The following is a 56,710-nucleotide window of genomic DNA, read 5'->3' on the forward strand; positions in this document are numbered from 1 at the left end:
GCGCGGCCGAGGAGACCGGCGCCGCCGCCGCACAGGTGCTCGGCGCCGCCTCCGAACTCTCCCGCCAGTCCGAGCACCTCGCCGCAGAGGTCGACCGCTTCCTCGCAACCGTCCGCGCCGCCTGACAGCGCGCCGCGGACCGGCGGGAGGCTGGTAATCTCCTGCCCGTCCGCGCACACAGGCACCGCGGCGGCATCGCCGCGCAGCCTGCCGGAAAGCCCCGATGAAGACGGCCGATCTCCTCCCGCACGCCCATCAGGTTCTGCAGGACGCGACGTTGCCGGAGCTGCCGAACCATTACCGCGGCAAGGTCCGGGACAACTACGACCTGCCCGACGGGCGCCGCATCCTGATCACCTCCGACCGGATCAGCGCCTTCGACCACGCCCTCGCGGCGATCCCCTTCAAGGGGCAGGTTCTCACGCAGACCGCCCGCTACTGGTTCGAGACGACGGCCGACATCTGCCCGAACCACGTCATCGCCTATCCGGATCCGAACGTGGTGGTCGGCCGGCGCCTCGAGATCCTGCCGGTCGAGGTGGTGGTCCGGGGCTACCTCGCCGGCACCACCTCCACGTCGATCCTGACGCGGTACCGCGCCGGCGAGCGGACGATGTACGGGCACCGTTTCGCGGACGGCCTGCAGCCCAATGCCCGCCTGCCGCAGCCCATCATCACCCCGACCACCAAGGCGTTCGACGGCGGCCACGACGAGCCCTTGACCGAGAGCCAGATCCTCGAGGGCGGGCTCCTCACCCCCGAGCAGTGGCGGACCGTCTCCGAAGCCGCGCTCGCCCTCTTCGCCCGCGGGCAGGCCCTGGCCGCCGAACGCGGGCTGATCCTGGCGGACACGAAGTACGAGTTCGGCACGGACGGGGAGGGCCGCATCGTCCTGGCGGACGAGATCCATACGCCGGACAGCAGCCGCTACTGGTTCGCGCAGAGCTACCCCGAGCGCTTCGCCGCGGGCTCGGCCCCTGAGAGCTTCGACAAGGACTTCGTGCGCAACTGGGTGGTGGCCCGCTGCGACCCGTATGCGGATCCGATCCCCGAGATCCCGGCCGACATCGTCCTGGAAACGGCCGCGGTCTACATCCGCGCCTACGAGACGATCACGGGGTCGCCCTTCGTGCTGCCCGATCCCGCCGAGGTGCCGCTCGAACGGATCCGGCGCAACATCGCCGCCTATCTCGGCGCCGGGCCGGGTCGCTGAGGGGGAGGGGCAGCGCCTCGGGCGCCGCCCCGGTTCACGCGCTCAGGCAGCCTCGGCGAGCGGGGCGGGCGCATCCATCGCGCGCAGGTACACGTCGAGCAGGGTTTCCTGCTCGTCCCGCTCGTCCTTGTCCTGCTTGCGGATCTTCAGGATCTCCTTCAGCACCTTGACGTCCAGGCCTTCGCCCTTCGCCTCGGCGAAGACCTCCTTCTTGGCCTCCATCAGGTCCTTGATCTCTTCCTCCAGCCGCTCGACGCGCTCGATGATCGAGCGGATGCGCTCGCCCGCGACGCCCACGGTATCGGTCATGTCAGTCATGCAAACCCTCGCCGGATGACGGGCCGACCCTCGCCGGAGCGCGGTTAGCGACGGGTTAAGCGTGCGGGCGCCGCAGGGCGGTCAGCGTGTCCGCGTCTCGATCCACCCGATGATCGCGTCCGCGACCTGATCGCTGTTCGATTCCAGCATCATCATGTGGCCATTGCCGTAAATGCCGTGCTCTTCGAGCTTCAGACGGTCCGGCTTGGCGCCGGCCTGCGTGAGGAAGGCGGCGGTGCAATCGTCCATGGTGGCGCGGAACGACGCTTCGGACGTCACGATCACGGCCGGCACCCGGGCGAGGTTGGGCAGGGTCCGGGCCGGCTCCGCCTGGAGCCAGCATCGGATCTGGTCCGGACGGGCGGGGCTCTCGGCCTGGACCACGGTCAGGTCGGTGGGACTGCTCACCGGCGGCTCGAAGCGGAGCGGCACCCGGGTGATGCCGTAGGGCCGGGCCCGCGCGTCCCCGATCCGCTCGTACCAGTCGGCGCCGCCCTTGAAGCGGATGTCATAGAAGGTCGGGCCGTTGGGCTCGACCGCCACGTGGGCCTTGACCAAGTCGGGCCGCTGGTCGGACACGGCCCATCCGAAGACCCCGGCCTGCGAATGCGTCAGCAGGATCGCCGGGCCGATCTTTTCCAGGAGCGCGATCAGGGCCGGATCGACCAGCTCCTCGGTCCTCAACCCATTGGCGATGTAGGGCACCTGCGACAGGTAGAACTGGTCGAACGCGGCGTTGCCGCGCACGCCCGGTCCGCCCGGCCACTGCGTGTGCTTCCCGGCCTGCGGAAACAGGCCGGACCGTTCCTGCCCGGTGAACACGCTCTCCAGATCCTCGACCGACAGGCGGGCGTAGGGGCCGTAGGCCTCCACGTCTCCGCCCGCGCGACCGCGCCCGACCTGGTCGACCACGTAGACGGCAAAGCCCTTGGCGACGAAGCGATCCGCCCAGCCCGGCCGGCCGTCGGGCGTACCGAGGAAGTTTGTCCCGGTCTGCGCGGTGCCGTGCACGAGGACGACGGGATAGGGCTGCGTGATCCGCGCGGGGGCGCGGTACGCCACGAACATCTGCCCGACCGCGATGGTCTTGTCCTTGGCGGTCTCGTAACGGCCGCCGACGAAGAAGTAGCCGGCGGGCTGGGTCGGCTCGAACCGCGCCTCCCCGGCGCCCCCCGCAGAGTTCGCGGCGGTCAGGCCGAGAAGGGCCAGGGCGATTGCGCCGGCGGCGGCTATGATACGCATCGTGTCCTCCCGCGGGCGTCTGGCGCGCCCGGCGGACGGCATATCATCGCGAAAAACCCGGCCGGTCCAGCCGGATACGCCACGCGATCACGCGTGGACGAGACGCGGCTTCTTGCCGAGCGCCTCCTCGACGGTCCCGTCGCCGTCGAGGTAGCCGTGGACTTTGGGGTTCGGCATGATCACCGAAGCCACGAAGGCGATCGCCATCAGGACGGTCACGTACCAGAAGAACGTGCTCTCCATGCCGTTGTCCTTGAACCACAGGGCCACGAACTCGGCGGTGCCGCCGAAGGTCGCGTTGGCCACCGCGTAGGACAGGCCGACCCCGAGCGCCCGCACGTTGGTGGGGAACAGTTCCGCCTTCACGATCCCGCTGATGCCCGTGTAGAACGACACGACCGCCAGCCCGAGCGTGATCAGCGCGAAGGCGAGATAGGGATCCTTGTTGGTCCCGAGCGCCGTCATCAGCGGCACAATCATCAGCGTGCCCAGACCGCTGTACAGCAGCATGTTGGCCTTGCGGCCGATCCGGTCCGACAGCGCGCCGAAGAGCGGCTGTATCGCCATGTAGACGAACAGCACGACGGTCATCGTCTGCGAGGCCGAGGTCTTCGGCATCCCGGCGGTGTTGACGAGATACTTCTGCATGTAGGTCGTAAAGGTGTAGAAGCTCAGGGAGCCGCCGGCCGTGTAGGCCACGACCACCAGGAACGCCCGCCAGTGCTTGAACAGCTCGGCGAAGGTGCCGGCATTCTCCTTGTCGCTGCTGTCCTTGGTCTCCGCCAGGGACCGCCGCAGGTAGAGTGCCACCACGGCCAGCCCGGCGCCGATGAAGAACGGGATCCGCCAGCCCCACGCCGTGAGTTCGGGGGCGGTCATCACCGTCTGGAGCAGCACCAGAACCAGCGACGCGAGGAGTTGCCCGCCGATCAGCGTGACGTACTGGAACGAGGCGAAAAAGCCGCGCTGCCCCTTGATCGCCACCTCGCTCATGTAGGTCGCCGAGGTGCCGTACTCGCCGCCCACCGAGAGGCCCTGGAGCATGCGCGCCAGCAGCAGCAGGACCGGCGCGAGGGTGCCGACATGCTCGTAGGTCGGCAGGATGCCGATCAGCAGCGAGCCGAAGCACATCATCAGCACCGAGATGACCATCGAGGTCCGGCGCCCGACCCGGTCGGCAATGCGCCCGAACAGCCAGCCGCCCACCGGGCGCATGAAGAAGCCCACCGCGAAGATGCCGGCGGTCTGGAGCAGCTGGCTGGTCGAATCCCCCTTCGGGAAGAAGGCCGGCGCGAAATACAGCGCGAAGAACGCGTAGCAGTAGAAGTCGTACCACTCGACGAGATTGCCCGAGGACGAGCCCACGATCGCCCAGATGCGGCGGCGCCGATCCGAGGCCTCGTCGAGGGCGCTCGGTGCGATACCGATCGTATCGTTCCCCGAAGCGGACATGGCGTCTCCGTCGATCAATCTTTGTGCCGGCAACGGCCGGCCTCTTCTTCGTGTCGGGCAGGCTTACAGGCGGCGTTTCTGATCGCAAGTCCGTGAGCGGACTTAGCCGAGGATAGGACGCGCGCGTGTCATCGGGCGCGCGGCGCGGAAGCCTTGGCGACGGAACGGTTTGGCCCGGGGCCCCGTTGCGGGCCGGCGCGGGCGTCGACGGCGCTCCGACATCGGCTGGAGGAGAGGCCATGAAGCGGATTCTGAGGGACACGGTGGCGGCCGCGATCATCGTCGCCGGGGCGGCGACGGCGTTCGCCCAGGGCGGCCCGGGCGGCGGGGGTGGTCCCGGCGGCGGGGCCGCCGGCGGCGGAGCTGGGCCGGCGGCCGGTGGTGCCGGCGGCGGAGGAGGACCCGGTGGCGGCGCAGGTCCCGGTGGCGGCGCAGGCGGCATGCGGGGCGGTGCCGGCGGCGCGGAGGGCGGCGGCGGGATGCGTGGACCGGGCGGAGCTGAAGGCGGTGCCCGCGGGGCCGAAGGAGGCGCCCGCGGTGCCGAGCCGGGCGCGCCCGGGGGCCGGGGCGCCGAAGGGCCTGGCCGGGCGGGCGGCGGGGCCGAGCGCAACGGACCCTCCGATCGGGCAGGCCAGGGCGCCAATCCCGGTGCCGGCGAGCGTGGTGACCGCGGCGGACGCGAGCCCGGCACGGCCGGCGAGCGTGGCAACCGGGACGCGGCCGGGCCCAACCAGGGCGGCCGCAATCCGGCCGGCGAGCGGGGCGGCCGCGCGGGCGCCCAGGATCGCGGCTCCGTCCGCGGGGCGGCTGGTCGGCTCGACACCCGGCAGCGCACCGAGTTCCGCAGTTCGATCACCCGCCTGGGCGTCTCGCCGCTCCGGGATGTGGCCTTCGGGCTTGCGGTCGGCACGGCGATCCCGCGCTCGGTCTCGCTGCACCGACTGCCGCCGGCGATCGTCTCGATCGTGCCGGAATACGAGGGCTACGATTTCATCCTGGTGCGCGACGATATCGTGATCATCGATCCCGACACCTACGAGATCGTGGACGTGATCCCGGCCTGACGGGCAAAGAAAATCGGTGCCGGGCGGACCCGCGTCCGCCCGGCGCATCCTGCGCGCGATTCTCAAAGTTCCGGACGCCAGCCCCGGCCGCCCAGCGTTGGCGAACCTGCAACGCGACCGTGCCTACCGGCCCCCGTCGAGCAGCTTGGAGACGACCCGGGCGGTGTAGTCGACCATCGGCACGATCCGGGCGTAGTTCAGCCGGGTCGGTCCGATCACCCCCACGACGCCAACGATCTTCTGCGACCCGTCCCGGAACGGCGCCGCGATCAACGACGAGCCCGACAGCGAGAACAGCTTGTTCTCCGAGCCGATGAAGATGCGCACGCCGTCCCCGCCTTCGGCCCGGGCCAGAAGGTCGATGACGTCCTTCTGGGTTTCCAGGTCGCTGAACAACAGGCGGATGCGTTCGAGATCGTCGACCGCGCGGAGGTCGTCGAGCAGATTCGCCTGCCCGCGCACGATCAGCTGGCGCGCCTCCGTGGGACCGACGGTGGTGGCGAGGCCGGCATCCACGAGCCGCTCGGTGATCGCGTCGAGCTCGCGCTTCATCGCCTTGCGCCCGGCCTCGATCTCGGCACGCAGCGAGCCGAGGGTCCGGCCCTGCAGGCGGGCGTTGAGGAAGTTCGTCGCCTCCTGGAGCGCCCCGGCGGGCAGGCCCGGGGGCAGGTCGACGAGGCGGTTCTCCACCGAGCCGTCGTCCGAGACCAGGATCACCAGGGCGCGGGCCGGATCGAGGCGGACGAACTCGATGTGCTTCAGGTTCACGTTCGCCTTGGTGGTCAGCACCACGCCGGCCCCGCGCGAGACCCCCGACAGCATGGTCGAGGCCTCGGCGAGGGCGGACGCGAAGGTGTGGCCCGAGGCGGCGGCCCGCATCTGGGCCTCGATCCGGGCCTGCTCGTCCTGGCTGACGTCGCCCAGTTCGAGCATGGCATCGACGAAGAAGCGCAGGCCCAGCTCGGTCGGCAGCCGCCCGGCCGACGTGTGGGGCGCGTAGATCAGGCCGGAATGCTCGAGGTCCGCCATCACGTTGCGGATCGACGCCGGCGACAGCGTCATCGGAAGGATCCGCGCGAGATTGCGCGATCCCACGGGCTCCCCAGTCGTGAGGTAGCTCTCGACGATCTGCCGGAAGATCTCGCGGGCGCGCTCGTTGAGGGCGTCAAGCGCCTGCATCGCCTGGCCGTTGGTCAATCTGGCGTTCGGGTCTGTCACACGGGCATCCTGGGGCCGATCATGTCCGGACGCGGCTTGCGGATCAATCCGTAGGGCCGCGGCTCGAACCCGGTCCGAACTACGACAACGTCCCCGGGACCCGACAGGGCGCACAGCACGCCGGCAATCTTTCCGCGGCGCCGACATCGATACGCAGCACCCGCGGCGCGGATCCGGTTCTCGGGTCCTGCCGCACAGTCGCGGAACGACGGAGCCGGCGGTCCGACTCGCGGCGTGGGTCCGCAATCCCGCGCGTGTGGCCCGGCTCCGTGGGGCGAAGCTTGCCCGCCGTGGCGGCACGGCCTATGAGCCCGGCCCTCGACATCCTCGACAGAAAGGGCCCGCGATGCGGCCTTCCAAGCGTGCCGCCGACGAGTTGCGGTCCGTGAGCCTGGAGCGCGCGGTCTCGCGCTACGCCGAGGGCTCGTGCCTCGTCAGCTTCGGCAACACCCGGGTGCTCTGCACCGCCTCGCTGGAAGAACGCGGTCCCCCGTGGCTGCGCGGGTCGGGCAAGGGCTGGGTCACGGCCGAGTACGCCATGCTGCCCCGCGCGACGCACGAGCGCACACGCCGCGAGGTCGGGTCCGGCAAGCCGTCGGGGCGGACGCAGGAGATCCAGCGGCTGATCGGCCGCTCGCTGCGCGCGGTCACCAACCTGCCGGCCATGGGCGAGCGTCAGGTCACGGTCGATTGCGACGTGATCCAGGCCGATGGCGGCACCCGGACCGCCGCCATCACCGGCGCCTGGGTGGCGCTGCACGATTGCTTCGCCTGGATGCGGGCGCGCTCGATCATCTCGGTCGATCCGCTGCGCGACCACGTCGCGGCGGTGTCGTGCGGGCTCTACAAGGGCACCCCCGTCCTCGACCTCGACTACGCCGAGGACTCGGCCGCCGAGACGGATGCCAATTTCGTGCTCACCGGTCGCGGCGGCATCGTCGAGGTGCAGGGTACCGCCGAGATGGAGCCGTTCTCGGAGGCGCAGCTCCTCGAATTGCTGCGGCTCGCCCGGGCCGGCACCGACCGGCTGGTGGCGCTCCAGAAGGAGGCGATCGCGTGAGCGGCGCGCCGCGGAGCGGCCGGCGGCTGTCCGGCAAGGTGGTGATCGCCACGCACAATGCCGGCAAGCTCGCCGAGATGCGCACGCTCCTGGCGCCGTTCGGGATCGACGCGGTGTCGGCCGGCGAACTCGGGCTGCCCGAGCCCGAGGAGACCGGCACGATGTTCGCCGAGAACGCCGCCATCAAGGCGCAGGCGGCCGCCGCCGCCGCCGGCCTGCCGGCCTTCGCGGACGATTCCGGCCTGTGCGTCGACGCCCTCGACGGCGCGCCGGGCATCTTCTCGGCCCGCTGGGCCGGACCGGCCAAGGACTTCGCGGGCGCCATGGCGCGGATCGCCTCCGAACTTGACGGCCGCGGGGCGACCGATCGGCGCGCGCATTTCGTCTCCGCGCTGGTGCTGGCCTGGCCGGACGGTCACACCGAGCTGTTCGAGGGCCGGGTGTTCGGCGACCTCGTGGAGCCCCGGGGCTCGGCCGGGTTCGGCTACGACCCGATCTTCCGCCCCGACGGACACGACCGCACCTTCGGCGAGATGACCGCCGACGAGAAGCACGGCATCGACTGGCTGAAGGGCGAGGGCCTGTCGCACCGCGCGCGCGCGTTCGTGGCGCTGAGCCGGGCCTGCCTCGCCCCGGCGCGCTGATTGCCAAACCGGGCCGTCGCCCTCACATCCCGGCCCATCATGACCGCGCCCGGCCCGGACCATCCCACACGCGACGCAGGCTTCGGCGTCTACCTGCACTGGCCCTTCTGCGCCGCGAAGTGCCCGTATTGCGACTTCAACAGCCACGTCCGGCACGGCGGGATCGACGAGCCGCGCTACCTCGACGCCTTCCGCGCCGAGATCGCCCACGTGGCGGACCGGACCCCCGGCCGGACCGTCACCAGCATCTTCCTCGGCGGGGGCACCCCGTCGCTGATGCAGCCCGCGACGGTCGCCGGCCTGCTCGACGCGGTGGCCCGACACTGGCCGGTGGCGCCGGATGCGGAGATCACCCTCGAGGCCAACCCGTCGAGCGTCGAGGCCGGTCGGTTCCGGGGCTATCGCGCCGCCGGGGTCAATCGGGTGTCGCTCGGGGTCCAGGCGCTGGACGATGCCGCGCTCAGGAGCCTGGGCCGCCTGCACGACGTCGCCCAGGCGCTCGACGCCATCCGCGTCGCGCAGGCCGTCTTCGCCCGCACCTCCTTCGACCTGATCTATGCGCGGTCCGGCCAGACGCCCGCCCTGTGGCGGGCCGAATTGCGGGAGGCACTGGCCTACGCCGCCGAGCACCTGTCCCTCTACCAGCTCACCATAGAGCCCGGTACGCCGTTCCACGGACTGGCCGCCGCGGGCCGGCTGGTGATCCCGGACGACGAGACCGGCCGGGCGCTCTACGACGTGACGCAGGAGCTGTGCGGCCAGGCCGGGCTCCCCGCCTACGAGATCTCCAACCACGCCCGGCCGGGGGCGGAGTCGCGCCACAACCTGCTGTACTGGCGCTACGGCGAATATGCCGGGATCGGTCCCGGTGCCCATGGCCGGCTGGTCACGGATACGGGGCGCCTCGGCACGGTCACCGAGCGGTCGCCGGAAGCGTGGCTCGCCCGGGTGGAGCGCGACGGCCACGGCGTCGTCGAGACCGAGACGCTCTCGGGAGCCGATCAGGCGGACGAGTTCCTGGTCATGGGCCTGCGCCTCGCCGAGGGGATCGACCCGGCGCGCTACGCGGCCCTGAAGGGACGGCCGCTGAACGGCAACCGGATCGGCATGCTGGTGGGCGACGGGTTGCTGGAGCGGCGACCCGGCGGGCGCATCGCCGCCAGCGCCCGCGGGGCGCCGGTCCTCAACGCCGTGGTGGCCGAACTGGCGGCCTGATCAGATCGCCGGCTTGGCCAGGACCCGCGGTGCCGGGCTCACCACGGTCGCGGCGTTGTTGCGGATCTCGTAGACCGCCAGGGCCCGCTCGCTCTGTCCGTCCGGACGGAACCGGAAGGTGCCGTCGATCCCCGCGAAGCCCGATCCGCTGGTCAGGGTCGTCTCGGCGAAGCGCTGCGATCCGTATTGCCGCGACAGGGCCGCGGTGAGCATGACGGCGTCGTAGGCGAGCGAGGCCACGCGGGGCGGCACGGCGCCGAACCGGGCCTGATAACGGCCGCTGAAATTCGAGAAGCCGCCCCGGTCGGGCGCCGCGAAATGCCCGCCCTGGAGGGCGGGCAGGGCGAACAGGGACGGCTCGTTCCAGAGCGCCGTCCCGATCGGGCGGACCCGGGCCGGCGAGAACCCGGCCTTGGTCAGCGCCGCCGCAACGGGCGGCAGGGCCTCGGCGGTTTCCGGGATGAACAGCGCGTCGGCCGTGGCGCCGGGCCCCGTGATCACCCGCGCGAGGCGCTCCACCGCAGGACCAGGCGCGCCCGCCCGGTAGCGCTCCACCGCCGCGACCCGGGCGCCGCGGCGCGCCACGGCTTCGCGGAACTCCGCCTCCACGGCGTTGCCGTAGGCGGTTTCGGGAATGAGGGCCGCGAAGGAGCGCTTGCCCCCCGCCACCGAGTCCTCGACCGCGCGGTCGACCTCCGCCTGCGGCAGGAAGCTCAGGAGGTAGACGCCCCGGGCCGCCACGGTGGCGTCCGTGGAGAATCCGATCACCGGCTTGCCGGCGGTCTTTGCCACGGCCGAGGCCGCCTGCACGCTTCCGGCGAAGAGCGGCCCGAGAACGATCTCGGCGCCCTGCCGCAGCGCGTCCTGGGCGGCATCCCGGGCGCCGTCCGGCGTGCCCCGGTCGTCCTCCACCAGGATGGTCAGGTCGGGTTGCTGCGCCTCGTCGTAGGCGAGTTGCGCCGCATTGCGCAGGGCGGCGCCGACCGCGGCCCCTTGCCCGTTGAGCGGCAGGACCAGGGCCACCTTCACGGTGCCGGAACCGATGCGCTCGCCCCCCGAGGCCGCGGGGGTGTTGGCGGCCGGAGGCGGCGCTCCGGGCTCCTGCGGCAGCGACTCCGGCGGCAGGGCCGCCTGGGCGGCGGGCCGGCGCCGGCCCATGTCGGTTCCCAGGCAGCCGCCGAGAGGCAGCAGCGCGGCGCAGAGCGCGGCGATCAGGGCGGTGGAGCGCGCGAGACGGTCCCGCGCGCCGTTCGGACGCGCCATGGCGCGGGCTCCCTCGGGCAGGCCCAATCAACCTGACCGGCGTCCCCTAAAATGTAAACGCGCGGAGCCGGACTTGCCCCCGGCCGCGCGGCGGTGCCGCGACGCGAGGCCGCCACTGTGGCAAGATCGCAGCCGATGACCCGCCGATTCGACTCTCCGGAGCCCGCCGTCCCCACCCGGAAACCCGGACCGGACCGTCCGCGCACCCACAGCTTCACGGCCTTCGGGCTCGCCAGCGAGGTCGAACGCCCGTCGCCCGGCCTCCACATCGTGGCGACGCCGATCGGCAACCTGCGCGACATCACGATCCGCGCGCTGGCGACCCTCGCGGCGGCGGACGCCATCCTGGCCGAGGACACGCGGGTCACGCGGGTTCTGCTGGCTCATTACGGGATCACGACGCCGCTCCTGGCGTATCACGAGCACTCGAACGACGCCGTGCGCGAGCGCATGATCGCCCGGCTGCGCGCGGGCGAGGCCCTGGCCCTGGTGTCGGATGCCGGCACGCCCCTCGTCTCGGATCCCGGCTACAAGCTGGTCCAGGCCGCCATCGAGGCCGGTCTCGCGATCACGCCGGTCCCGGGTCCTTCGGCCGTGATGACCGCCCTGGTCGCCGCAGGCCTGCCGACCGACCGGTTCTTCTTCGAGGGCTTCTTGCCCCAGAAGGCGGGCGCCCGGCGCAACCGGCTGGAGGCGCTGGTCACGGTCCCGGGCACGTTGGTCCTGTTCGAATCGCCGCACCGCCTCCCGGAGATGCTGTCCGACGCCGCCGCCGTGCTCGGCCCGGACCGCCCGGCCGCGGTGACCCGCGAATTGACGAAGCTCTACGAGACCGTCCGGCGGGATACGCTCGGCTCGCTGAGCGCGCGCTTCACCGAGGACGGGCCGCCGAAGGGCGAGATCGTCGTGATCATCGGCGCCGCCGTGACGCCCGATCGCACCGTCGAGGGCGACGCCGCCCTCGACGGGTTGATCCGAACCGCCCTGGAACGGCACTCGATCAAGGACGCCGCGAGCCTCGTGGCCGACGAGACCGGGCAGCCGCGCCGCGCCATCTACGCGCGGGCCCTGGTGCTCGCACGGAGCGACAATTGAGCGGGCTCTCGCCCGAGCGCACGGCGCGGCATCGGGCGGCCTATCGCCGGGGACACCGGGCCGAGTGGCTGGCGTTGCTGGCGCTGATGCTGAAGGGCTACTGGCCGATCGGCCGGCGGGTGAGCCTCGCGGGGGGGCGAGATCGATCTCATCGTCCAGCGCTGGAACACCGTCGTGTTCGTGGAGGTGAAGGCGCGGGCGCGGCGCGAGGAGGCCCGCGAGGCGATCGATGCAGCCAAACGGCGCCGCTTCTCCCGGGCGGCCCGGTCCTGGATCGGCCGCAACGCCTGGTGCGCGGGCATGACGTTCCGGGCGGATGCAATCTTCGTCGGCGCGCGGGACTGGCCGGCCCACGTGGTCGACGCGTTCACGATCGAAGGGTTGTGACGAAGCGCGCCGTCAGTTTCGTGCGGCGCGGATGGCGCCGATCAGGGTCCGCTTCAGGTCGGCTTGGCTGAACGGCTTCTGGACCACGGGCCTGTCGCGGAACGGTTCGCGGATCCCGGCTCCGCCGTAGCCCGTCGAGAAGACCAGCGGCAGGTCGCGCTTGGCGATCGCCTCGGCCACCGGGTAGATCGGCTCGCCCGCGACGTTCACGTCGAGGATCGCGACCTCGAAGGCCTCCTGCGACGCCATCTCCAGCGCCGAGGACAGGCGCGCGGCCGGCCCCACGACGGCGCAGCCGAAGTCGAGGAGCATGTCCTCCAGCAGCATCGAGATCGCGGCCTCGTCCTCGACGACGAGCACGCGGACGCCGGTGAGGACGTCATCGTTGGGGTCAGCAGTCACGCCGGGCCGTCTTCCCTTCGAACGCCCCCGTCGCCGGGGATCTTGCCGTGCGGTCGGTCCCGCCCCGCGCCAGAAACACCGAAGCGACTTCGACGGGCAGACGGTGCGATGACCTTTGGCGTCGCCCGTAATGGGCAACGTGTCAAGCGTTCCCGGAGCGTTCCTGCGCCAATCGCCGGCGGTATGTTAACCAGCGATACATTTTTGCGTGTGGTGGGGCCGGTCAGTCCTCTTTGAAGACGACCTCGGCGCCCCGCGCCACGTGCGCCGCCAGATCCCGGGCATTCCAATTGGTGAGGCGGATGCACCCGTGGGACTCGGTCTTTCCGACCTTTTCGGGCTCCGGCGTCCCGTGGATCCCGTAGCTCGGGATGGCGAGATCGATCCAGACGAGACCAACGGGGTTGTTAGGGCCGGACTGGATCGTGAACTTGTGCTGAGCCTTGACCCCCTTAAACCCATATTTCGGGTTGTAGGTGTAATCGGGATCGAACGCGACGCCCTTCACCTTGGTGGTACCGCTCGGCGCCGGCTTCTCGGAGCTTCCGATGGAGGCTGGATAGTAGGCGAGCAACTTCCCGTCCGCGCCGAAGGCCCGCACATCGCGGCTGCCCTTATCGACCTCGATGCGCTGGACCTTCGGCTCCCGGGGGAGATCCTTGCCCTTCGGCTTGTCCAAAGCCATCGGATCCACCGCCGCCACGATGATCGCGGTGCCGCCCTTGTCGAGGGGCTTGCCGGGATTGAGGGCGCTGACGAGATCGCGGCCCATGTGGAACCGCTCGGCCAGCATCTCCCGGGGATTGGTGTAGTCGAGCGCCTTGAGGTCGGCCTGCTGCTCCATCTTGGGCGGGATCTTGTCGACGTAGGGCCCCGCCGCGTCGGCATCCGTGATCGTGTAGTCCGTCACCACCGGCTTGTCGCTGGTGGCCTGGAGTTTGTCCCATACCTCCGCGTTGAGGTCCTGCGTCGCCGGGAGGCCCTGCGCCACCGCGAAGGCTTCGAGGGCGTGCTGGTAGTTCTCGCCCTTTCGGCCGTCGATCGCCCCGGGGAAGAAGCGGGCGCGATCGAGCAGGACCTGCGCCTTCACGATGAGCGGATCCGGCTTCGTCTCGTCCGTCTTGGACTTGGACGCCTTCACCCGGTCCTTCTTCGGGGCCGTCTTGTCGGCGGCCGGTGGGGCGAGGGTGGCGGCGTTGATAGTGTCCGCGGTCAGGGCCGTGGGCTTGGCAGCATCCTCCGCGGAAGCCTTGTCGCTCTTAGGCGCCGCCGCGTGCGCGGAGAGGCAACTCGCCAGGAGCGCGACGCAAACCGGCCGCCAGAGTGTCGGGTTCATCACCGTCGTCGCCTCCGGAAGCGGGCGCGCTCCCGTCGCAAAAATGGCGAGGCGGCGAGAACGTTCCACCTCGCGCTACTCGCACAGACGGTGACCGGCGCTGCGCTCGCGCTCGTCGAGGTGCAGATGGTTGGCGTGCGCGGCATTGGAGCCCGGGCCGAGGACCGTCCGGAAGAAGCCGCAGGCCTTGGTCCGGACCGCGCCGAGGAACTGGGCCTCGTCGGACCCCTCGGGAAGCGCCTTGACCGGAAGGCTCGCGCGGCCCGCGAACGCGAAGGCCATGACGTCGACCGCATTCGCGAACGCGTGCTCGCTGAGCTTGGCGTCGACATCGTGGTTCTGCCCCCGGCACACGAAGGTGCCCCCGAGTTCGAGCCCGGTGAGCGGGTGCTTGAGCATCCGGTCCGCCTCGACCTGCGCCTCCGTCACCCAGCGCGCCAGGGCCTCGGCGGCGCGACAGGTCAGCGTCGCCCCCTGCGGCAGCGCGACGCCGTCGGCGAGCCGCGTGACCTTGAGCGGCAGGGGCGCGGTGCATTGTCCCTCGGCGATCGGCGGCAGGGCCTCGAAGTCGACGCCGAGCCGCCTGAGCCGGGTTCGACACGCCGTGTCGTCGGGCGGCGTCACCGTGAGCGCCACCGCGCCCTGGCCGGACAGCTCAGGCGGACGCCCGGGCGGGGTGGGGGGCGGAATCGGGATCTCCGGCTTGGCGTCCTCGGCATTCCCCTCGGGACCGGGCGTTCTGACCGATGTCCCGGGTGCGGGCGCGCCGGGTCGTTCAGGCTCCGCCGGGACCGGGGGCTTGAGCGCCTCGGGCCGGGCGGGCGGGACGGGCGGCGGCACGGGGATCGTGGTCGCCGGCGCTTCCGCGGCCCACCCCGGCGCGACCGGGAACGCCGCGAGGGCCAGAGCCAGGTACGAGAACAGGCGGTCCCGCCCGCGTAACCGGCCTGGCCCGCGGTCAAGCCTCGTGATCGGACGGTGGAGCGGCGCGCGACATCCCGGCATGGGGCCTCGAAGCGTGGGCGTTGGCCGTTGGTAACGAGCGAGACGCCGTTCGGATCGCCGTCACCGGTTGACGGATGCCCCGTTCCGTCCACTGTCTCGGGGATCGCGGCCGCCGACCCCCTGTCGCCGGGCCGCCGCGGCGGCGCCGGCCGTCGCAGGGATGGATGTCGAGGACCGAATGCCGGATGTCGCCGAAGCCGGGCTCCCGAGCCTGCCGCAGGACAACCCGTTTCACGAGGCGCGCTGGACGACGCCGTTCGGCATGCCGCCCTTCGAACGGATCCGGCCAGACCATTACAGGCCGGCCTTCGCGGCGGCGCTCGCGGCGCATGATGCCGAGATCCGCGCCATCGCGGCCGACCCGGCGCCCGCGACCTTCGCCAACACCGTGGCGGCGATGGAGCAGGCCGGCCTCGCCCTCGAGCGGGTCGCCGGGGTCTTCTACAATCTGACCGGCAGCCACACGAACCCGGAGCTGCAGGCGATCGAGCGGGAGATCGGCCCGAAGCTCGCCCGGCACGGCAGCGCCATCTACCTCAACCCCCAGCTCTGGGCCCGCATCTCGGCGGTCGAGGCCGAAGGCCTCGATCCGGAGGAGCGGCGCGCCCTCGACCGCTACCGCATCCGGTTCCGGCGCGCGGGCGCCGATCTCGGTGCGGACGACAAGGCCCGCATCGCCGAGATCGCCGCCCGCATGTCGGAACTCGGCACGCAGTTCAGCCAGAATCTGCTCGCCGATGAGAGCAGCTTCATGCTGCCCCTCGAGTCCGAGGACGATCTGGCCGGCCTGCCGCCGTTCCTGCGCGCGGCCGCGGCGAGCGCCGCCAAGGAGCGCGGGCGCGACGGCCACATCATCACCCTGTCCCGATCGCTGATCGAGCCGTTCCTGGTCTTCTCCACCCGCCGCGACCTGCGCGAGCGCGCCCACGCGGCCTGGACCCGGCGCGGCGAGAACGGCGGCGAGACCGACAACCGCGCGATCAGCGCGGAGATCATCCGGTTGCGCGCCGAGCGCGCCCGGCTCCTGGGCTTCGAGAGCTTCGCGCATTTCGCCCTCGACGACACGATGGCGGCGAACCCCGAGGCGGCGACCGGGCTGCTGCGCGATGTCTGGACGCCGGCCCGGGCCCGGGCCGCCGAGGAGCGCGAACGCCTCCAGGCGACGATCCAGGCGGAGGGCCACAACTTCGCACTGCAGGCGCACGATTGGCGGCACTATTCCGAGAAGGTGCGGCGCGCCGAGCACGACCTCGACGAGAGCGAGATCAAGGCCTACCTGCCCCTCGACCGGATGATCCAGGCGGCCTTCGACACGGCGTCCCGGCTGTTCGGCCTGACCTTCGCCGAGCTGTCCGATGTCCCGCGCTATCACGAGGACGTCCGGGTCTGGCGCGTCGGCAATCCGGACGGCTCCGAGGTCGGCTTGTTCCTGGGCGACTATTTCGCCCGCGCGACGAAGCGGTCCGGCGCCTGGATGAGCGCCTTCCGCTCGCAGGAGCGGCTGAACGGGCCGATCACCCCGATCATCGTCAACGTGATGAACTTCGCCAAGGCGCCCGCCGGCGAGAGCACGCTGCTCTCGTTCGACGACGCGCGGACCCTGTTCCACGAGTTCGGCCACGCCCTGCACGGGCTCCTGTCGGACGTGACTTTCCCGATCCTGTCCGGCACGGCCGTGTCGCGCGACTTCGTGGAGCTGCCGTCGCAGCTCTACGAGCACTGGCTCGAGCAGCCGGAGGTGCTGCGGATGCACGCCCGCCATCACCAGACCGGCGAGCCGATGCCGGACGCGCTGCTGCAGAAGCTGCTCGCGGCGCGCACCTTCAACCAGGGCTTCGCCACTGTGGAGTACACGGCCTCGGCGATCGTCGACATGACGCTGCACCTGTCCGCCGAGGGCGAATCCGGCCTGGACGTGCCCGCCTTCGAGGCGGAGGCGCTGCGGCGGATCAGCATGCCGGCCGAGATCGGCATGCGGCACCGGACGCCGCACTTCGCCCACATCTTCTCGGGGGACGGCTACGCGGCGGGCTATTACAGCTACCTCTGGTCGGAGGTGCTCGACGCCGACGCGTTCGACGCCTTCCGCGAGGCGGGCGACATCTTCGATCCGGAGACGGCGCAACGGCTGCGCACCTTCGTGTACGGCGCCGGAAACCTGCGTGACGCGCGCGAGGCCTACACGGCCTTCCGCGGGCGCATGCCGAGCATCGAACCGCTGCTGCGGAAGCGGGGGCTGGCGGCATGAGCCGGCGGTAAGGGTTTCGTAAACAAACGTCCTTAACGAACGCTTGCAGCACCGGTCTGCACGCGGAGTTCGGGACGATGACGAAGAGCGAAACCAAGGAGGCCGTGTCCCCGGTCGACCTGCTCAAGGCTGCGGTGACCGGGACCGGCGATCCCAAGCCTGCCGCCGAGCTCGCGGCAACGGAGATCGCCGCCCCGAGGCGCCTCAGGCTTCCGCCGCTGCCGCGCCTCGACCTGTCGGCTCTCGACAGACACCGCCTCGCCGTCCCGGGCTTGGCCCTCGCGGTCGGCGCCGTGCTGGGTGGCGGCGTCATGGCCCTGAGCCGATCGGCGGCGCCGTCCAACGATGCCGTCATGGCGCTCAGCACCACGCTGGACGCCGGCCGGACCGAGACGGCCCGTCTCGGCAGCGACATCGCGCAGCTCCACAAGGTCCTGGCCGAGCTCCGGGCGTCCACCGATACGGCGCGCCGGGAGGCGGCGGGCCGCAGCGGCGCCCTCGGCGAGCGCCTGACCCAGCTCGACAAGACCCTGAACGCCAGGACCGCTGCCTTGGGCGAGCGCTTCGAGCAGGTCGAGCGCGAGCAGAACGCGCGAATCGCAGCCCTCACAACGCAACTTGACCGCCGGCCCGCCCCAGCCGCCGCGCTGCCCGCGGCCCGGACGGAGCCGACCCAGACGGGCAGCCTCGCCGACGCACCCAGGAGCGTCGAGCCGAAGGCCGTCGAGGCGAAGGCTGCCGACGCCAGGATCGTCGACGCGAAGAACGTCGACGCCAGAATTTCCGAGGCCAGGATCGGCGAGGCCAAGCTCGCCGATGCGCGGCCCGCGGACGTGAAGCCCAAGCAGCCTATGGTCTCGGAGAAGACGCCGGTGATCGACGGCTGGGCCCTCCGCGACATCTTCGAGGGGGCGGCGATCCTGGAGAATCGCAAGCGCCGGCTCGTCGAGGTCGGTCCGGGCGACATCCTTCCGGGGGTGGGTCGCGTCGAGGCCGTCGAGCGGCGCGGTCACGCGTGGGTGGTCGTGACCCGGCAGGGTCTCGTCACGGCGCAGCCCTGGTAGCGGGGAAAGGCGTCAGCGGTTGGAGCAGGCGGTCGGCGCGAGCACGTCGCTGGTGAGCGGAAACCGCGGCTCCAGCGTCATCGGATCCGCCATCGCGGCCGCGCGCTCGGCCCGCCGCCGCCCATGGCGCAGGGCGCGCGTCTGCGCGGCCCGAGTCGGATGCAGGATCGCGGTCAGGAGAGCCTGACCCTCGAACGCGCTGTCCAGATTCTTGGATTCGAAGACGGGCATGGCCGGCCTGTTTCAGTGCGGCCCCGGATACTGCCGGGGGCAGCGTTCCAAACCACAGCCCTAATAACGGGCATCGCGTGGATGGGTTCCGCCAAGCTCTCACCGCGAAACCACTTTTTCACGATTGTCCAGGCGCGGCCCGAATGCGGTGCGCCGGCGCACACCGCCGGGGTCTCTCATACGAACTGGTTGAGGCCCGGGATCGACCCGATGATCGGTCCCATCGCGTCCTCGCCGACCTTCTCGCGGCCGAAGGCGAACAGCTCCTGGCCGAGGGGCTGCATCTGGCCCATCGGGACACCGACCGACATCAGCTTCTGGCCGAGGCCCATGACGCCGCCGCCCATCATCCCGCCCAGCATGCCCATCAGGCCGCCGCCGTTCTCCCCGGCATTCGCCTCGGCGATCAGCGCCTCGGAGCCCGGCAGGGCAGCCAGCAACTGCCCGACCTCCGCCGCCGGCCCCTCCTTCTGCAGGAAAGCCAGGATGTGGCCGATGGCGGTCTGCGCCGTGGCGGCGTCGAGCCCCGTGCGAGCGGTCACGCGGGCGATCAGTTCTTCCATGGTGGCGATCTCTTCGGCAAAGTTCTCTTCGGAACGTTTCCAGACGTCCTTCGACGCTGAGGCGCTGGAAATCAAGCCGGCGGCCGCCTCCCTGGAAAAGTCCGGACGGCTTGTCCATAACGGAACCCGGGCGGATCGGGGGCTTCGGCGATGGGCGACGGTACGATCCTGGTCGGCAAGAGCGTCCAGGCCTCCGGGCCGGCCAAGCCCGAGACGCTCACGCTGAAACTCGCCAACCGGCACGGGCTCGTCGCCGGCGCGACGGGCACCGGCAAGACCGTCACCCTGCAGGTCCTGGCCGAGGGGTTCTCGAATGCCGGAGTCCCGGTCTTCGCCGCCGACATCAAGGGCGACCTGTCGGGCATCGCCGCCGCCGGCGAGGCGAAGCCCGCCTTCGTGAAGCGGGCCGAGGAGCTCGGCCTCACCTACGAGCCGGACCGGTTCCCCACGGTGTTCTGGGACCTGTTCGGCGAGCAGGGCCATCCGATCCGCTGCACCGTCACCGAGATGGGACCGCTGCTGCTCGGCCGCCTGCTCGAACTCAACGACACGCAGGACGGCGTGCTCAACATCGCGTTCCGGGTGGCGGACGAGAACCAGTGGCCGGTGATCGACCTGAAGGACCTGCGCGCGCTGCTGGCCTTCTGCTCGGAGAACCTGAAGGACATCTCCGGCCGGTACGGCAACGTCTCGGCGGCGTCGGTGGGGGCGATCCAGCGGCAGCTGCTGGTCCTCGAGAATCAGGGCGCCGACAAGTTCTTCGGCGAGCCGGCACTCGATCTCGCCGACCTCATGCGCACCGACCGCGACGGGCGCGGCATCGTCAACATCCTGGCGGCCGACAAGCTGATGCAGCGGCCGAAGCTCTACGCCTCGTTTTTGCTGTGGATGCTCTCCGAGCTGTTCGAGCAGCTGCCGGAGGTCGGCGACCTCGACAAGCCGAAGCTCGTGTTCTTCTTCGATGAGGCGCATCTGCTCTTCAACGACGCACCCAAGGCCCTGCTGGATGCGGTGGAGCAGGTCGTGCGCCTGATCCGCTCGAAGGGCGTCGGCATCTACTTCGTGACGCAGAACCCCCTCGACGTGCCCGAGACCGTGCTCGGCCAGCTCGGCAACCGCGTCCAGCACGCCCTCCGGGCGTTCACGCCCCGCGACCAGCGGGCCGTTCGGGCCGCAGCCGAGACGTTCCGGCAGAATCCGGCGTTCGACGTGGCGACGGCCATCACGGAACTCGGGGTCGGCGAGGCGCTGATGAGCTTCCTCGAGCCGAAGGGCACGCCGTCCCCGGTCGAGCGCGCCCTCGTGGCGCCCCCTCAGGGACGGGTCGGTCCGCTGACCCCGCAGGAGCGGTCGGCCCTGATCGCGCAGAGCCCGATCCGGGGCAAGTACGACACGAGCGTCGACAACGAGAGCGCCTACGAGATGCTCGCCAAGCGCAAGAACCTCGATGCGGCGCCAGAAGGCGGCGCCTCCCAGGGGGGACTCGGCGGCATGCTGGGGGGCGTGTTCGGCGGCATCTTCGGGACGCCCGCCAAGGGCAAGGGCGGCCGGCGGCCGCCGCAGAGCCTCGCCGAGCAGGTCGTGGGCAACGCGGCCCGTTCCATGGCGCGGAGCGTCGGACGGGAAGTTGGCAACGCCATCCTCCGCAACGTGCTCGGCGGGCTGACCAAGCGGTAGCGGGTCCGGCCGGGATCCCGCCGGTTCAGACGGTGACCGGGCGCGATCGCCCCGCCCGCGACAGATCTCTGGACCGGCGATCCTTGGAACACACGTCCGCGTCGCCTGTTTCGGCTGGCGAGGGCGGACCCCAGTCCAGGCCACCGCGGAGCCGCATCATGCGCACCAGCAACGTCGCCGACGTCGTCGCCGAAACCCTTCAGGAGGCCGGTGTCGCCCGCATCTACGGTGTCGTCGGCGACAGCCTGAACGGCATCACCGAGGCGCTGCGGGCGAGGGGCCGCATCGACTGGATCCACACCCGCCACGAGGAAGCCGCCGCCTTCGCAGCCTCGGGGGAGGCGCAGGCCACCGGTCGCCTCGCCGTCTGCGCCGGATCCTGCGGGCCGGGCAACCTGCACCTGATCAACGGGCTCTACGACGCGCATCGCAGCCGGACCCCGGTCCTGGCGATCGCCGCCCACATCCCGTCGCCGGAGATCGGCTCGGGCTACTTCCAGGAGACGAACCCGACCGCGCTGTTCCGCGAGTGCAGCCACTATTGCGAGATGGTCTCCGACCCCGCGCAGATGCCGTTCATCCTGGAGAACGCGATCCGCGCCGCCGTGGGGGAGGGCGGCGTCGCGGTGATCGTCATCCCGGGGGATGTCGCCCTGCGGGACGCGCCGAAGCGTCCCCTGACGCCCCGCCCGGGATTGATTCCGGCCAAGCCGGTGGTGCGTCCGGCGGACCCGGAGCTCGACGCCCTCGCGGCCCTGCTCAACGCCGGAAAGCGGGTCACGCTGCTGTGCGGGCGCGGCTGCGCGGGCGCCCATTCCGAGCTGCTGCAACTCGCGGACGCGCTCAAGAGCCCGATCGTGCACGCCCTCGGCGGCAAGGAGTTCGTCGAGTTCGACAACCCCTACGATGTCGGGATGACGGGCCTGATCGGCTTCTCGTCGGGCTACGCGGCGATGATGGCCTGCGACACCCTGCTGATGCTCGGGACCGGCTTCCCCTACAAGCAGTTCTATCCGCAGGACGCGCAGATCGCGCAGGTCGATCTGCGCCCGTCCGAACTGGGCCGCCGCTGCCGGATCCAGCTCGGTCTGGTGGGGGACGTGGGCGCGACCCTGCGGGCCCTGCTGCCCCGGCTGAAACCCAAGGTCGACCGCGCGTTCCTGGACGCCAGCCTGCGGCACTACGCGAAGGCCCGGTCGGGCCTCGACGAACTCGCCACCGGGAAGCCGGGCGGCCCGCTGCATCCGCAATACCTCGCCCGCACGATCAGCGAGGCGGCCTCGGAGGACGCGGTGTTCACCGCCGATGTCGGCACGCCGACGATCTGGGCGGCGCGCTATCTGGCGATGAACGGAAAGCGGCGGCTGCTCGGCTCCTGGGTGCACGGCTCGATGGCCAACGCCCTCTCGCACGGCATCGGCGCGCAGGCGGCGCAGCCCGATCGACAGGTGATCGCGCTCTGCGGCGACGGCGGCTTCGCCATGCTGATGGGCGACTTCCTGACCTTGCGGCAGCACCGGCTCCCTCTCAAGGTCGTGGTGTTCAACAACGGCACCCTCGGATTCGTCGAGCTGGAGATGAAGGCCGCCGGCTACCTCGAGACCGGCGTGGCGCTCGACAATCCGGACTTCGCGGCGATGTCGCGGGCGGCCGGCATCTTCGCCCTGCGGGTCGAGGACCCCGCCGAGCTGCCGGCGGCGGTGCGCGAGTTCCTGGCCTTCGACGGACCCTCGCTCCTCGACGTGCGCACCGCCCGCAACGAGCTGTCGATGCCGCCGAAGATCGACGGGCAGCAGGTCAAGGGCTTCAGCCTCTACGTCCTGCGGGCGGTCATGGACGGGCGCGGTGACGCAGTCCTCGATCTCGCCAAGACCAATCTCATCCGGTAGACCCTGGGGCAGTCTCGAACCGTTCCAGAGCGAGGAGCGGTCGATCCAGGGGGGTTCCGGACCATGCGGATCGGCCTGTTCGTGCCGTGCTACGTCGACGCCTTCGAACCGGAGGTCGGGATCGCGACCCTCGAGCTGCTGGAGCGGCTCGGCTGCACGGTGGAATACCCCTACGACCAGACCTGCTGCGGCCAGCCGATGACCAACACCGGTTGCCACGCCGAGGCGGCGGCCACCGAGGCGCTGTTCGTCAAGAACTTCTCCGGGTTCGACTACGTCGTCGCGCCTTCGGGGTCCTGCGTGCATCAGGTCCGCGAGCACCTGACCGCGATTCCGCAGACCGACGAGGTCAGGCGCGTCCGGTCGAGCACCTACGAGCTCGTGGAGTTCCTGCACGACGTCCTGAAGGTCGAGGCGCTGCCGTGGGCGCGCTTTCCCCACAAGGTCGCCTATCACACCAACTGCAACGCGCTGCGCGGCATCCACCACGCGCGGCCGTCGGAGCTGGTGGCGCCCTACTATTCGAAGCCCCTCGACCTGCTGCGCCTGGTGAACGGCGTCGAGCTGGTGGACCTCGCGCGGCCCGACGAGTGCTGCGGGTTCGGCGGCACGTTCTCGGTGTTCGAGCCGGCGGTCTCGGCCAAGATGGGCTACGACAAGGTCGCCGATCAGAACCGGGCGGGCGCCGAATACGTCGTCTCGGCGGATTCCTCCTGCCTGATGCACCAGAAGGGCTGCGCCGAGCGCCTCGGCGTGCCGCTCAAGTACATCCACATCGCGCAGGTGCTGAACGGAGCCGCCGCATGAGCGCCGAGGATCTCAATCCCCGCGAGCGCGAGGGCGTCATCCACCCGGAGGTGCGCGCCGGCCACGACGAGAGCGAGCGCGGGCAGGATGGCGGCCGCCTCCAGCACGCCGAGGCCGCCTCCAAGCCGATCCGCGCGCCGCAGGTCCGCGAGAAGCAGCCGCGGGGCGCCAAGATCCGCGGCGACCGGCCGATCGATCAGGCGGAGGCCGCCGAGCGCTTCCTGGCGGCCCCCCTGCATCAGGCGGCCCATGACGAGCGGTTGTGGGACCTGCGCAAGAAGCGCGACGCCTCGGCCCACGGCATCCCCGAATGGGAGGAGCTGCGGGAGCTCGCCTCGCAGATCAAGACCCATACCCTGAGCCAGCTCGACCGCTATCTCGAGCAGTTCGAGGCGGCCGCGAAGGCCAACGGCGTCCAGGTCCACTGGGCGAAGGATGGCGCCGACCACAACCGTATCGTGCTGGAGATCCTGCGCCGCCACGGGGCCACCACCCTCGTGAAGTCGAAATCGATGCTCACCGAGGAGTGCGGCTTCCGCCACCACATGGCGGCCAACGGCATCGAGATCATCGAGACCGACCTCGGCGAGCGGATCCAGCAGCTCGACAACGAGGAACCGAGCCACGTCGTCGCGCCGGCGGTCCACAAGACCCGGATGGACGTCGCCGAGGTCTTCTCGAGGACCCTCGGGACCGATCCGGACAACGACGATGCCCACTACCTCGCCGAGAGCCAGCGCGAGACGACGCGGCCCTACATCCTGAAGGCCGATGCCGGCATGACCGGCTGCAACTTCGCCATCGCGGAGACCGGCACGGTGGTGACCTGCACCAACGAGGGCAATGCCGACCTGTCCGGGAACGTCCCGCCGCTGCAGATCCACTCGATCGGCATCGAGAAGGTCATCCCGAAGGTCGAGCATCTCGGGGTCTTCATCCGCCTGCTGTCGCGTTCGGCGCTGGGCTCCCCGATCACCCAGTACACCTCGCATTTCACCAAGCCGCGGAACGGCTGCGAGATGCACTACGTGCTGGTCGACAACGGTCGCTCGGCCCGGCTCGGCATGGAGGAGTTCTGGACCTCGCTGAAGTGCATCCGCTGCGGCGCCTGCATGAACACCTGCCCAGTCTACCGACGCTCGGGCGGCCTCTCCTACGGCGCCACCTATTCGGGACCGATCGGCCTGATCATCGACCCGACCTTCAACAAGCGGAAATACTCGACCCTGCCGTTCTCTTCGACGATGAACGGCTCGTGCACCAACGTCTGCCCGGTGAAGATCAACATCCACGAGCAGATCTTCGCGTGGCGCAAGGTGCTGGTCGAGGAGCATCAGATCCCGGCGCTCAAGCAGGGGATGATGAAGGCCGCCGGTGCGGTCCTGTCCCGCCCGGCCGCCTATCGGGCCGCCATCGGGGCGGCCGATTCCGCCCTGAAGGTCCTGCCCCGCTTCGCCGTCTACAACCCGCTGAACACCTGGGGGAAGAAGCGCGAGATGCCCGAGGCGCCGCGCCAGACCTTCCACGCCTGGTACAAGCAGAACCGCATGAAGGGCACGCGGCCGTGAGCGCCCGCGACGCGATCCTGGCCGAGATCCGCACCAACCGGCCGGCGGGCGACTTTCCGCTGCCGGAGGTTCCGCTCTTCCCGCCGCTCGTCGGCGACGACCTCGTGGCGGAGTTCGGCGAGCGGCTGAAGCGCATGGGCGGCCGGATCGCCGAGCCCGGTGCCGGGGACGTCTTCGCGGGCGTGCGCGAGCGGCTCGATGCCGCGTCCGTCATCGCCTCCGCGGTGCCGGAACTCACGGGCAATCGCGACCTGCGCGCGGTGCGCTCTCCGCAGGATGTCGAGGACGTCGACGTGGCGGTGGTCCGCGCGGTGTTCGGCATCGCCGAGACGGGCTCGGTCCTGTTCACGGAGGGCGAGCTGATCGTGAACGCCGTGGGCTATCTCGCCCAGCACCTCGTCGTGCTGCTCGACCCGGCCGACATTCTGCCGAACGTCCAGGCGGCCTATCGCCGGCCCGAATTCGGCCGCGCGGCCTACGCGGTTCTGCACACCGGCCCCTCGGCCACCGCCGACATCGAGGGGGTCCTGATCCACGGAGCCCAGGGCGTGCGCTCGCTCACCGTGCTGCTGCTGCCGAGACCCGCCGGGCCGCGCGCCTGACGGCCCCGCCGATCCGGATCCGGCGACCCGCGCCTCGGGATGAGGCGGGGTCGGAAGCTCGACGGCTTTCGACCGCCGTGCGATCGCGGGCGCGCCGACGAACACACCCACAGGCTGAACCGGCGATCGGGCGCGCAGCTTGCTTGGTCGGCCGATCGCCCCCGACCGGCAAGGAGATCCGATGCGCTACACGCTTGGTTGCAGCCTTTCCTACAACATCCTCTCGGACACGACCTTCATCTTCAACATGGAGGTGGCGAAGCTGCGCAGCGTCGAGATCCTGAGCGAGAGCCTCACGCTGACGCCGAACCTGAAGCGCGATCTTTACACCACGCCCGACCTGCTGAACCGGTATATCGGCGTCAACGTGCCGATGGGGCAGTTCGCCCTCGAATACAACGCGGAGGTCGACCTCACCGTCCACCGCGCCGACCCGTCGACGATCGGCGAGACCCCCATCGGCCAACTGCCGCTCGATATTCTGCCGTTCCTGCTGCCGAGCCGGTTCGTGTCGTCCGACCGGCTGACACCGTTCGCGCAGGCCGAGTTCGGCGCCCTGCCCAAGGGCCACGCCCGCGTGAACCAGATCTGCAATTGGATCCACGACCACATCACCTACCAGCCCGGCACCAGCGACGGTGAGACCACCGCGGACGAGTCGCTCCTGAAGCGGGCCGGCGTCTGCCGCGACTTCGCGCATATCGGCACGGCGTTCTGCCGGGCGCTCGGGATCCCGGCGCGGTTCGTGAGCTGCTACGCCCACGGACTCGTGCCGAGCGACTTCCACGCGGTGTTCGAGGCCTATCTCGATGGCCGGTGGTGGCTGTTCGATGCGACCCGCCAGGCCGATCTCGACGGTCTGGTCCGGATCGGCGTCGGGCGTGACGCCGCCGAGATCGCGTTCTCGACGCCCTTCGGCAACATGCAGCCGGTCAATCAGCAGGTGCGGATCCAGCGCACGGACGGGCAGGGCAGCCCGATGCCGCGCACCGTGGAGGCGATCTCGACCGAGATCCCGGCACCGCATGCCGGCGCGGCCTGAGCGGACATCGGCGTCGGACCGCCCTATCCTGTGATCGGGTGATCCTGTCCTCGGGGAGTCCGCATGGCCTACCGTCACGTCGTCGGCCCACGCACGCACGTCTTCGCCGACCTCGCCGCGCTGATGGCCAAGGCGACGCCGATCCGCTCCGGCGACCGGCTCGCCGGCGTCGCGGCGGATTCCGCGGAGGAGAACGCCGCCGCGCGCTGGTGCCTCGCCGCGGTGCCGCTCGCCGACATCCTCGCGCGGCCGCTGATCCCCTACGAGACCGACGACGTCACCCGCCTGATCCTGGATACGCACGACGCCGCGGCCTTCGCCGAGATCGGCCACCTGACGGTGGGCGATTTCCGTGAGTTCCTGCTCACCGCCACGCCGGAGACCCTCGCGCGGATCGCCCCCGGCCTCACGCCCGAGATCGTGGCGGCGGTCTCCAAGATCATGCGCAACCAGGACCTGATCTCGGTGGCGCGCAAGTGCCGGGTTGTCACCCGCTTCCGCAACACGATCGGCCTCCCGGGGACGCTGGCGGTGCGGCTCCAGCCGAACCACCCGACCGACGACGCGAGGGGCATCACGGCGGCGATCCTCGACGGGCTCGCCCTGGGCTGCGGCGATGCGGTGATCGGCATCAACCCCGCCTCGGATTCCGTCCAGGCGATCGGCGATCTGCTCCAGCTCCTCGACGCCATGATCCAGCGTCACGCGATCCCCACCCAGGCCTGCGTGCTCACGCACGTGACCACGACCCTGGCGGCCATGGAGCGGGGGCTTCCGGTCGATCTGGTCTTCCAGTCGATCGCCGGTACCGAGAAGGCCAATGCCAGCTTCGGCGTGACGCTCCCGCTGCTGACGGAGGCCCACGAGGCGGCCCGGTCGCTGAAGCGCGGAACGCTGGGCGACAACTGCATGTATTTCGAGACCGGGCAGGGTTCCGCGCTCTCGGCGGACGCGCATCACGGCATCGACCAGCAGACGCTGGAGGCGCGGGCCTACGCGGTGGCCCGGGTCTACCGGCCGCTCTTAGTGAACACCGTCGTGGGCTTCATCGGCCCGGAATACCTCTACGACGGCAAGGAGATCATCCGGGCCGGCCTGGAGGACCATTTCTGCGGCAAGCTGATAGGCGTGCCCCTCGGCGTCGACGTCTGCTACACGAACCACGCCGAGGCCGACCAGGACGACATGGACACCCTGCTGACGCTCCTCGGGGCGGCCGGCTGCACCTACATCATGGGGGTGCCCGGGGCCGACGACGTGATGCTGAACTACCAATCCACCTCGTTCCACGATTCCCTCTACCTGCGCGAGGTGCTCGGCCTGACGCGGGCCCCCGAATTCGAGGCGTGGCTGCACACTATCGGCCTCACCGACGCCGCGGGGATGCTGATCCAGGGCGCGGAAACTCCGCTCCTGTCGGCCGCGCCGGACCTCGCCGCATGAGCGACAACGCCGCAATCTGGGCACGGCTCGCCGCCCTGACCCCGGCGCGGATCGGGCTCGGCCGCGCCGGGAGCGGGCTGCCCACCCGGGAGGTGCTGCGGTTCGGCCTGGATCACGCGCAGGCCCGCGACGCGGTCCATGCGCCCCTCGACTCCGAGGCACTGGCGCGCGACATCGCGGCGCTCGGCTTCCCGACGCTGTCGGTCGCCTCGCGGGCACCCGACAGGGCCGCCTACCTGCGCCGGCCGGACCTCGGGCGCCGGCTCGACCCCGCTGATCGCGCGGCGCTCAAGGGGCCCAAGCGAGCCTCCGACCTCGCGATCGTGGTGGCCGACGGCCTGTCGGCTCGGGCGGTGCACGCGAACGCGGCCCCGTTGCTGGCGGCCTTTGGTCCGCTCGCGGAGCGTGCGGCCTGGCGGCTTGCCCCCGTGGTCATCGCCCGGCAGGCGCGGGTGGCGCTGGGCGACGAGATCGGGGAGGCGCTGGGGGCGCGGGCCGTCGCGGTCCTGATCGGCGAGCGGCCGGGCCTGTCCTCGCCCGACAGCCTCGGGATCTACCTGACCTTCGGGCCGCGGCCCGGCCGGTCGGACGCCGAGCGGAACTGCATCTCGAACGTGCGCGCCGCGGGACTGCCGCACGACCTGGCCGCCTTCAGGCTGGCTTGGCTGCTGACCCGCGCCCTCAGCCTTGGTCTGACCGGTGTGGCCCTCAAGGACGAGAGCGACCGCGCCCTCGAGGCCGCGCCGACGGCGCCGGTCCTGGCGGATCGCGACGCACCATCGACCTGAGCCGGCCGCAGCCGACGCGGATCCGGAACGATCTTCGGAAGACCCGCTCGGGTTCTGCCGGCAGCACCCATGGCTGCGGCAAGGTGAGCGGTGACATCCCCAGGATCGGCCCAGCGTCGTCCGATCGGCCCCGGAAGCGCTCATCCTGCCGGATCAAGCGGAAGACGTGGGTCGGGCAGGGCGCACGCCTATTTGGACATGACGATCCTTTACCGGATACGCGCGCCCGAAATCCGCTCAAGCGTGGCTGTGGCGGGGTCGCAACACCGTAAAACGATCCCGGGTCCGCCCCGAGACCCGCCCGTAAACGCCGCGATCCCGCCATAGTCGGGGCCCACCTCAACATCCGCGGTAAACGGCAGTCTCAACAACGCTTTACCGTTCGTAAACGGGGACTTTCCGAGCACGCGGACGGCTTGACCCGGCGCATCGCGGACGGCGACGCGCCGCGGTTTATCGTACGCTCGGGATCGGCTTTGCGAAGGCTGGGTCTGAGGTCATGGTGACGGGTTTGAACGACAAGTCGAAGCTGCCGAGCCGCCACGTCACCGAGGGACCGGATCGGGCCCCGCATCGCTCCTATCTGTACGCCATGGGCCTGACTCGCGAGCAGATCCATCAGCCGCTGGTCGGCGTTGCCTCCTGCTGGAACGAGGCCGCGCCCTGCAACATCTCGCTGATGCGCCAGGCGCAGGCCGTGAAGAAGGGCGTCGCCGCCGCCCACGGCACGCCGCGCGAGTTCTGCACCATCACGGTCACGGACGGCATCGCCATGGGCCATGGCGGCATGCGCGCGTCGCTGCCCTCGCGCGAGGTCATCGCCGACTCGGTCGAGCTGACCATGCGCGGCCACGCCTACGATGCCCTCGTGGGTCTGGCCGGCTGCGACAAGTCTCTGCCCGGGATGATGATGGCGATGGTGCGCCTCAACGTGCCGTCGATCTTCATCTACGGCGGCTCGATCCTGCCCGGCTCGTTCCGCGGCAAGCCGGTGACCGTCCAGGACCTGTTCGAGGCGGTGGGCAAGGTTGCGGTCGGCGACATGAGCCTGGAGGATCTCGACGAGCTGGAGCAGGTCGCCTGCCCGTCGGCCGGCGCCTGCGGCGCGCAGTTCACCGCCAACACCATGGCGACCGTCTCCGAGGCGATCGGCCTGGCGCTGCCCTATTCGGCCGGTGCCCCGGCGCCCTACGAGATCCGGGACAAGTTCTGCGCCACCGCCGGCGAGAAGGTGATGGAGCTGCTGGAGAAGCGGATCCGCCCGCGCGACATCGTCACCCGCAAGGCCCTGGAGAACGCCGCCACCGTCGTCGCGGCCTCTGGCGGCTCGACCAACGCGGCGCTCCACCTGCCCGCCATCGCGCACGAGTGCGGGATCGAATTCACCCTGTTCGACGTGGCCGAGATCTTCCGGCGTACGCCCTACATCGCCGACCTGAAGCCCGGCGGCCGCTACGTCGCCAAGGACATGTTCGAGGTCGGCGGCATCCCGCTGCTGATGAAGACGCTCCTCGACCATGGCTTCATGCACGGCGACTGCCTGACGGTCACCGGCCGCACCATCGCGGAGAACATGGACCGGGTGACGTGGAACCCGGATCAGGACGTGGTCTATCCGGCCAACCGGCCGATCACCCCGACCGGCGGCGTCGTCGGCCTGAAGGGCAATCTCGCGCCCGAGGGGGCGATCGTGAAGGTCGCGGGCATCCCGGCCGAGAAGCAGGTCTTCACCGGGCCGGCCCGGGTCTTCGACGGCGAGGAGGCCTGCTTCGAGGCCGTGCAGACGCGCGCCTACAAGGAGGGCGACGTCCTGGTCATCCGCTACGAGGGACCGCGCGGGGGACCCGGCATGCGCGAGATGCTGTCCACCACCGCGGCCCTCTACGGCCAGGGCATGGGCGACAAGGTGGCGCTGATCACGGACGGGCGCTTCTCGGGTGCGACCCGGGGGTTCTGCGTCGGCCACGTCGGGCCCGAGGCGGCCGTCGGCGGTCCGATCGGACTGCTCCGCGACGGCGACGTGATCACCCTCGACGCGATCCAGGGCACGCTGAACGTCGCCCTCTCGGATGCGGAACTCGACGAGCGGCGGAAGGCCTGGACCCCGCGGGCCCACACGGCGACGTCTGGCTACCTCTGGAAATACGCGCAGGGCGTCGGCCCGGCGCTTTACGGCGCCGTCACGCACCCCGGAGGTGCCAAGGAGACGCAGAGCTATGCGGACGTCTAGGACTGACCTCAGCCGGCCCCGGCGGCCGGCCGGGGCCGATCCCGGCCGGTTCCGGTCTCTCGGCAGGATCGCCGTTGCGACCTGGGCCCTGGCGCTGCTCGCGGTGCCGACGGCCGCGCCCCGCGCGCTCGACGCCAGCATCCGCATGCCGGTCCAGGTCCCGGTGGCGGACAAGGGCTACCGCTCGGCCAAGGATGCGCTCCGGGCCGGCGTGCGCGAGTACAATGCCGGCGACAAGCAGGGTGCGGCGCGCGCCCTGGAATACGCCGCCGGCCAGGGTCACGCCCTGGCCCTGTGGAAGCTCGGCCGCATGTACGCCGAGGGCGACGGCGTGCCCCATGACGACCTCAAGGCGTTCGAGTTCTTCTCCCGGATCGCCGATGCCAGCACCGACGACGGGCCCGATCCGCAGAATTCCGCCGTCCTGGGCAGCGCCTTCACGGCCCTCGGCACCTACTTCCTGGAGGGGATCAAGGGCACCTACGTCCGCCCGAACCCCGAGCGCGCCTACGACATGTTCAACTACGCGGCGTCGTATTACGGCGACCCCAACGCGCAGTACAACCTGGCCCGGCTCTACCTCGACGGCACCGGCGTCGAGTCCGATCCGCGGCAGGCGGCGCGCTGGTTCAACCTCGCCGCCGAGAAGGGTCACCATCCCGCCCAGGCGCTGCTGGGCGACATGCTGATCAACGGTCTCGGGGGCATCCCGATCCAGCGCGTGAAGGGCCTGATGTGGCTCTCCCTCGCGCGGGAGGGCGCCGATAGCCGCAAGGACGACTGGATCGTATCCCTCTACGACAAGAACTGGGCGGCCGCCAACGACGACGACCGCACCGAGGCGCAGACCCAGCTCCAGACGGTGGGCTCGATCCGCAAGCGGCGGTGAGGGCTGGCTGACCGTGGGCCGGATCAACCCTTCTTGGCATCCTGGGCGGCCCTGAACGACGGGCGCTCCATCGTCTCGGCGATGTAGGTCGCCAGTTTCGGCCACCGCTGGGCGTCGATGGCCGCGCCTGCCACCCGGAAGTTGAAGAAGCCGGTGGTGATCGAGATGTCGGCGATGCTGAACGCCTCGCCCGCGAGGTACGCCCCGGAGATCTGACTCTCCAGATAGTCGAAGAGCGGCGGCAGGTCCTTGTCGAGCGCCCGGCTCACCGCGGCCTCGTCGGTGGGCTGGCCCATCATGTTGGGCTTCAGGACCCGCTCGACGAACGGCACGATCAGCTTCGGGAAAAGCTCGGTATCGCCGAACTTGTCGAACCAGGTCGCGCGGCCGAGCGCCTGCGGATCGGCTGGAGCGAGAGCCGGGTTCGGGTGCTTGCGCTCGAGATACCAGAGGATCGCGCTGGAATCGGCGAGCCTGAAGCCGTCGTCCTCGATGGCGGGGATCTTTCCGAGGGGGCTGGCGGCCTGGAAGTCCGGATCGGGCGCGTGGAACATCACCGGCCTGTGCTCGTAGGGCACGTCCTTCTCGACCAGGGACACCAGGACCTTGCGGACGAAGGGCGAGTAGCCGGTACCGTAGACGATCAAAAGTCACTCCATGGGTGCGAGGACGCGGCGGAGGGTCGTCCCTCCATCCGCGCCTTGGGGACAGGGCGACGCCTCAGCCCGCCGTGAGTTCCGCGGTCACCGGGACGTGGTCCGACGGCTTGTCGAGGCCGCGCAGGTGCTTCTGCACCGAGGCCGAGACCAGACGGTCGCTCGCTTGCGGCGAGAGCAGCAGGTGGTCGATGCGGATGCCGAAGTTCCGCTGCCAGCATCCGGCCTGATAGTCCCAGAAGGTGTACAGCCCGTCGCGGGGATCGCAGGCGCGGAGGGCGTCGGTGTAGCCCTCGGCGAGGAGCGCCCGGAAGGCGGCCCGGCTGCCGGGCAGGAAGAGCGCGTCGGACCGCCAGGCCTCCGGATCGGCCGCGTCGGCGGGCTCGGGGATGACGTTGTAGTCGCCCGCCAGCACCACCGCGATCTCGTCGGCCATCAGCGCCCGGGCGTGCAGCCGCAGCCGCTCCATGAAGGCCAGTTTGTAGGGGTATTTCGGGCTGTCCACCGGATTGCCGTTCGGCAGATAGATGGACGCGACGCGCACGGGTGCGGTCTCCGCGCCGGAGACCAGCGCCTCGACGTACCGGGCCTGGACATCCTCCGCGTCGCCGGGCAGGCCGCGCCGGATCTCCGACATCACGAGCGGCTTCCGGACGAGGAGCGCCACACCGTTGTAGGCCTTCTGTCCGAGGGTCTCGACCGCGTAGCCCGCCGCCTCGACCTCGCTGCCGGGGAACGCCTCGTCCTGGCATTTCAGCTCCTGAAGGCAGACGACGTCGGGCCGCGCCTCTTCCAGGAAGCCCAGGAGATGCGGCAGCCGCTGCTTGATGGAATTGACGTTCCAGGTCGTGATCCTCATCGCCTCGCTTCCGGTCGCCGCCGCGCCGTCATCCGCGCTTCGCCGGGCCCTGACAAGGCCATCCCGGCGCAAGGTCGGGGATCTAGGGTCGGAGCATGGACTGGTTCGAGCCGTTGCGGGACTATTGCGAGCGTGGCGGCCCCGAATTCTGGGCCGAACCGGCCAACGCTTTGTCCAATGCCGGATTCCTGCTGGCCGCCGCCGCGGCGGCGCGACGGGCGAGCCGGGCCGAGCCCCGGGACCAAGCCTGCCTCGCCCTCTCCGGGCTGATCGCCGTCGTGGGGATCGGATCCTTCCTGTTCCATACCCTCGCGGTCTACTGGTCGATGCTCGCCGACGTGATCCCGATCGCGCTGTTCATCTACGGGTATCTCGCGCTGGCGCTGCACCGGTTCCTGCGCCTCGCGCCGGTCCGCGTCGCCGCAGCGACCGTCGGTTTCGTCCTGTTCAGCTTCGCCCTCACGCCGATGCTCGATTCACTGACCGGACAGGACGTGGCGAACCTGACAAACGGCTCGATCGCCTATGTGCCGCCCCTGCTCGCGCTGTTCGGCGTCGCCTGGGCGGCGGCGGGTCGGCGGGAGGAGCGCTTCGTCGGCACCGGTCGACGGCTCGCCGTCGTGGGGCTCGTGTTCCTCGTGTCGTTCGTCGCACGGACCGCCGACCACGCGGCCTGCTCCATCGTGCCGACCGGTACGCACCCGCTCTGGCACGTCCTGAACGCCGCCGTGCTCTACGCCCTGCTGGCGACCGCGATCCGCCATCGCGCGATCGCCGGGTGAGCGGCGCCGTGGCTTCGGGTGGATTCCTTGCGGGCAAAGCGGATTTCTTGCAGAAGTGCGCCGCACCGGGCGCTCGGTCCATCGCGGTCGTCCGGGCACGGAAGGGGTCATGACAGTGAGCTTTCGCCTCGGGATCGCCGGGCTCGGCACCGTCGGCGCGTCCGTCGTCCGGATGGTCGAGCGCCGCCGCGCGGCGTTCGCCGCGGCCGGCCTCGACATCCGCGTCGCCGCGGTCTCGTCGCGCGACCGCGGCCGCGACCGTGGCGTCGATCTTTCGGGCGCAGCGTGGTTCGACGATCCGGTGGCCCTGGCGCGGTCCGGGGACGTCGACTGCGTGGTCGAGCTGATCGGCGGCGCCGAGGGCCCGGCCAAGGCGGTGGTCGAGGCGGCGCTCCAGGCCGGCAAGCCGGTCGTCACCGCCAACAAGGCGCTCCTCGCGCGCCACGGCGCGGCGCTCGCGGCGCTGGCCGAGGCGGAGGGCGTCGCGCTCGCCTTCGAGGCGGCGGTGGCGGGCGGGATCCCGGTGATCAAGACCCTGCGCGAGGGGCTGCCCGGCAACCAGGTCGCCCGCATCTACGGAATCCTGAACGGCACCTGCAACTACATCCTGAGCCGCATGGAGCGCGAGGGCCTGACCTTCGAGGCATGCCTCAAGGATGCGCAGGCGCTCGGCTACGCCGAGGCGGACCCGACCTTCGACGTCGAGGGCTTCGACACCGCCCACAAGCTCGCGATCCTCACCAGCCTCGCCTTCGGCACCGCCATCGACGCCGACGGCGTGTCGGTGGAGGGCATCTCCCGGGTGCAGCCCCTCGACCTGCGGATGGCGGACGAGCTCGGCTACCGGATCAAGCTCCTTGGGGTCGCGCAGGCGGCCGAGGCCGGCATCGAGCAGCGGGTCCATCCGACGATGGTGCCGAAATCCTCCGCGATCGCGCAGGTCATGGGGGTGACCAACGCCGTCACCATCGACGCGGACGCGGTCGGCGAGCTGACCCTCATCGGACCCGGCGCCGGCGGTGAGGCGACGGCCTCCGCGGTGGTGGCCGACATCGCCGACCTCGCCCGCGGAATCGTGCGCGCCACCTTCGGCGTGCCGGCGCGCGCGATGCGCCCCAGCGAGCGCGTCGAGATGCAGCGTCACGAGGGCGGCTACTACATCCGCCTCACCGTCCACGACCGTCCCGGCGTCGCGGCGGGCGTCGCGCAGCGCATGGCCGAGCGCGAGATTTCCCTGGAGAGCATCCTCCAGCGCCGCACCGAGGGCGCGGAAACCGATCCGCGCGGCCGGTCCGGTCGTCCCGTGCCGCTGGTGCTGATCACCTACGCGGCCACCGAGGGCAGCATCCGGGCCGCCCTCGATGCCATCGACGCCGACGGCCTGCTGGCGGAGCCGCCGCAGCTCATCCGGATCGAGCGCGAATGATGAGATCGGCCGAGCGCGGGACGGCCGGAGCGTTGATCCGCTGAAGCGGGTCTGCCTAAAGTTTAACCTATGGTATTGGGCCTCGACGCGCGGGGCGTAGGCTGAACGTCCGTCCCGCGACGGCGTTCAAACCGTGATCCGACTGCAAGATCGGACCCGGACAGAGGCAGGAAACGATGGCTGACGCCCCAAGGTCTGCGCAGCGCGGGGTCCCGCGCACGCTCGCTCTCGAACTCGCGCGCGTGACGGAACGCGCCGCCATCGCGGCCGCGCGGTTGCGCGGCAAGGGCGACGAGAAGGCCGCCGATCAGGCTGCGGTCGATGCCATGCGCGACGAACTCAATGCCCTGCCGATCCAGGGCACCGTGGTGATCGGCGAGGGCGAGCGCGATCAGGCGCCGATGCTGTTCATCGGGGAGAAGCTCGGGCAGGGCGAGGGGCCCGAGGTCGACATCGCGGTCGATCCCCTCGAGGGCACGACACTCTGCGCCAAGGATCTCCCCGGCGCCATCGCGGTGATGGCGATGGCCGAGCGCGGCTCCCTGCTGGCGGCGCCCGACGTCTACATGCAGAAGATCGCCATCGGGCCCGGCTACCCGCCCGGCCTGGTCGATCTCGACGCGAGCCCGACCGACAACATCCTGGCGATCGCCCGCGCCAAGGGCGTCGCGCCGCACCAGATCACCGCGCTGATCCTGGATCGCCCGCGGCACGCGGCCCTGGTCGCCGAGGTCCGGGCCGCGGGTGCCGCCGTCCGCCTGATCTCGGACGGTGACATCGCCGGCATCATCTTCACCGCCAGCCCGGAGGAGACCGGGATTGACCTGTATCTCGGGACCGGGGCCGCGCCCGAAGGCGTCCTCGCCGCCGCCGCCATGCGGTGCATCGGCGGCCAGATGCAGGGCCGCCTGATCCTCGACACGGCGGAGCGCCGCCGCAGGGCCGCCGAGATGGGCATCGCGGATCGCGACCGGAAATACGACCTCACCGACCTCGCCAGCGGCGATGTGATCGTGGCCGCGACGGGCGTCACCGACGGCGCACTCCTGCGCGGCGTGCGCTTCAGGCCCGACCGGATCCAGACCGAGACGCTGGTTTACCGGTCGGAAGCCGGGACCGTCCGGCGGATCCTCGGCGAGCACCGCCGCGGACAGGGCTGACGCGGCGGGCCGCCGCGTCCGCGCGCCTCAGTTCAGCACGACCACCTTGCTGCCGACGTTGACGCGGCTGAACAGGTCGATCGCGTCCTGATTGATCATCCGGATGCAGCCCGAGGAGACGCTCTTGCCGATCGAGAACGGCTCGAGGGTGCCGTGGATGCGGAACAGCGTGTCCTTGTTGCCCTGCCAGAGGTACATGGCCCGGGCGCCGAGGGGGTTGCGCAGGCCGCCGGCGACGCCGAGACCGCTCTGCAGCTTGTCGACCTCGCTCGCGAGCTTCGGGCTGCGCGCGATCATCTCCTTGGGCGGATACCAGTCCGGCCACGCCTGCTTGGAATTGACGGTGGCGGTCCCCGACCACGAGAAACCCTGCTTGCCGACGCCCACGCCGTAGCGGCGGGCGCGGCCGTTCTGCTCTACCAGCGTGAGCTGATGCGCCCGCGGGTCGACGATGATGGTCCCGGGCTCGTAGGGGCCGTTGTAGGCGATCTCCTGACGGAGGAAGGCGGGGTTCATCTTCTTGTAATTGAACGCCTGGATCGGGAACACGTCGTCCGACACCGGGCCGTAGGCCCTGGCGTAGTCGATCGGCTCGTTGTCGGGCGCGCGGAGAACGGCCTTCGCCTTGGCGGCCTCGACCGGGGACAGGCCCTCGGCCGGCGGAACGGCGCCGGGACGGGCCGGCACGGTCGGGTCCTCGTAGAGCGCGGCGGGCTCCGGCGGGGGCGGCGCCACCGGGCGCGACGCGGCCGGGGATTGCGGCGCGGGGCGCACGAAGTCGGTCCGCCCGGCATAGGGCAGGTAGCGGCCGCCGCGCCGGACATAATAGGCGCCGTTCTGATCCTGGTAGAGTTGCCCGTCGTCGCCGAACCCGTCGATGCCCGCATCGCCGACCGGGCCGCGGCCCTGGGCGTGCGCGCTCGTGGCAAGGGCCAGGACGGTCAGGCCGGCCAGGAGAAGGCGATGGATCGTCGGGGCGGACATGGTTCGAATTTCCTCGGGAGGCAACGCCGGGACTCGCGACGGCGCGCTGTCGAGCGGGCCAGCACGATAACAAGGCTCAGCTCATCCCGCGGCTTAGCAAATATCGCGCTTTGCCGCCAAGTTGCCGACCCTTTCGGAGGCGCATTACAGCGTGTCGCGGACGCTTTCTGCCCGCGTGTGTTGCCCCCTTGCAGCAATGACTTCGGCGCCGCGGTCCGCCGATCCGGGTGGCCCGTGCTCCGCCGCCCGTTTGCTCGGCAGGGCTGCCTCGATCGGCGGCAGCGCCGGGCCTGCCGCCGCGCCGCGCGGCCGCCGCCGCCGCCGCCGACCCTCCGGAATCCCGCGGCCGATCATACGCAACTCCGGCATTCCGCGATTCCGGGGCGTGGCACGCTTGCTGCATTGCACCGGCAGCCGCGCCCGGCGCGGCGGCGGAGCAACGGCGCTCCAAACAGCGGACGGTGTGAGTCCGGATCCCCGGCATGAGCGACCGCGTGACGGTTCGCCCCTTGAGACGAGCACCAGAACTATGGCCAGCTTCAAGACCGTGATGAAGTCGGGTCACCCCCCGACGCTGTTCGCCGCGTTCCTGTACTTCGATTTCTGCTTCGCCATCTGGGTTCTGAACGGCGCCATGGGCCCGTTCATCACCGAGACCTACAAGCTCACCCCGGCCCAGACCGGGTTCATGATCTCGCTGCCGATCCTCGCGGGCGCGCTCATGCGCTTCCCGCTCGGGATCCTCGCTCAGTACATCGGCCGGAAGAACGCCGCGATCACCGAGATGAGCGTGATCATTCTGGCGATGGCCTACGGATACCTGTTCGTCTCCTCGTACAACGAGGTGCTCGCCATGGGCGTGCTGCTCGGCATTGCCGGCGCCTCGTTCGGTGTCGCGCTGTCGCTGGGCTCGGGCTGGTTTCCGCCGGAGCACAAGGGGCTGGCCATGGGCATCGCCGGCGCCGGCAATTCCGGCACGGTGCTCGCCGTCCTGTTCGCGCCGCCGCTGGCGCAGGCCTACGGCTGGCAGACCACCTATGCCTTCGCCGGCGTGGTGATGCTCCTGCCGCTCGCGGTCATGATCGTGCTGGCCAAGGAGCCCCCGGACTGCGAGCACCAGTCGTTCAAGGAGCACATCTCCTGCCTGTTCACCAAGGACGGATGGGCGTTCTCGCTGATCTACGTGATCACCTTCGGCGGCTTCGTCGGCCTGTCGAACTTCCTGCCGACCTTCTTCTACGAGCAGTTCGCCGTGACGAAGGTCGAGGCCGGACGTCTGACCATGCTGGCGGCGTTCATGGGCTCGGGCATCCGGATCGTCGGCGGCTACTTCGCCGACCGGATGGGCGGGATCGCGGTGCTGTCGGTGGTCCTGCTCGCGGCGATCGCGACGTTCCTGTCTCTGACGGCCACGCCGTCGCTCGCCCTCACCACGGTCCTGTTCATGCTCTGCTTCGCGGCGCTCGGCGCCGGCAACGGCGCGCTGTTCCAGCTGGTCCCGCTGCGCTGGCCCAGCAACACCGCAGTGGCCGGCTCGATGATCGGCGAGGTCGGTGCGCTGGGCGGCGCGATCCTGCCGAACGTCATGGGCCTGTCGAAGCAGTATACCGGCTCGTTCTCGCTGGGCTTCATCGGCTATGCGGCTTTCGCGGCGGTCGTGCTCGGTTGCCTGGCTCTCTGGCAGCGCAAGTGGGTCGGGAGCTGGGTCGGACCGCGCGGCAAGGCGCTGGGCGGCACCATGGAGGCCGGATCGGAACAGTTCCGGCCCGCGACGGTCTGAGCCCGCCAAGGTCCCGGCCGCCGCCGTTCGACGCTTTGACGAATGCCGACCGGGGGCCCTCGCGGCCCCCGTTCTGCGTTCTATCGCCGGGTCCAATTCGCACGTAGAACGCACATCTGCGGTTGCGTTCCCCCGCCGGACGCGTTTGAATAATGCATTACGAAAGAGTGCCCGGCCCTGCGGTCGAGGCGCCGGACAGTCGCGCCAGGCGGCGTCTTCGAGTGGAGGAATGGTCGATGGCGAAGCGCTTCAGCGCCACGAACGGCGTGCTCGGCCTTCTTTGCGTGATGTACTTCATCACGTATCTCGACCGGGTCAACATCGCGACCGCGGGTGCGGAGATCATCCGCGAATTCGGGATGTCGAAGACGGATTTCGGCCTGATCCTGTCGGCCTTCGCCTACCCGTACGCGATCTTCCAGGTGATCGGCGGCTCGGTCGGCGACAAGTTCGGTGCCCGGCGCACCCTGCTCGCCTGCGGCTTGATCTGGGCGATGGCGACGATCCTGACCGGGATGGTCGGCGGCTTGATCAGCCTGTTCCTGGCCCGGGTGCTGCTCGGTTTCGGCGAGGGCGCGACCTTCCCCACCGCCACCCGCGCCATGCAGAACTGGACGGCGCCGGGCAAGCGCGGCTTCGCGCAGGGCATCACCCACGCCTTCGCGCGCCTCGGCAACGCGGTCGCCCCGCCGATCGTCGCCTTCCTGATCTACCATTTCGGCTGGCGCACCAGCTTCGTGATTTTGGGTGCGGTCAGCTTCGTCTGGGTGGCGATCTGGTACCTGTACTTCCGCGACGACCCCTCCGAGCACCCGGCGATCACCCGCGCGGAGCTCGACACGCTGCCGCCGCCCCGGAAGGTCGGCGCGAAGCAGAGCGTGCCGTGGGGTGCCCTGACCCGGCGCATGCTGCCGGTGAGCGTGACCTATTTCTGCTACGGCTGGACCCTGTGGCTGTTCCTCGGCTGGCTGCCGAGCTTCTTCAAGGAGAACTACAGCCTCGACCTGAAGAACTCGGCTCTGTTCGCCTCGGGCGTCTTCTTCGCCGGCGTCGTGGGCGACACGGTCGGCGGCATGATGAGCGACGCCATCCTGCACCGGACCGGCAACGTGAAGCTGGCCCGGCTGTCGGTGATCGTGGTGGGCTTCCTGGGCGCGGCCGCGAGCCTCGCAGGGGTCTTCATGACCCGGGACCTCACCTACGTCGCGCTGCTCCTGTCCTCGGGCTTCTTCTTCGCCGAACTGGTGATCGGGCCGATCTGGTCGGTGCCCATGGACATCGCGCCGAAATATGCCGGCACCGCCAGCGGATTGATGAACACCGGCTCGGCCATCGCGGCGATCGTCTCGCCCATCGTCTTCGGCGTCATCGTCGACCTGACGGGGAGCTGGACCCTGCCGTTCGTCGGCTCGATCGGCCTGTGCCTGCTCGGCGCCGGGCTGGCCTTCACGATGCATCCCGAGCGGGAATTCGTGGATCCGGTCGCGCCGGCGGTCGGTCCTGTCGCCACCGTCGCCGCCGGGGAATAGGGCGCTATGGCGGACGCAACGAAACGCTCCGGTCCGCTGGCCGGGATGCGGGTGATCGAGCTGGCCCACATCATGGCCGGGCCGGTCTGCGGACTGATGCTCGCCGACATGGGTGCGGAGGTCATCAAGGTCGAGAAGATGGACGGGGACGACACCCGTCGCACGGTCCCGCCCGCCCTGGAGGGCGAGAGCGCCGCCTACATGATGATGAACCGCGGCAAGCGCGGCATCAGCCTCGACCTCAAGGATCCGGACGGCGTGGCCGTGCTGCGCCGCCTGCTCAAGGGCGCCGACGCGCTGATCGAGAATTACCGCGGCGGCACGATGGAGCGCCTCGGGATCGGCTACGAGACGCTGCGGCAGGAATTTCCGGAGCTCGTCTACTGCTCCCTCTCCGGCTTCGGCCGGACCGGGCCCTACGCCGACCGGGCCGGGTTCGATCTCGTCGCGCAGGGCATGAGCGGACTCATGTCGGTGACCGGGGAGGGGGCCGGCCGGCCGCCGATGAAGTGCGGGCCGCCGGTGACCGACATCACCGCCGGCATCCTGGCCGCCATGGGCGTCCTGGCGGCCTATGCCAACCGCCTGCGGACCGGGAAGGGGCAGGCGGTCGATACCTCGCTCTTCGAGGCCGGCATCACCCACACCTATTGGCAATCGGCCATCGCGATGGCGACCGGGATTGCCCCGGGGCCCATGGGCTCGGCGCATCCGCTGAACGCGCCCTACGAGGCGGTCGAGACCGCCGACGGCTGGATCACCATCGGCGCCGCCAACCAGACCAACTGGCTGCGGCTGCTCAAGGCGATCGACGCCGAGGCCCTCGCCGAGGATCCCCGTTTCGCGCTCAACCGCGACCGGATGGCCAACCGGCGCGAACTCACCGCGACGCTCGCCCCGATCTTCAGGGCCCACGGCTCCGCGGAATGGCTCACGCGCCTGGAGGCGGGCGGAGTCCCGGCCGGGCCGGTGCTCGACGTCAACGCCATGCACCGGGATCCCCAGACGCTGGCGCGCGAGATGGTGGTGGAGGTGGACCACCCGCGGGTCGGCCGGATGAAGACGCTGGGGCTGCCGGTGAAGTTCTCCGACACGCCGGGACGCGTGCACGGACCGGCCCCGTTGCTCGGCGAGCATTCCCGGGCGATCCTGGCCGAGGCCGGCTATTCGGCCGCCGAGGTCGACGGCCTGATCGCCCGGGGCGTGGTCCGCGAGACCGTGGCCTGACCCTGGCCTGACCCTGCCGAACGGAGACCGTTCCATGAATGCCGCGCCCGCGACCGACGAGCTGCTGTTCACGACGGACGAGGCCGGCATCGCCCGCATCGTCCTCAACCGGCCCCAGGCCCGCAACGCGATGACCTTCGCGATGTACCAGGGCCTCATCACCTGCTGCGAGGCGATCACCGGCAACCCGGCCGTCAAGGCCCTGATCATCACCGGCGCCGGCGACAAGGCGTTCGCGGCCGGCACGGACATCGGTCAGTTCCGCAGCTTCAACACCGCCGAGGACGCCCTCGGCTACGAGCGGTTCATGGACCGGGTCCTCGGATCGCTGGAGCGGCTGCGCGTGCCGACCATCGCGGCGATCGCCGGCGCCTGCACCGGCGGCGGCGCGGCCATCGCGGCGGCTTGCGACCTGCGCGTCGCCACCCGGGATGCCCGCTTCGGCTTCCCGATCGCGCGGACGCTGGGCAACTGCCTGAGCCAGGGCAATCTCAAGCGGCTCTCCGGCCTGATCGGGCCGGCCCGGGTCAAGGACATCATCTTCACGGCCCGCCTCGTCGGGGCCGAGGAGGCGCTGGCCATCGGCCTCGTCGGCGAGGTGGTCGAGGATCGCGCTGCCCTCACCGAGCGGGTCGACAACCTCGCGCACCTCTTGGCCGGCCACGCGCCGCTGACCATGCAGGCGACCAAGGAGGGGCTGCGGCGCCTCGCCGAGGAGGACGCCCCGCCCGAGGGCGAGGCGCATCCGGGCGATGACCTCATCCTCATGTGTTACATGAGCGGGGATTTTCGCGAGGGCATGGAGGCGTTCCTCGGCAAGCGCCCGCCCAACTGGAGCGGGCGCTGAACCCCGGGCTCACGCCGCTTCCTGGCAGACATCGACCCACGTCGCGTCGACCAGGGCGGCCATGCGATCCGGCGCGATCTTGACCGCGCTGCGCGGGCTGCCGGCCGCCGGCACCACTTCGGCGAAGGCCTTGAGCGAGACGTCGCAGTAGACCGGCAGCGGCGCGATCAGGCCGAACGGGCAGACGCCCCCGACCGGGTGGCCGGTGATCGCCTCGACCGCGGCGAGATCGAGCATCCGGACCTTGCCGCCGAACACCGCCTTGGCCTTGCGGTTGTCCAGCCGCGCATCCCCGCGGGTCACCACGAGGGCGTTCTGGTCGCCGACGCGGATGGCGAGCGTCTTGGCGATCTGGGCCGGCGCGACGCCGTGGCCCGCCGCGGCCTCCGTGACCGTGGCCGTGCTGGTCTCGAGCTCGATGACCGCGATGTCGGGCGCTCGGGCGGAGAAGAACGCCCGGACGGAATCGAGGCTCATCGGTGTTCCTGGAGACGCGGGCCGCAGCGGCGGCGCGCGCTCCGTCGGAACCCGCCCCTACCGCGTCGTGGCCAGTAGCAGATCCGGCAGCCACAGCGCGATCCCCGGCACGAGGCACAGGATCAGGATCGCCACCGCCATCAACAGAACGAACGGCAGGGTGCCCCAGATGATGTCGGCGAGGGGGATGTCGGGGGCGATGTTCTTGATGACGAAGATGTTCAGGCCCACCGGGGGGTGGATCAGGCCCATCTCCATGGTGATGGTCATCACCACGCCGAACCACACGAGGTCGAAGCCGGCGGCCCGGAGCGGCGGCAGGATGATCGGCGCGGTCATCAGGATGATCGAGACCGGCGGCAGGAAGAAGCCGAGCACGATGACGAGGGCCAGGATCGTCACCAGCAGCAGCCAGCGGGACAGCTCCAGCGCCACGATCGCCTGCGCGGCCGCCTGCGAGATGTGGAGGTAGCTCATCACGTAGGCGTAGAGCAGCGACATGCCGATGATCAGCATCAGCATGGTCGATTCCCGCAGCGTCGCGGTCAGGATCGGGCTGACGTCCCGGAACCGCCAGACGCCGTAGATCGCGGCGATCAGTGCCAGAGCCAGCAGGCCGCCAAGGCCCGCCGTCTCGGAGGGTGTCGCGTAGCCGCCGTAGAGCGCCACCATCACGCCGGTGAGCAGCACGATGAAGGGCAGCACCCGGGGCAGCGTCGAGAAGCGCTGCGCCATGCTGTACTGGTCGTCCGCCAGGATCGGCGAGGCCGGGCCGCCGCGCTCGAGGATCGCCTTGGCGGTCGCGTATTCCGAGCGGAAGCGGAGGATCGACCAGGTGGCGAACAGGCCGACGAGCAGCAGCCCCGGTCCGATTCCGGCGAGGAACAGCCGTCCCAGGGACTGCTCGGCGGCCACCGCGTAGAGGATCATGGTGATCGAGGGCGGCAGCAGGATTCCGAGGGTGCCGCCGGCCGCGATGATCCCGGCCGCGAAGCCCGGCGAGTAGCCGCGCTTGCGCATCTCCGGGATGCCGGCCGCGCCGATCGCCGAACAGGTCGCCGGGCTCGACCCCGCCATGGCGGCGAACAGCGCGCAGGCGAAGACGTTGGCGATGCCCAGGCCGCCGGGGATCCGGTGCATCCAGGCGTGCATGGCCGAGTAGAGGTCCTGTCCCGCCCTCGACCGTCCGATGGCCGCGCCCTTGAGGATGAAGAGCGGGATCGACAACAGGGTGATGGAGGCCATCTCCTCGTAGACGTTCTGCGCCACCGTATCGAGCGAGGCGCCGGGCATGAACGCCACCATGAAGGCGAGCGCCACGAAACCCAGCGCGAAGGCGATGGGGATGCCCGACAGCATCGCGCCGAGCGTCGCCCCCGCGTACAGGAACCCGATCGCGGCCGTGCTCATCGTTCGCCCTTCGCGGTCACCGTCCGCCCCATCGGATCCGGACCTTCGGGCTGGATCGTGCGGTTCAGGTCGGCCCCGAGCCCGATCTTCGGCTTCGCCCAGCCGGCGGCCCGGGGCCCGTAGGCCAGCGCCTCCGCGATCTGGAGGGCGAATTGCAGGCACAGCAGACTCATGCCAAGCGCCATGAGCGTGTAGGGAATCCAGAGCGGCGGTCCCCAGGTCGATTGCGAGACCTGGCCATCGACCCAGGCCTCGTGGTCGAGCGACCAGCTCTTCCAGGCGAAGAACAGGCAGAAGACGAGGCTGACGCCGTCGGCCAGCAGCAGCCGGACCCGGTTGGCGGTCGGGGACAGCAGACCGGTGAGGGCCTCGATCGCCACGTGGCCACGCTTCGCCTGCACGCCGGCGGCCGACAGGAAGGTGGCCCCGATGATCAGGAACACCGCCATCTCGTCCTGCCAATCGGTCGGCTGCTTCAAGAGGTAGCGGACGACGACGCTGTGGGTCAGCACCAGGCAGGCCGACACGAGGCACAGGCCGCCGACCGCCAGGATCACCCGGTTCAAGAGGCGCATCGCCCGGTCGAGGATCCCCAGGAGGCCGGGCAGGCGGGCTTCGTCGGCCGCCCGCGTCTCGGCGGCCGCCGTGGCCGCGTCGAAACCGTGGCTCACGCGACCTGCTCGGCGAGCTTGAGCAGCTCCGCGCAGCTGGCGTTCTTGCCGGCATAGTCCTTCCAGGCGGTATTCCGCGCGAGGTCCCGCCACTGGCCGAGCGATTTCTCGTCCAGCTGGGAGACCTTGGCGCCGGCCTTCGAGAAGATCGCCTCGACCCGGGTGTCATCCTCCTTCGCGCCGGCCTGCCCGAAGGCTTCCAGCTCGGCACCCACCGCCATGATCAGGTCCTGCTGGCCCTTCGGCAGGCCCGAGAACACCGTCTTGGACATCATGATCGGCTCGAGCATGAACCAGTAGGACCGCTCCCGGCCGGAGGTCAGCGCCTTGGCCAGCTCCTCCAGGCGGAACGAGATGAGGCTGGTGGACGAGGTGATCACCGCGTCGCAGGCGCCGGTCTGCATCGCCGCGTAGGATTCGTTCGACGGGATCGACAGGGTCGCGGCGCCCGCCTCCTTCATCATCATGTCCATCTCGCGCGAGCCGCCGCGGACCTTCAGGCCCTTGGCGTCGGCCGGGCTGACGAGCGGCCGCTCCCGGCTGGCGACGCCGCCCGCCTGCCAAACCCAGGAGACCAGGATGATGCCCTTCGCGTCGAGGATCTCGGCGAGCTTGCGGCCCACCGGCGCGCTCTTCCAGGCCACGGCCTGCGCGTAGGACGTCACCAGGGCCGGCATCAAGCCGATGTTGAGCTCCGGCACCTCGCCGCCCGCGTACGGGCTCGGGTAGAGCGACAGGTCGAGCGCCCCCTTGCGCATGGCGCCGAACTGGGCGTTCGTCTTCATCAGCGAGGAACCGGGATAGACCTGGACCTCGATCGCCCCCTGCGAGCGCTCGCCCACGGTCTTGGCGAACTTCCGGCACATGCGATCCCGGAAGTCGCCCTCATCGATCGTGCCGCCCGGGAACTGATGCGAAAGCTTCAGCGTCGTGGCCGCCTGGGCCGTCCCGAGGCCGAACCGCAGGACCACCGGCGCCGCAAGGGCGGCCGCAACAACCGAGCGACGTGTTGGCGTCATAGCGCTCTCCCGCGCCGCACCCTGGCGGCTCATTATTGTGCAACGCGATAAGAAATCACGTGTTTGTGTGCATGAATGGCGATCTTGTGTACTTTGTCAATCTGTATGCATATTCCCCTGGCATTCGTCGGCGCGGAACGGCGTTCTGCTTGACGTTCCGCCACGAACCCGCGGACGACGGGAGTTCCTGGCAGAATGAGCCACGCTCAGCGGCTTCGGCAGCGGATCGAGGACGAGATCGTCTCGGGGGATCTCGCACCCGGCTCGCGGCTCGACGAGAGTCAGCTCGCGGCGCGGTTCGGGGTCTCGCGCACGCCGATCCGGGAGGCGCTGCTTCAGCTGGCGGCCACCGGGCTCGTTCAGACCAAGCCCCGGCGCGGAGCCATCGTCACCGCGTCCGAGCCCCATCTGCTGCTCGCGATGTTCGAGACCATGGCGGAGATCGAGGCCGCCTGCGGACGGCTCGCGGCGCGACGCCTCGCCGCCGCCGACGCGGCCGCCCTGACGGCGGCGCTCGACGGGTGCCGCGCGGCCCTCGCGACCACCGATACCGAGGCCTACTACGCCGAAAACTACGTGTTCCACGCGGCCATCTACAGGGCGAGCCACAACGCCTTCCTGGCGGACCAAGCCCTGTCGCTCCATCGCCGTCTGGCGCCGTACCGCCGTCTGCAGCTGCGCGTCCGTCAGCGCCTGCCGCAGTCGATGGCCGAGCACGAGGGGATCGTGGCCGCCCTCCTGGCGGGCGAAGAGACCAAGGCCGCCGACGCGCTGCGGAGCCACGTTCTCGTGCAGGGCGACCGCTTCACCGACCTGATCGCGGGGCTGAGAGCGCCGAGCGCCGCCTGAGGATCGGTTTCACGCAGCGAGACGGCGGCGCGCACTCCTAACGTCCCATCCTAGGGTCGAGGCTGGCGGATCCCGCGTCAGACGGGCTCGGCGGCGTTCTCCGCGACGCCGTAGCTGGCCGCGATCACGGATTTCTTCCCGCGGATATGCTCGCGCATCAGGACGGCGAGCGCGGCGCCGTCCCGGGTCCGCAGGAGTTCGATCATCCGCTCGTGTTCGGACACGGCCCGGGCCCACTGGTCCGGCGTCTGATGAGCCGAGTAGCGCGACCGCTGGATGCGGCCCGACAGGCTCTCGTAGATGTTCGTCAGCACCGTGTTGCGGCTTGCCGCCATGATGCCCTCGTGGATCCGCCGGTTGTGACTGAAGTAGCCGGCCTCGTCGCCCGCCTTCCAGGCGGCCACCATCGCCTCGTGGTCGACCAGGAGCGCGTCGATATCGGCGTCGGTGATGGTGCGGCAGGCGAGGTCCCCGGCGGTCGCCTCGAGGCCGGCGATCACCTCCATCATCTCCTCGAGTTCCGTGTCGGAGATGCTGGCGACGCGTGCGCCGCGGTTCGGCAGCAGCTCGAGCAGACCCTCCGTGGCCAGGATCTTGATCGCCTCGCGCAGCGGCGTGCGCGAGATGCCGAAGCGCTCCGTCAACTCGCTCTCGTTGATCCGCGCCTTCGGCACCATCTCGCCGGACCGGATCAGCTCGCGCATCCGCTCCGCCACCTCATCGTGGAGGTATCGGCGGCTTATACCGATCCCGGGCTCGATTTTGTTCATGGTCCCCCGGCACACGGCAGGTCGAAATGACCTATCGTTCCTGTGTATGTGCGCGGCGATTCAGTGTCGAGGTACGAGGGCGCGATCCAGAACACGAGCCACATGTTCCGCGCGGAGACCGAGGCCGTCGTGGATCTGATGACGGCAGCTCGTGCCGTCGGCGACAACCAGATCGTCGGGTGCGGCGGCGCGCAACGCCGGAAACAGCGACAGCTCCGCCATGGCGAAGGACGTGTCGATCGATTCGGGCCGGTAGCCGAAGGCGCCCGCCATGCCGCAGCAGCTCGACTCGATCACGCGCAGATCCAGGCCCGGCACCGCCCGCAGGACCGTCTCCACGCTGCCCATCAGGCCGAAGGACTTCTGGTGGCAATGGCCGTGCAGATGGGCGACGCGGCCGCCCTGATGGGCGAGGGGAAGCTCGATCCGGCCCGCGGCGAGATCGGCGGCGAGCAGCTCCTCGAAGAGCAGCGATTGGCGGGCCAGCAGCCCCGCATCCTCGCCCGGCAGCAGCGCCGCGAACTCGTCCCGGAACGTGAGCAGGCAGGACGGCTCCAGGCCGACCACGCGGACCCCCGCCCGGAGGAAGGGCAGCAGCGTGTCGAGGGTCCGCTGCGCCTCCCGGCGCGCGCGATCGGTCTGGCCGGAGGCGAGCCAGGTCCGCCCGCAGCAGAGCGGCCTGCGTCCGCGCGGCGGGTCGACCCGATGCAGCCGATAGCCGGCGGCCCGGAGCACGCGCTCGGCCGCCTCCAGATTCTCACGCTCGAAGGCGCGGTTGAAGGTGTCGCCGAACAGAACGATGTCGCGGAAATCGCCGACCACGTCCTGCGGATGGGCGGCTTCGCCCTGTTCGCTCCAGGGCCGGCGCCAGCGCGGGAGCGACCGCCGCGCCGAGAGGCCGGCCATGCGTTCCGACAGGGCCGCGAGGGCCGGATACCGGTCCCGGAGATTGAGGAGCGGCGCGAGCTTCGCCGCGGCCCCGGCGTAGAGCGGCATCAGGGCGATCAGGCGCTCGCGCAGGGGCAGCCCGTGCCGGGCGTGATAATGGTGCAGGAACTCGACCTTCATCTTGGCCATGTCGACGCCGGTCGGGCATTCCCGCCGGCAGGCCTTGCAGGAGACGCAGAGGTCGAGGGTGCGCTTCATCTCCGGGCTGGTGAAGGCGTCCTTCCCGAGCTGGCCCGAGATGGCGAGCCGCAGGGAATTCGCGCGGCCGCGGGTGAGATGCTGCTCCTCCCGGGTCACCCGGTACGAGGGGCACATGGCGCCGCCGACGAGCTTCCGGCAGGTGCCGTTGTTGTTGCACATCTCGACGGCCGCGCCGAAGCCGCCCCAATCCGACCAGTCGAGGGCGGTCTTGAGCGGCTGCGTGGCGGCGTAATCCGGCTTGAACCGGAACAACGACCGGTCATCCATCGCCAGCGGCCGGACGATCTTGCCGGGGTTGAGCCGGTTCTCGGGGTCGAAATCGTCCTTCACCGCCTCGAACGCCGAGGTCAGGACCGGGCCGAACAGGGGCGCGATGTATTCGGAGCGCGAGATGCCGTCGCCGTGCTCGCCGGAATAGGATCCCTTGTAGCGGCGCACCAGCGCCGAGGTCTCCTCCGCGATGGCGCGCATCCGGCGCACGTCGCCCGCCTCCTTCATGTCGAGGATCGGGCGGACATGCAGGCAGCCCACCGACGCGTGGGCGTACCACGTGCCGCGGGTGCCGTGCTTGGTGAAGACCTCGGTGACCGCGTCCGTGTAGTCGGCGAGGTGCTCCAGCGGCACCGCGCAATCCTCGATGAACGAGACCGGTTTCGCGTCGCCCTTCATCGACATCATGATGTTGAGGCAGGCCTCCCGCACCTCCCACACCGATTTCTGGCGGGGCGGCTCCACCACCTCCACGACGGCGCCCGCGAAGCCGTGGTCGGCCATGCAGGCGTCGAGGCGCTTCAGGTCGCGCTTGAGCGCCGCGAGGTCGTCGCCGGCGAACTCGGTGAGCAGCAGGCAGTTCGGCTTGCCGCGGGTGATGTCCGCCAGGGTCGAGCGGAACAGCGGAATGTCGGCCCCCAGCACCAGGACGTTGCTGTCGACGAGCTCGACCGCCACCGGATCGAGCGCCACGATGTGCCGGGTGGTCTCCATGGCGGACCGGAAGGACGGGAAGTGACACACCCCCATCACCCGGTGCCGCGGCAGCCGCGACAGCTTGAGCGTCACCGACGTCGTGGCGGCCAGCGTCCCTTCGGACCCGACCAGCAGGTGCGCGAGGTTCGGCCGGGCCTCGACCAGGGCATCGAGATTGTAGCCGCCCACCCGGCGCTGCACCTTCGGGTAGCGCGCCGCGATCTCGTCGCGATGCCGGTGGGCGAGGTCCCGCATGCGACCGGCCAGGGCCTCGACGCGGCCCGAACCGGTCACGCCCGACAGCGCGTTGCCGGTGAGACCGAATCCGAAGGCCTCGCCGTCGTGGAGCAGCGCCTCCATGGCCAGGACGTTGTCGCTCATCTTGCCGTAGCGCAGGGACCGGGCGCCGCAGGAATTGTTGCCCGCCATGCCGCCGATGGTGCAGCGGGTCGCGGTCGAGGGCTCCACGGGGAAGAACCAGCCGTCGGCCTTGACCCGGGTGTTGAGCCGCTCCAGCACCATGCCGGGCTCGACCGTGATCGTGCCGCCCTCCGGATCGTAGGCCAGCACGTCGTTGAAGTGCCGCGCGCAGTCGACCACGAGGCCCGAGCCGATCGGCTGGCCGTTCTGCGAGGTGCCGCCCCCGCGCAGGATGACCGGCGCGCCGTGCTCGGCGGCGATCCGCAGGGTCGCGGCGATGTCGGCGGCCGAACGCGGCAACACCACGCCGGCCGGCATGATCTGGTAGATCGACGCATCCGTGCTGTAGCGCCCGCGGGTGAACGCGTCGAAGCGCGCCTCACCCTGCAATTGCTCCGCGAGCCTGCGTGCCAGACCGGAATCCTGACGCGCCGCCGCGCGCGGCGCCGTCCCGTTCTGCAGCCCTGTTCCCGTCACCTCGGCGCCCTCCCGCGGCGGTCCGAAATCGCCGCGGGGAACGTATTCAAAATTCAGTCATCCGGAAATCCTTCGACACGCCCTGCGCGATTTCGGCGCGGGCCGGGGGGCTCAGTGATTGTCCCGCGGCACGCCCGAGGTCTGCGCGACCTTCTGGAACTTCACCGCGCCCTTCAGCACCATGCCCTGATCCAGCTGGTCGACCTGGGCGCGGTAGATCTCCTGCCAGGGCGTCTGCGAGGCCGGGAACGGGAAGCCGCCGCGCGCCGCGAGATCGACCCGGCGGCGCTCCAGTTCCTCGGGCGGGAGCAGGATGTCGGCGCTGCGCCGGTTGAGATCGACCCGGATCCGGTCGCCGGTCTGCAGCAGCGCCAGGCCGCCCCCCGCCGCCGCCTCCGGCGACGCGTTGAGGATGGCGGGGGTGCCGGAGGTGCCGGATTGGCGCCCGTCGCCGATGCAGGGCAGGGAGGTCACGCCGCGGCGGATCAGCGCCCCGGGGGGCTGCATGTTCACCACCTCGGCGGCGCCGGGATAGCCGATGGGGCCGGCGCCGCGCATGATCAGGATGGTGTTCTCGTCGATGTCCAGGGCCGGATCGTCGATGCGGTGGTGATAATCCTCCGGCCCGTCGAACACGATCACCCGGCCCTCGAAGGCCATCGGGTCGGCGGGGTTGCGCAGGTAGCGCGCGGCGAATTCCTCCGAGATCACGCAGGTCTTCATGATCGCCGAATCGAACAGGCTGCCCTTGAGATTGAGGAATCCCGCCCGTTCCATCAGCGGATCCCCGTAGGCGCGGATGACGTCGCGGTTCCAGCTGTGCCGGCCGCGGTAGTTCTCGCCGACGGTGCGGCCGTTGCAGGTCAGGGCGCCCTCGTGGACCTTGCCGGCCTCGATCAGCTCGGCGAACACCGCCGGCAGGCCGCCGGCGCGGAAGTACTCCTCGCCCAGCCAGCGGCCGGCGGGCTGCATGTCGACGAGGAGCGGGATCTCGAAGCCGACGCGTTCCCAGTCGTCGCAGGAGAGCGGCACGCCGATGTGCTTGGCGATGGCGTTGATGTGGATCGGCGCGTTGGTGGAGCCGCCGATGGCGGCGTTGGCCACGATGGCGTTCTCGAACGCCTCCCGGGTGAGGATGTCGGAGGGCTTCAGATCCTCCCAGACCATCTCGACGATCCGCTGGCCCGTGGCGTAGGCCGCCTGCCCGCGCTCGCGATAGGGCGCCGGGATCGCCGCCGAGCCGGGCAGGGCGAGGCCCAGCGCCTCGGCCAGCGCGTTCATCGTCGAGGCCGTCCCCATGGTGTTGCAATGGCCCGTCGAGGGCGCCGACGAGCCGACGATGTCCATGAACTGCTGGAAATCGATGTCCCCGGCCGCATGGCGCTCGCGGGCCTTCCAGACCACGGTGCCCGAGCCGCTCAGCTCCTTCTGGAAGTAGCCGTTGAGCATCGGCCCGACGTTCAGCGAGATCGCCGGGATGTTCACGGTCGCGGCCGCCATCAGGCAGGCCGGCATGGTCTTGTCGCAGCCGGTGAGCAGGACGACGCCGTCCAGGGGATAGCCGTACAGCACCTCGACCAGCGACAGGTAGGCGAGGTTGCGGTCGAGCGACGCCGTGGGGCGCTTGCCGGTTTCCTGGATCGGGTGGCACGGGAACTCGAAGGCGACGCCGCCCGCCGCCGTGATGCCTTCGCGCACGCGCTTGGCGAGTTCCACGTGGTGGCGGTTGCAGGGCGACAGGTCCGATCCGGTCTGGGCGATGCCGATCAGCGGCTTGCCCGAGCGCAGCTCCTCCGGCGTCAGCCCGTAGTTCAGGTACCGCTCCAGGTAGAGCGCGGTCATCCCCGGATTGTGCGGATTGTCGAACCACGCCTTCGAGCGCAGGTCGGCGGGCGCGATGCGGCGTTTGTCGCTCATGGTCGCTTCCTCATATCCTCGGGCCGTCTCGGGTGGGCGCCCCCCGGCGATCTGCCGTGAATCCGCGATTCTCTACCCTGTCGCGATGAGAACCGCAGCATCGCCCATCGCGGGTTGATGTCAGGACAGCATCCGGGTGTCACCGTCGATGGAGATCGCCTGGCCCGAGATGCTCCGGCCGCGGGCCGAGCAGAGCAGCAGGATCTGATCGGCGAGCTGCCCCGCGGTGACGTATTCCTTGACCGACACGAACGAGAAGGCGCGGGCCTCCATCTCGGCGAAGCTGGTGCCCTGCTGCTGGGCCTTGGATTCGAGCACCCGCCGCTGGCGGTCGCCGGCGACCAGTCCCGGCAGGATCGCGTTCACCCGGATCCCGGCGCCGCCGAGTTCGATGGCGAGCGACTTGGTGAAGCCGATCACCCCCCATTTGGCTGCCGCGTAGGGGCTGCGCAGGGCGAAGCCGAACTTGCCGGCCGCCGAGGACAGGTTGACGATCGAGGCGTTCGCGCTCTGGCGGAGGTGCGGCACCGCCAGCCGCGCGCAGTTGAACTGGCTGGTCAGGCACACGGTGAGGCATCGGTCCCACTCCTCCGGGGCGATCTCCTCCACGCGGCCGGTCGGCCCGGCGATGCCGGCATTGTTCACCAGCACGTCGAGGCCGCCGAGGAAGTCGACCGCCTGATCCATCATCGTGGCGACCGCATCGCGGTCGGCCACGTCGGTAAGGCTGCGCCCCACGGCGTCCGGCAGCCCGGCGAGCGCGTCCGTATCGATGTCGCAGGCGAAGACCCGCGCGCCCTCCGCCAGAAAGGCGTCGACGACGCCGCGTCCGATTCCCGCGGCGCCCGCCGTGACCAGCACGCGCAGGCCGGCAATCCCGAGATCCATGGTCAATCCCCTTCGTGAGCGTCCCGCAATCCGCCGCGGGCCATGATGAAAGCCGCCGCCTCGCGGATATCGGCCGCGATGGCGGCCGCGGCCCCGGATCCGTCCCGGATCTCGATCGCCGCCAGCGCCTCCGCGTGCCGCCGCAGCGCGAAGCCCTGGAGCAGCCGCTCCGGATGGGCGCGCAGGTCCAGGTTGATCACCGGACCCGCCTTCAGCCACAGGCGGGCGATGATCTCCTGCAGGGGCGCCAGCCCGCAGGCGCCGTAGATCGCGAAATGCAGGTCGCGGTTGAGCTGGACGGCCCGGGCGCGATCGGGTCGCGCCGCCTCCGCCTCGGCCCGGAACGCCGCCTCGGCCCGGCGGATCGCCGCAAGCTCGGTGGCGGTCCTCCGCTCGGCCGCCCGGGCGACGGCGAGGCCCTCCACCGCGATGCGGGTCTCGGCCAGCGCCCGGAACGCCGCCGCACCCATCACCGGCACCCGGATCACCCGGTTCGGGGCCACCTCCAGAACGCCGTCGGCCGCGAGGCGGCTCACCGCCTCGCGCACCGGCATCACCGAGACGCCGAGGGCCGCCGCGCTCTGGCGCAGGGACAGCCGATCGCCCGGCGCCAGCCGCCCGGACGCGAGGAGGTCCGAGAGCGCCTCGTAGACCGTGTCGGACAGGGTCCGCCGCGCGAGCTGCGGCAGTTCGGCGAGGGCCGTGGTGGAATTCATATGCCGACACTAGACGGATCAGGCACTATCGCGCTAGTGATCTGTGATCACAGTTTGGGCGAGGGCCATAAGAGCCCGCGCAAAAGCCCGGCTGGAGGAAACGCACGGGAGCGGAACGATGACGGACCGGTTCGGGGATCCCCTTTCTCGCCGCAGCCTGCTGCAAGCCGGCGGCGCGGCCCTGATCGCCCCGGCTCTGGCCAGTCCGGCCCTGTCCCAGGGGCAGCCGGACGTGATCCGGATCGGCCACCTGACCCCGCGCACCGGGTTCCTCGGGCCGCTTGGCGAGTTCGCCGTCCAGGCCGCGCAACTGGCGGTGGAGGAGATCAACGCGGCCGGCGGGATCGGCGGCCGGAAGGTCGAACTGCTCTCCGAGGACAGCGTCAACCCGCAGACCGCATCGGCCAAGGCCGAGCGCATGGTTCAGCGGGACCGGGTCGCCTGCCTCGTCGGCGAGATCAACTCCGCTTCGGCGCTGGCGATCAGCCAGGTGGCCCAGCGCGAGAAGATCCTGTTCATCAACACCGGCGCCAACTCGGACGCGCTGCGCGGCGCGGACTGCAAGCGGTTCATGTTCCACGTCGAGGCCCAGAACACCATGATGGTGCGGGCCTGCGGGCGCGCCCTTCTCGACCGCGGGCTGATCAAGGGCCGGAAGGTCTACGCGCTCACCGCCGATTACGCCTTCGGCCACGATCTCCTGAAGCAGGCCAAGAAGTACTTTGCCGCCAATGACGCGACCCTGGTGGGCGAGGACCTGATCCCCACGGAGCTCACCGACTTCTCGCCGTTCCTGCTGAAGCTCCGGCAGGCCCGGCCGGACCTCGTGATCTGCAACCTCGCGGGGGCGCAGATCACCAACTTCCTCAAGCAGTTCAGCGAGTTCGGCCTGCCGTTCCCGGTCGCGGGCTTCGGCTTCGACACGGCCCTCGCCTGGGGCGCCGGGCCGGGCAACTTCCTCGGCACCTGGCCGGTGATCTGGCATCACCTGATCGACTCGCCCTCGGCCAAGGCTTTCGTCGCCGCCTTCAGAGCCAAGTACAAGAAGCCGCCGGAGAACCAGGGCTGGGGCGATTATACCGCGCTCAAGATCGTGGCGCAGTCGATGAACGCCCTGAAGTCCACCGAGTCGATCAAGGTCGTCGAGCACCTGGAATCCGGCGCGAAGTTCGACATCGCCAAGGTCCGGGAGGGCTATTTCCGGGCCTGGGACCACGAGCTGATGCAGGAGATGTTCGCCATCACGGCCCTTCCGGCGGATCAGGTGAAGAACCCCTACGACATCTTCACCTCGTCCCCGCCGCTGCCGGGTCCCGGCGAGAGCCTGGAACTGCTCGCCACCACCCGCGACGAGAACGCCTGCACCTTCCCGGCGTGAGGCGGCCATGCAGCTCGTCTTCATCCTGGAGCAGGTGCTCAACGGCCTCCTCATCGGGGTCCAGTACCTGCTGATCGCCCTCGGCCTGTCGCTGATCTTCAGCCTCGGCGGCATCGTGAACCTCGCCCACGGCGCCTTCTACGCCATCGGCGCCTACGTGACGGTTCTGCTGACGCCGTCGATCGGCTTCGGCGGCGCTCTCGTCGCCTCGCCGCTGGTGGTGGGCCTGCTCGGCCTCGTGATCGAGCGGTTCCTGCTGCGGCGCTTCTACCGGGGCGACCCGACGCTCGGCCTGCTCCTCACCTTCGGGCTCGCCATGGTGGCCGAGCAAGCCCTGCGCATGGCCTTCGGGGCGGCCCCGGTCCCGTTCGGGATCCCGCTTTGGTTGCGCGGGCAGG

At 70.4% G+C, this 56,710-nt stretch carries 50 protein-coding genes and 1 pseudogene (1 of these 51 cut by a window edge); 29 read left to right on the forward strand and 22 right to left on the reverse strand.

Annotation, left to right across the window (positions count from 1 at the left end):
* The first annotated feature begins 223 nt into the window (after window positions 1–223).
* Window positions 224–1,213, forward strand: coding sequence for a phosphoribosylaminoimidazolesuccinocarboxamide synthase (locus MKL01_RS28025; protein WP_243908457.1), 990 nt, complete (start codon window positions 224–226; stop codon window positions 1,211–1,213).
* 42 nt (window positions 1,214–1,255) lie between these two features.
* Here the strand turns inward: MKL01_RS28025 and MKL01_RS28030 are convergent, their stop codons facing one another.
* The 3 genes from MKL01_RS28030 to MKL01_RS28040 all read right to left on the reverse strand — a co-directional run bounded on the left by MKL01_RS28030 (window position 1,256) and on the right by MKL01_RS28040 (window position 4,225).
* Window positions 1,256–1,531, reverse strand: a complete 276-nt coding sequence (locus MKL01_RS28030; protein ID WP_243908458.1) for a DUF2312 domain-containing protein — start codon at window positions 1,529–1,531, stop codon at window positions 1,256–1,258.
* Window positions 1,532–1,612: 81 nt separating this feature from the next.
* Window positions 1,613–2,773 (reverse strand): alpha/beta hydrolase, encoded by a 1,161-nt coding sequence (locus MKL01_RS28035; RefSeq protein ID WP_243908459.1) that lies wholly within the window; start codon window positions 2,771–2,773, stop codon window positions 1,613–1,615.
* Between the two features lie 87 nt (window positions 2,774–2,860).
* Window positions 2,861–4,225: an MFS family transporter gene (locus MKL01_RS28040; RefSeq protein WP_243908460.1), complete on the reverse strand. Its 1,365-nt coding sequence runs from the start codon at window positions 4,223–4,225 to the stop codon at window positions 2,861–2,863.
* A 239-nt stretch (window positions 4,226–4,464) separates the two neighbouring features.
* Between MKL01_RS28040 and MKL01_RS28045 the strand changes: the two genes are divergently transcribed.
* Window positions 4,465–5,289 (forward strand): DUF1236 domain-containing protein, encoded by an 825-nt coding sequence (locus tag MKL01_RS28045; protein WP_243908461.1) that lies wholly within the window; start codon window positions 4,465–4,467, stop codon window positions 5,287–5,289.
* Between the two features lie 123 nt (window positions 5,290–5,412).
* Here MKL01_RS28045 and hrcA read toward each other — a convergent pair whose 3' ends face one another.
* Window positions 5,413–6,468 carry a heat-inducible transcriptional repressor HrcA gene (gene hrcA / locus MKL01_RS28050; protein ID WP_243908509.1) on the reverse strand — a complete coding sequence of 352 codons (1,056 nt, stop codon included), beginning with the start codon at window positions 6,466–6,468 and terminating at the stop codon, window positions 5,413–5,415.
* A 385-nt stretch (window positions 6,469–6,853) separates the two neighbouring features.
* On the opposite strand from hrcA, the gene rph reads away from it, so the two are divergent.
* The 3 genes from rph to hemW are packed head-to-tail and all read left to right on the forward strand — an operon-like array spanning window position 6,854 to window position 9,426.
* Window positions 6,854–7,567, forward strand: coding sequence for a ribonuclease PH (rph, locus tag MKL01_RS28055; RefSeq protein ID WP_243908462.1), 714 nt, complete (start codon window positions 6,854–6,856; stop codon window positions 7,565–7,567).
* Window positions 7,564–8,211, forward strand: a complete 648-nt coding sequence (gene rdgB, locus MKL01_RS28060) for an RdgB/HAM1 family non-canonical purine NTP pyrophosphatase (RefSeq protein ID WP_243908463.1) — start codon at window positions 7,564–7,566, stop codon at window positions 8,209–8,211. Before rph ends, rdgB begins: the two co-directional genes overlap by 4 nt.
* Before the next feature lie 39 nt (window positions 8,212–8,250).
* Complete coding sequence (hemW, locus tag MKL01_RS28065; RefSeq protein WP_243908464.1) at window positions 8,251–9,426, forward strand: radical SAM family heme chaperone HemW; 1,176 nt, start codon at window positions 8,251–8,253, stop codon at window positions 9,424–9,426.
* Here the strand turns inward: hemW and MKL01_RS28070 are convergent, their stop codons facing one another.
* Window positions 9,427–10,689: a penicillin-binding protein activator gene (locus tag MKL01_RS28070; protein WP_243908465.1), complete on the reverse strand. Its 1,263-nt coding sequence runs from the start codon at window positions 10,687–10,689 to the stop codon at window positions 9,427–9,429.
* A 135-nt stretch (window positions 10,690–10,824) separates the two neighbouring features.
* Between MKL01_RS28070 and rsmI the strand changes: the two genes are divergently transcribed.
* Together rsmI and MKL01_RS28080 are read left to right on the forward strand one after the other, a co-directional pair.
* Window positions 10,825–11,784, forward strand: coding sequence for a 16S rRNA (cytidine(1402)-2'-O)-methyltransferase (gene rsmI, locus MKL01_RS28075; protein WP_243908466.1), 960 nt, complete (start codon window positions 10,825–10,827; stop codon window positions 11,782–11,784).
* Window positions 11,781–12,171, forward strand: a pseudogene (locus tag MKL01_RS28080) (YraN family protein). The gene rsmI and the pseudogene MKL01_RS28080 overlap by 4 nt, the downstream one beginning before the upstream one ends.
* Before the next feature lie 12 nt (window positions 12,172–12,183).
* Here MKL01_RS28080 and MKL01_RS28085 read toward each other — a convergent pair.
* From MKL01_RS28085 to MKL01_RS28095, 3 genes are all read right to left on the reverse strand, one after another.
* Complete coding sequence (locus MKL01_RS28085) at window positions 12,184–12,573, reverse strand: response regulator (protein WP_243908467.1); 390 nt, start codon at window positions 12,571–12,573, stop codon at window positions 12,184–12,186.
* 223 nt (window positions 12,574–12,796) lie between these two features.
* A complete protein-coding gene (locus tag MKL01_RS28090) occupies window positions 12,797–13,909 on the reverse strand; it encodes a L,D-transpeptidase (protein WP_243908468.1) in 1,113 nt (370 codons plus the stop codon).
* 75 nt (window positions 13,910–13,984) lie between these two features.
* Entirely contained in the window at window positions 13,985–14,914 is a 930-nt protein-coding gene (locus tag MKL01_RS28095; protein ID WP_409566367.1) for an extensin family protein, read from the reverse strand.
* Window positions 14,915–15,092: 178 nt separating this feature from the next.
* Between MKL01_RS28095 and MKL01_RS28100 the strand changes: the two genes are divergently transcribed.
* Complete coding sequence (locus tag MKL01_RS28100; RefSeq protein ID WP_243908469.1) at window positions 15,093–17,162, forward strand: M3 family metallopeptidase; 2,070 nt, start codon at window positions 15,093–15,095, stop codon at window positions 17,160–17,162.
* A 77-nt stretch (window positions 17,163–17,239) separates the two neighbouring features.
* Window positions 17,240–18,226 (forward strand): hypothetical protein, encoded by a 987-nt coding sequence (locus MKL01_RS28105; RefSeq protein ID WP_243908470.1) that lies wholly within the window; start codon window positions 17,240–17,242, stop codon window positions 18,224–18,226.
* 12 nt (window positions 18,227–18,238) lie between these two features.
* Here MKL01_RS28105 and MKL01_RS28110 read toward each other — a convergent pair whose 3' ends face one another.
* Together MKL01_RS28110 and MKL01_RS28115 are read right to left on the reverse strand one after the other, a co-directional pair.
* A complete protein-coding gene (locus tag MKL01_RS28110; protein WP_243908471.1) occupies window positions 18,239–18,457 on the reverse strand; it encodes a hypothetical protein in 219 nt (72 codons plus the stop codon).
* A gap of 176 nt (window positions 18,458–18,633) precedes the next feature.
* On the reverse strand, window positions 18,634–19,020 hold the full coding sequence (locus MKL01_RS28115; RefSeq protein WP_243908472.1) for a DUF2267 domain-containing protein: 387 nt from the start codon (window positions 19,018–19,020) through the stop codon (window positions 18,634–18,636).
* 150 nt (window positions 19,021–19,170) lie between these two features.
* Here MKL01_RS28115 and MKL01_RS28120 point away from each other — a divergent pair, with 150 nt between their 5' ends.
* The 10 genes from MKL01_RS28120 (at window position 19,171) to MKL01_RS28165 (ending at window position 31,955) form a co-directional block, all read left to right on the forward strand.
* Window positions 19,171–20,697 carry a helicase HerA-like domain-containing protein gene (locus MKL01_RS28120; RefSeq protein WP_243908473.1) on the forward strand — a complete coding sequence of 509 codons (1,527 nt, stop codon included), beginning with the start codon at window positions 19,171–19,173 and terminating at the stop codon, window positions 20,695–20,697.
* A gap of 158 nt (window positions 20,698–20,855) precedes the next feature.
* On the forward strand, window positions 20,856–22,586 hold the full coding sequence (gene poxB / locus MKL01_RS28125; protein ID WP_243908474.1) for a ubiquinone-dependent pyruvate dehydrogenase: 1,731 nt from the start codon (window positions 20,856–20,858) through the stop codon (window positions 22,584–22,586).
* 63 nt (window positions 22,587–22,649) lie between these two features.
* Window positions 22,650–23,393, forward strand: coding sequence for a (Fe-S)-binding protein (locus tag MKL01_RS28130; protein ID WP_243908475.1), 744 nt, complete (start codon window positions 22,650–22,652; stop codon window positions 23,391–23,393).
* Window positions 23,390–24,961, forward strand: coding sequence for a lactate utilization protein B (locus tag MKL01_RS28135; protein ID WP_243908476.1), 1,572 nt, complete (start codon window positions 23,390–23,392; stop codon window positions 24,959–24,961). The genes MKL01_RS28130 and MKL01_RS28135 overlap by 4 nt, the downstream gene beginning before the upstream one ends.
* Window positions 24,958–25,563 (forward strand): lactate utilization protein C, encoded by a 606-nt coding sequence (locus MKL01_RS28140; protein WP_243908477.1) that lies wholly within the window; start codon window positions 24,958–24,960, stop codon window positions 25,561–25,563. Before MKL01_RS28135 ends, MKL01_RS28140 begins: the two co-directional genes overlap by 4 nt.
* Before the next feature lie 181 nt (window positions 25,564–25,744).
* Window positions 25,745–26,605, forward strand: coding sequence for a transglutaminase-like domain-containing protein (locus MKL01_RS28145; protein WP_243908478.1), 861 nt, complete (start codon window positions 25,745–25,747; stop codon window positions 26,603–26,605).
* Between the two features lie 63 nt (window positions 26,606–26,668).
* A complete protein-coding gene (locus tag MKL01_RS28150) occupies window positions 26,669–28,048 on the forward strand; it encodes an ethanolamine ammonia-lyase subunit EutB (RefSeq protein WP_243908479.1) in 1,380 nt (459 codons plus the stop codon).
* Window positions 28,045–28,836 (forward strand): ethanolamine ammonia-lyase subunit EutC, encoded by a 792-nt coding sequence (gene eutC, locus MKL01_RS28155; protein WP_243908480.1) that lies wholly within the window; start codon window positions 28,045–28,047, stop codon window positions 28,834–28,836. Before MKL01_RS28150 ends, eutC begins: the two co-directional genes overlap by 4 nt.
* Window positions 28,837–29,335: 499 nt before the next feature.
* The gene (ilvD, locus tag MKL01_RS28160) at window positions 29,336–31,066 is read left to right on the forward strand and encodes a dihydroxy-acid dehydratase (RefSeq protein ID WP_243908481.1); all 1,731 of its coding nucleotides are present in this window, start codon (window positions 29,336–29,338) and stop codon (window positions 31,064–31,066) included.
* Entirely contained in the window at window positions 31,053–31,955 is a 903-nt protein-coding gene (locus MKL01_RS28165; protein ID WP_243908482.1) for a tetratricopeptide repeat protein, read from the forward strand. The genes ilvD and MKL01_RS28165 overlap by 14 nt, the downstream gene beginning before the upstream one ends.
* A 23-nt stretch (window positions 31,956–31,978) precedes the next feature.
* On the opposite strand, the gene MKL01_RS28170 is transcribed toward MKL01_RS28165, so the two are convergent.
* Window positions 31,979–32,602 (reverse strand): glutathione S-transferase family protein, encoded by a 624-nt coding sequence (locus MKL01_RS28170; protein WP_243908483.1) that lies wholly within the window; start codon window positions 32,600–32,602, stop codon window positions 31,979–31,981.
* A gap of 73 nt (window positions 32,603–32,675) precedes the next feature.
* Entirely contained in the window at window positions 32,676–33,470 is a 795-nt protein-coding gene (xth, locus tag MKL01_RS28175) for an exodeoxyribonuclease III (RefSeq protein WP_243908484.1), read from the reverse strand.
* Between the two features lie 95 nt (window positions 33,471–33,565).
* Between xth and MKL01_RS28180 the strand changes: the two genes are divergently transcribed.
* From MKL01_RS28180 to glpX, 3 genes are all read left to right on the forward strand, one after another.
* Window positions 33,566–34,252: a ceramidase domain-containing protein gene (locus MKL01_RS28180; RefSeq protein WP_243908485.1), complete on the forward strand. Its 687-nt coding sequence runs from the start codon at window positions 33,566–33,568 to the stop codon at window positions 34,250–34,252.
* A gap of 109 nt (window positions 34,253–34,361) precedes the next feature.
* Window positions 34,362–35,678, forward strand: coding sequence for a homoserine dehydrogenase (locus MKL01_RS28185; protein ID WP_243908486.1), 1,317 nt, complete (start codon window positions 34,362–34,364; stop codon window positions 35,676–35,678).
* 176 nt (window positions 35,679–35,854) lie between these two features.
* Window positions 35,855–36,838: a class II fructose-bisphosphatase gene (gene glpX, locus MKL01_RS28190; protein WP_243908487.1), complete on the forward strand. Its 984-nt coding sequence runs from the start codon at window positions 35,855–35,857 to the stop codon at window positions 36,836–36,838.
* A 27-nt stretch (window positions 36,839–36,865) separates the two neighbouring features.
* On the opposite strand, the gene MKL01_RS28195 is transcribed toward glpX, so the two are convergent.
* Complete coding sequence (locus tag MKL01_RS28195) at window positions 36,866–37,822, reverse strand: L,D-transpeptidase (protein ID WP_243908488.1); 957 nt, start codon at window positions 37,820–37,822, stop codon at window positions 36,866–36,868.
* A 529-nt stretch (window positions 37,823–38,351) separates the two neighbouring features.
* Here MKL01_RS28195 and MKL01_RS28200 point away from each other — a divergent pair.
* The 4 genes from MKL01_RS28200 (at window position 38,352) to MKL01_RS28215 (ending at window position 43,205) form a co-directional block, all read left to right on the forward strand.
* A complete protein-coding gene (locus MKL01_RS28200; protein WP_243908489.1) occupies window positions 38,352–39,602 on the forward strand; it encodes a nitrate/nitrite transporter in 1,251 nt (416 codons plus the stop codon).
* A 236-nt stretch (window positions 39,603–39,838) separates the two neighbouring features.
* Entirely contained in the window at window positions 39,839–41,131 is a 1,293-nt protein-coding gene (locus MKL01_RS28205) for an MFS transporter (RefSeq protein WP_243908490.1), read from the forward strand.
* Between the two features lie 6 nt (window positions 41,132–41,137).
* Window positions 41,138–42,358 carry a CaiB/BaiF CoA transferase family protein gene (locus tag MKL01_RS28210; protein WP_243908491.1) on the forward strand — a complete coding sequence of 407 codons (1,221 nt, stop codon included), beginning with the start codon at window positions 41,138–41,140 and terminating at the stop codon, window positions 42,356–42,358.
* A 34-nt stretch (window positions 42,359–42,392) separates the two neighbouring features.
* The gene (locus MKL01_RS28215) at window positions 42,393–43,205 is read left to right on the forward strand and encodes an enoyl-CoA hydratase/isomerase family protein (RefSeq protein ID WP_243908492.1); all 813 of its coding nucleotides are present in this window, start codon (window positions 42,393–42,395) and stop codon (window positions 43,203–43,205) included.
* 9 nt (window positions 43,206–43,214) lie between these two features.
* Here MKL01_RS28215 and MKL01_RS28220 read toward each other — a convergent pair whose 3' ends face one another.
* Genes MKL01_RS28220 through dctP form a run of 4 tightly spaced genes read right to left on the reverse strand, consistent with a single transcriptional unit; the run spans window position 43,215 to window position 46,782 of the window.
* Window positions 43,215–43,682, reverse strand: a complete 468-nt coding sequence (locus MKL01_RS28220; RefSeq protein WP_243908493.1) for a YbaK/EbsC family protein — start codon at window positions 43,680–43,682, stop codon at window positions 43,215–43,217.
* 57 nt (window positions 43,683–43,739) lie between these two features.
* The gene (locus MKL01_RS28225; RefSeq protein ID WP_243908494.1) at window positions 43,740–45,092 is read right to left on the reverse strand and encodes a TRAP transporter large permease; all 1,353 of its coding nucleotides are present in this window, start codon (window positions 45,090–45,092) and stop codon (window positions 43,740–43,742) included.
* On the reverse strand, window positions 45,089–45,763 hold the full coding sequence (locus MKL01_RS28230) for a TRAP transporter small permease (protein WP_243908495.1): 675 nt from the start codon (window positions 45,761–45,763) through the stop codon (window positions 45,089–45,091). Before MKL01_RS28230 ends, MKL01_RS28225 begins: the two co-directional genes overlap by 4 nt.
* On the reverse strand, window positions 45,760–46,782 hold the full coding sequence (dctP, locus tag MKL01_RS28235) for a TRAP transporter substrate-binding protein DctP (RefSeq protein WP_243908496.1): 1,023 nt from the start codon (window positions 46,780–46,782) through the stop codon (window positions 45,760–45,762). Before dctP ends, MKL01_RS28230 begins: the two co-directional genes overlap by 4 nt.
* Window positions 46,783–46,977: 195 nt before the next feature.
* On the opposite strand from dctP, the gene MKL01_RS28240 reads away from it, so the two are divergent.
* The gene (locus MKL01_RS28240; RefSeq protein WP_243908497.1) at window positions 46,978–47,631 is read left to right on the forward strand and encodes a GntR family transcriptional regulator; all 654 of its coding nucleotides are present in this window, start codon (window positions 46,978–46,980) and stop codon (window positions 47,629–47,631) included.
* Window positions 47,632–47,708: 77 nt separating this feature from the next.
* On the opposite strand, the gene MKL01_RS28245 is transcribed toward MKL01_RS28240, so the two are convergent.
* The 5 genes from MKL01_RS28245 to MKL01_RS28265 all read right to left on the reverse strand — a co-directional run bounded on the left by MKL01_RS28245 (window position 47,709) and on the right by MKL01_RS28265 (window position 54,934).
* Window positions 47,709–48,401, reverse strand: a complete 693-nt coding sequence (locus MKL01_RS28245) for a GntR family transcriptional regulator (protein WP_243908498.1) — start codon at window positions 48,399–48,401, stop codon at window positions 47,709–47,711.
* 60 nt (window positions 48,402–48,461) lie between these two features.
* Complete coding sequence (locus tag MKL01_RS28250) at window positions 48,462–51,398, reverse strand: FAD-linked oxidase C-terminal domain-containing protein (protein ID WP_279604942.1); 2,937 nt, start codon at window positions 51,396–51,398, stop codon at window positions 48,462–48,464.
* Window positions 51,399–51,524: 126 nt separating this feature from the next.
* On the reverse strand, window positions 51,525–53,330 hold the full coding sequence (locus MKL01_RS28255; protein ID WP_243908500.1) for an IlvD/Edd family dehydratase: 1,806 nt from the start codon (window positions 53,328–53,330) through the stop codon (window positions 51,525–51,527).
* A gap of 120 nt (window positions 53,331–53,450) precedes the next feature.
* Window positions 53,451–54,218 carry an SDR family oxidoreductase gene (locus MKL01_RS28260; RefSeq protein WP_243908501.1) on the reverse strand — a complete coding sequence of 256 codons (768 nt, stop codon included), beginning with the start codon at window positions 54,216–54,218 and terminating at the stop codon, window positions 53,451–53,453.
* A gap of 2 nt (window positions 54,219–54,220) precedes the next feature.
* Window positions 54,221–54,934, reverse strand: coding sequence for a GntR family transcriptional regulator (locus MKL01_RS28265; RefSeq protein WP_243908502.1), 714 nt, complete (start codon window positions 54,932–54,934; stop codon window positions 54,221–54,223).
* Window positions 54,935–55,052: 118 nt separating this feature from the next.
* On the opposite strand from MKL01_RS28265, the gene MKL01_RS28270 reads away from it, so the two are divergent.
* Together MKL01_RS28270 and MKL01_RS28275 are read left to right on the forward strand one after the other, a co-directional pair.
* On the forward strand, window positions 55,053–56,312 hold the full coding sequence (locus MKL01_RS28270; protein ID WP_243908503.1) for an ABC transporter substrate-binding protein: 1,260 nt from the start codon (window positions 55,053–55,055) through the stop codon (window positions 56,310–56,312).
* A gap of 7 nt (window positions 56,313–56,319) precedes the next feature.
* Window positions 56,320–56,710 carry the start of a branched-chain amino acid ABC transporter permease gene (locus tag MKL01_RS28275; RefSeq protein ID WP_243908504.1) on the forward strand. Its footprint extends 485 nt past the window's final position, so the window shows 391 of its 876 coding nt (coding positions 1–391); it begins with the start codon at window positions 56,320–56,322; the stop codon falls past the right edge of the window.

This window comes from Methylobacterium sp. J-070 (genome assembly GCF_022829385.1).
Taxonomy (GTDB): Bacteria; Pseudomonadota; Alphaproteobacteria; order Rhizobiales; family Beijerinckiaceae; genus Methylobacterium.

Coding starts and splice junctions, on each gene's coding strand:
- MKL01_RS28100 (WP_243908469.1), top strand. CDS start 15,093: ATGCCGGATGTCGCCGAAGCCGGGCTCCCGAGCCTGCCGCAGGACAAC.
- eutC (WP_243908480.1), top strand. CDS start 28,045: ATGAGCGACAACGCCGCAATCTGGGCACGGCTCGCCGCCCTGACCCCG.
- dctP (WP_243908496.1), bottom strand. CDS start 46,782: ATGACGCCAACACGTCGCTCGGTTGTTGCGGCCGCCCTTGCGGCGCCG.
- rph (WP_243908462.1), top strand. CDS start 6,854: ATGCGGCCTTCCAAGCGTGCCGCCGACGAGTTGCGGTCCGTGAGCCTG.
- MKL01_RS28245 (WP_243908498.1), bottom strand. CDS start 48,401: ATGAACAAAATCGAGCCCGGGATCGGTATAAGCCGCCGATACCTCCAC.
- MKL01_RS28240 (WP_243908497.1), top strand. CDS start 46,978: ATGAGCCACGCTCAGCGGCTTCGGCAGCGGATCGAGGACGAGATCGTC.
- MKL01_RS28120 (WP_243908473.1), top strand. CDS start 19,171: ATGGGCGACGGTACGATCCTGGTCGGCAAGAGCGTCCAGGCCTCCGGG.
- MKL01_RS28130 (WP_243908475.1), top strand. CDS start 22,650: ATGCGGATCGGCCTGTTCGTGCCGTGCTACGTCGACGCCTTCGAACCG.
- MKL01_RS28255 (WP_243908500.1), bottom strand. CDS start 53,330: ATGAGCGACAAACGCCGCATCGCGCCCGCCGACCTGCGCTCGAAGGCG.
- MKL01_RS28185 (WP_243908486.1), top strand. CDS start 34,362: ATGACAGTGAGCTTTCGCCTCGGGATCGCCGGGCTCGGCACCGTCGGC.
- MKL01_RS28180 (WP_243908485.1), top strand. CDS start 33,566: ATGGACTGGTTCGAGCCGTTGCGGGACTATTGCGAGCGTGGCGGCCCC.
- MKL01_RS28040 (WP_243908460.1), bottom strand. CDS start 4,225: ATGTCCGCTTCGGGGAACGATACGATCGGTATCGCACCGAGCGCCCTC.
- MKL01_RS28215 (WP_243908492.1), top strand. CDS start 42,393: ATGAATGCCGCGCCCGCGACCGACGAGCTGCTGTTCACGACGGACGAG.
- MKL01_RS28205 (WP_243908490.1), top strand. CDS start 39,839: ATGGCGAAGCGCTTCAGCGCCACGAACGGCGTGCTCGGCCTTCTTTGC.
- MKL01_RS28165 (WP_243908482.1), top strand. CDS start 31,053: ATGCGGACGTCTAGGACTGACCTCAGCCGGCCCCGGCGGCCGGCCGGG.
- poxB (WP_243908474.1), top strand. CDS start 20,856: ATGCGCACCAGCAACGTCGCCGACGTCGTCGCCGAAACCCTTCAGGAG.
- MKL01_RS28200 (WP_243908489.1), top strand. CDS start 38,352: ATGGCCAGCTTCAAGACCGTGATGAAGTCGGGTCACCCCCCGACGCTG.
- MKL01_RS28025 (WP_243908457.1), top strand. CDS start 224: ATGAAGACGGCCGATCTCCTCCCGCACGCCCATCAGGTTCTGCAGGAC.
- MKL01_RS28225 (WP_243908494.1), bottom strand. CDS start 45,092: ATGAGCACGGCCGCGATCGGGTTCCTGTACGCGGGGGCGACGCTCGGC.
- MKL01_RS28090 (WP_243908468.1), bottom strand. CDS start 13,909: ATGAACCCGACACTCTGGCGGCCGGTTTGCGTCGCGCTCCTGGCGAGT.
- MKL01_RS28030 (WP_243908458.1), bottom strand. CDS start 1,531: ATGACTGACATGACCGATACCGTGGGCGTCGCGGGCGAGCGCATCCGC.
- MKL01_RS28220 (WP_243908493.1), bottom strand. CDS start 43,682: ATGAGCCTCGATTCCGTCCGGGCGTTCTTCTCCGCCCGAGCGCCCGAC.
- MKL01_RS28270 (WP_243908503.1), top strand. CDS start 55,053: ATGACGGACCGGTTCGGGGATCCCCTTTCTCGCCGCAGCCTGCTGCAA.
- MKL01_RS28135 (WP_243908476.1), top strand. CDS start 23,390: ATGAGCGCCGAGGATCTCAATCCCCGCGAGCGCGAGGGCGTCATCCAC.
- MKL01_RS28265 (WP_243908502.1), bottom strand. CDS start 54,934: ATGAATTCCACCACGGCCCTCGCCGAACTGCCGCAGCTCGCGCGGCGG.
- MKL01_RS28070 (WP_243908465.1), bottom strand. CDS start 10,689: ATGGCGCGTCCGAACGGCGCGCGGGACCGTCTCGCGCGCTCCACCGCC.
- glpX (WP_243908487.1), top strand. CDS start 35,855: ATGGCTGACGCCCCAAGGTCTGCGCAGCGCGGGGTCCCGCGCACGCTC.
- MKL01_RS28210 (WP_243908491.1), top strand. CDS start 41,138: ATGGCGGACGCAACGAAACGCTCCGGTCCGCTGGCCGGGATGCGGGTG.
- MKL01_RS28035 (WP_243908459.1), bottom strand. CDS start 2,773: ATGCGTATCATAGCCGCCGCCGGCGCAATCGCCCTGGCCCTTCTCGGC.
- MKL01_RS28105 (WP_243908470.1), top strand. CDS start 17,240: ATGACGAAGAGCGAAACCAAGGAGGCCGTGTCCCCGGTCGACCTGCTC.
- MKL01_RS28260 (WP_243908501.1), bottom strand. CDS start 54,218: ATGGATCTCGGGATTGCCGGCCTGCGCGTGCTGGTCACGGCGGGCGCC.
- MKL01_RS28115 (WP_243908472.1), bottom strand. CDS start 19,020: ATGGAAGAACTGATCGCCCGCGTGACCGCTCGCACGGGGCTCGACGCC.
- rsmI (WP_243908466.1), top strand. CDS start 10,825: ATGACCCGCCGATTCGACTCTCCGGAGCCCGCCGTCCCCACCCGGAAA.
- MKL01_RS28195 (WP_243908488.1), bottom strand. CDS start 37,822: ATGTCCGCCCCGACGATCCATCGCCTTCTCCTGGCCGGCCTGACCGTC.
- MKL01_RS28045 (WP_243908461.1), top strand. CDS start 4,465: ATGAAGCGGATTCTGAGGGACACGGTGGCGGCCGCGATCATCGTCGCC.
- MKL01_RS28110 (WP_243908471.1), bottom strand. CDS start 18,457: ATGCCCGTCTTCGAATCCAAGAATCTGGACAGCGCGTTCGAGGGTCAG.
- xth (WP_243908484.1), bottom strand. CDS start 33,470: ATGAGGATCACGACCTGGAACGTCAATTCCATCAAGCAGCGGCTGCCG.
- ilvD (WP_243908481.1), top strand. CDS start 29,336: ATGGTGACGGGTTTGAACGACAAGTCGAAGCTGCCGAGCCGCCACGTC.
- MKL01_RS28095 (WP_409566367.1), bottom strand. CDS start 14,914: ATGCCGGGATGTCGCGCGCCGCTCCACCGTCCGATCACGAGGCTTGAC.
- hrcA (WP_243908509.1), bottom strand. CDS start 6,468: ATGCAGGCGCTTGACGCCCTCAACGAGCGCGCCCGCGAGATCTTCCGG.
- MKL01_RS28150 (WP_243908479.1), top strand. CDS start 26,669: ATGGCCTACCGTCACGTCGTCGGCCCACGCACGCACGTCTTCGCCGAC.
- hemW (WP_243908464.1), top strand. CDS start 8,251: ATGACCGCGCCCGGCCCGGACCATCCCACACGCGACGCAGGCTTCGGC.
- MKL01_RS28145 (WP_243908478.1), top strand. CDS start 25,745: ATGCGCTACACGCTTGGTTGCAGCCTTTCCTACAACATCCTCTCGGAC.